This window comes from Pantoea dispersa (assembly GCF_014155765.1).
GTDB lineage: Bacteria > Pseudomonadota > Gammaproteobacteria > Enterobacterales > Enterobacteriaceae > Pantoea > Pantoea dispersa.
In genome coordinates, this window is sequence record NZ_SCKT01000001.1 from 1,309,056 (window position 1) to 1,366,051 (window position 56,996).

General features: G+C 58.3%; 54 protein-coding genes and 2 tRNA genes (1 of these 56 only partly in view). 18 read left to right on the top strand and 38 right to left on the bottom strand.

Features of this window, described 5'->3' with window-relative positions:
* Nucleotides 1-742: the 3' portion of a chemotaxis protein gene (locus H7K56_RS06350; protein ID WP_021507259.1), read on the top strand. 221 nt of this gene lie to the left of the window's left edge; the window shows 742 of its 963 coding nt (coding positions 222-963); its start codon lies beyond the left edge, outside the window; its stop codon occupies nt 740-742.
* A gap of 795 nt (nt 743-1,537) precedes the next feature.
* Nucleotides 1,538-3,094, top strand: a complete 1,557-nt coding sequence (locus H7K56_RS06355; RefSeq protein ID WP_058758001.1) for a methyl-accepting chemotaxis protein — start codon at nt 1,538-1,540, stop codon at nt 3,092-3,094.
* 98 nt (nt 3,095-3,192) lie between these two features.
* Here the strand turns inward: H7K56_RS06355 and H7K56_RS06360 are convergent, their stop codons facing one another.
* Entirely contained in the window at nt 3,193-4,482 is a 1,290-nt protein-coding gene (locus H7K56_RS06360; protein ID WP_150361750.1) for an HAAAP family serine/threonine permease, read from the bottom strand.
* On the opposite strand from H7K56_RS06360, the gene H7K56_RS06365 reads away from it, so the two are divergent.
* Entirely contained in the window at nt 4,470-4,715 is a 246-nt protein-coding gene (locus tag H7K56_RS06365; RefSeq protein ID WP_150361749.1) for a hypothetical protein, read from the top strand. The two genes, H7K56_RS06360 and H7K56_RS06365, sit on opposite strands and share 13 nt — an antisense overlap.
* A 166-nt stretch (nt 4,716-4,881) precedes the next feature.
* On the opposite strand, the gene H7K56_RS06370 is transcribed toward H7K56_RS06365, so the two are convergent.
* From H7K56_RS06370 to H7K56_RS06380, 3 genes are read right to left on the bottom strand one after another with little or no spacing between them, the layout of a single operon-like run.
* Nucleotides 4,882-5,877: a glycosyltransferase family 2 protein gene (locus H7K56_RS06370; protein WP_058758003.1), complete on the bottom strand. Its 996-nt coding sequence runs from the start codon at nt 5,875-5,877 to the stop codon at nt 4,882-4,884.
* Nucleotides 5,874-7,181: an oligosaccharide flippase family protein gene (locus H7K56_RS06375; protein ID WP_058758004.1), complete on the bottom strand. Its 1,308-nt coding sequence runs from the start codon at nt 7,179-7,181 to the stop codon at nt 5,874-5,876. The genes H7K56_RS06370 and H7K56_RS06375 overlap by 4 nt, the downstream gene beginning before the upstream one ends.
* A 16-nt stretch (nt 7,182-7,197) precedes the next feature.
* Entirely contained in the window at nt 7,198-8,175 is a 978-nt protein-coding gene (locus H7K56_RS06380; protein ID WP_150361748.1) for a glycosyltransferase family 2 protein, read from the bottom strand.
* A 1,203-nt stretch (nt 8,176-9,378) separates the two neighbouring features.
* Between H7K56_RS06380 and H7K56_RS06385 the strand changes: the two genes are divergently transcribed.
* The gene (locus tag H7K56_RS06385; RefSeq protein ID WP_170264771.1) at nt 9,379-11,277 is read left to right on the top strand and encodes a flagellin N-terminal helical domain-containing protein; all 1,899 of its coding nucleotides are present in this window, start codon (nt 9,379-9,381) and stop codon (nt 11,275-11,277) included.
* Between the two features lie 9 nt (nt 11,278-11,286).
* Here the strand turns inward: H7K56_RS06385 and H7K56_RS06390 are convergent, their stop codons facing one another.
* Nucleotides 11,287-12,204 carry a LysR family transcriptional regulator gene (locus H7K56_RS06390; RefSeq protein WP_150361746.1) on the bottom strand — a complete coding sequence of 306 codons (918 nt, stop codon included), beginning with the start codon at nt 12,202-12,204 and terminating at the stop codon, nt 11,287-11,289.
* Nucleotides 12,205-12,308: 104 nt separating this feature from the next.
* On the opposite strand from H7K56_RS06390, the gene H7K56_RS06395 reads away from it, so the two are divergent.
* Complete coding sequence (locus H7K56_RS06395; RefSeq protein WP_150361745.1) at nt 12,309-13,727, top strand: aldehyde dehydrogenase family protein; 1,419 nt, start codon at nt 12,309-12,311, stop codon at nt 13,725-13,727.
* Between the two features lie 183 nt (nt 13,728-13,910).
* On the opposite strand, the gene H7K56_RS06400 is transcribed toward H7K56_RS06395, so the two are convergent.
* The 11 genes from H7K56_RS06400 to proB all read right to left on the bottom strand — a co-directional run bounded on the left by H7K56_RS06400 (nt 13,911) and on the right by proB (nt 22,709).
* Complete coding sequence (locus H7K56_RS06400) at nt 13,911-14,633, bottom strand: hypothetical protein (RefSeq protein ID WP_150361744.1); 723 nt, start codon at nt 14,631-14,633, stop codon at nt 13,911-13,913.
* 427 nt (nt 14,634-15,060) lie between these two features.
* Nucleotides 15,061-15,136 (bottom strand) — tRNA-Thr (locus H7K56_RS06405).
* A 198-nt stretch (nt 15,137-15,334) separates the two neighbouring features.
* Entirely contained in the window at nt 15,335-17,080 is a 1,746-nt protein-coding gene (locus H7K56_RS06410) for a putative phage tail protein (RefSeq protein WP_021507268.1), read from the bottom strand.
* 50 nt (nt 17,081-17,130) lie between these two features.
* Entirely contained in the window at nt 17,131-17,334 is a 204-nt protein-coding gene (locus H7K56_RS06415) for a hypothetical protein (protein ID WP_182688981.1), read from the bottom strand.
* The gene (locus tag H7K56_RS06420) at nt 17,282-17,575 is read right to left on the bottom strand and encodes a hypothetical protein (RefSeq protein ID WP_058769339.1); all 294 of its coding nucleotides are present in this window, start codon (nt 17,573-17,575) and stop codon (nt 17,282-17,284) included. Before H7K56_RS06420 ends, H7K56_RS06415 begins: the two co-directional genes overlap by 53 nt.
* Nucleotides 17,572-17,916, bottom strand: coding sequence for a DUF7940 domain-containing protein (locus H7K56_RS06425; protein WP_182688980.1), 345 nt, complete (start codon nt 17,914-17,916; stop codon nt 17,572-17,574). The genes H7K56_RS06420 and H7K56_RS06425 overlap by 4 nt, the downstream gene beginning before the upstream one ends.
* Before the next feature lie 2 nt (nt 17,917-17,918).
* The gene (locus H7K56_RS06430; RefSeq protein ID WP_150361742.1) at nt 17,919-18,386 is read right to left on the bottom strand and encodes a lysozyme family protein; all 468 of its coding nucleotides are present in this window, start codon (nt 18,384-18,386) and stop codon (nt 17,919-17,921) included.
* A 178-nt stretch (nt 18,387-18,564) separates the two neighbouring features.
* The gene (locus H7K56_RS06435) at nt 18,565-18,843 is read right to left on the bottom strand and encodes a transcriptional antitermination N peptide (protein WP_150361741.1); all 279 of its coding nucleotides are present in this window, start codon (nt 18,841-18,843) and stop codon (nt 18,565-18,567) included.
* 413 nt (nt 18,844-19,256) lie between these two features.
* Nucleotides 19,257-19,988, bottom strand: coding sequence for a S24 family peptidase (locus H7K56_RS23480; RefSeq protein ID WP_150361740.1), 732 nt, complete (start codon nt 19,986-19,988; stop codon nt 19,257-19,259).
* 353 nt (nt 19,989-20,341) lie between these two features.
* On the bottom strand, nt 20,342-21,595 hold the full coding sequence (proA, locus tag H7K56_RS06445; protein WP_150361751.1) for a glutamate-5-semialdehyde dehydrogenase: 1,254 nt from the start codon (nt 21,593-21,595) through the stop codon (nt 20,342-20,344).
* 10 nt (nt 21,596-21,605) lie between these two features.
* Entirely contained in the window at nt 21,606-22,709 is a 1,104-nt protein-coding gene (gene proB / locus H7K56_RS06450) for a glutamate 5-kinase (RefSeq protein WP_058758012.1), read from the bottom strand.
* 246 nt (nt 22,710-22,955) lie between these two features.
* On the opposite strand from proB, the gene ompC reads away from it, so the two are divergent.
* Nucleotides 22,956-24,038: a porin OmpC gene (ompC, locus tag H7K56_RS06455; protein WP_021507277.1), complete on the top strand. Its 1,083-nt coding sequence runs from the start codon at nt 22,956-22,958 to the stop codon at nt 24,036-24,038.
* Between the two features lie 81 nt (nt 24,039-24,119).
* Here ompC and crl read toward each other — a convergent pair whose 3' ends face one another.
* From crl to gpt, 3 genes are all read right to left on the bottom strand, one after another.
* Entirely contained in the window at nt 24,120-24,521 is a 402-nt protein-coding gene (gene crl, locus H7K56_RS06460) for a sigma factor-binding protein Crl (protein WP_021313042.1), read from the bottom strand.
* Between the two features lie 109 nt (nt 24,522-24,630).
* Nucleotides 24,631-25,878 carry an esterase FrsA gene (gene frsA / locus H7K56_RS06465; protein WP_058769336.1) on the bottom strand — a complete coding sequence of 416 codons (1,248 nt, stop codon included), beginning with the start codon at nt 25,876-25,878 and terminating at the stop codon, nt 24,631-24,633.
* A 120-nt stretch (nt 25,879-25,998) separates the two neighbouring features.
* Nucleotides 25,999-26,457, bottom strand: a complete 459-nt coding sequence (gene gpt / locus H7K56_RS06470; protein ID WP_021507279.1) for a xanthine phosphoribosyltransferase — start codon at nt 26,455-26,457, stop codon at nt 25,999-26,001.
* A 254-nt stretch (nt 26,458-26,711) separates the two neighbouring features.
* Here gpt and pepD point away from each other — a divergent pair, with 254 nt between their 5' ends.
* A complete protein-coding gene (pepD, locus tag H7K56_RS06475) occupies nt 26,712-28,172 on the top strand; it encodes a beta-Ala-His dipeptidase (RefSeq protein ID WP_021507280.1) in 1,461 nt (486 codons plus the stop codon).
* Nucleotides 28,173-28,280: 108 nt separating this feature from the next.
* On the opposite strand, the gene dinB is transcribed toward pepD, so the two are convergent.
* Nucleotides 28,281-29,336 (bottom strand): DNA polymerase IV, encoded by a 1,056-nt coding sequence (gene dinB, locus H7K56_RS06480; RefSeq protein WP_058758014.1) that lies wholly within the window; start codon nt 29,334-29,336, stop codon nt 28,281-28,283.
* Between the two features lie 244 nt (nt 29,337-29,580).
* On the opposite strand from dinB, the gene dpaA reads away from it, so the two are divergent.
* A complete protein-coding gene (dpaA, locus tag H7K56_RS06485) occupies nt 29,581-30,324 on the top strand; it encodes a peptidoglycan meso-diaminopimelic acid protein amidase (RefSeq protein WP_021507282.1) in 744 nt (247 codons plus the stop codon).
* Here dpaA and H7K56_RS06490 read toward each other — a convergent pair.
* Nucleotides 30,295-31,062, bottom strand: a complete 768-nt coding sequence (locus H7K56_RS06490) for a class II glutamine amidotransferase (protein ID WP_021507283.1) — start codon at nt 31,060-31,062, stop codon at nt 30,295-30,297. The two genes, dpaA and H7K56_RS06490, sit on opposite strands and share 30 nt — an antisense overlap.
* A 48-nt stretch (nt 31,063-31,110) precedes the next feature.
* Nucleotides 31,111-31,689: a D-sedoheptulose 7-phosphate isomerase gene (lpcA, locus tag H7K56_RS06495; RefSeq protein ID WP_021507284.1), complete on the bottom strand. Its 579-nt coding sequence runs from the start codon at nt 31,687-31,689 to the stop codon at nt 31,111-31,113.
* A gap of 229 nt (nt 31,690-31,918) precedes the next feature.
* On the opposite strand from lpcA, the gene fadE reads away from it, so the two are divergent.
* The 4 genes from fadE (at nt 31,919) to H7K56_RS06515 (ending at nt 37,031) form a co-directional block, all read left to right on the top strand.
* Nucleotides 31,919-34,369 (top strand): acyl-CoA dehydrogenase FadE, encoded by a 2,451-nt coding sequence (gene fadE / locus H7K56_RS06500; RefSeq protein ID WP_058776018.1) that lies wholly within the window; start codon nt 31,919-31,921, stop codon nt 34,367-34,369.
* A 184-nt stretch (nt 34,370-34,553) separates the two neighbouring features.
* Nucleotides 34,554-35,714: a pyridoxal phosphate-dependent aminotransferase gene (locus H7K56_RS06505; protein WP_088517008.1), complete on the top strand. Its 1,161-nt coding sequence runs from the start codon at nt 34,554-34,556 to the stop codon at nt 35,712-35,714.
* Nucleotides 35,702-36,472, top strand: coding sequence for an amidohydrolase (locus H7K56_RS06510; RefSeq protein ID WP_059010998.1), 771 nt, complete (start codon nt 35,702-35,704; stop codon nt 36,470-36,472). Before H7K56_RS06505 ends, H7K56_RS06510 begins: the two co-directional genes overlap by 13 nt.
* Nucleotides 36,473-36,590: 118 nt before the next feature.
* On the top strand, nt 36,591-37,031 hold the full coding sequence (locus H7K56_RS06515; RefSeq protein WP_230201085.1) for a helix-turn-helix domain-containing protein: 441 nt from the start codon (nt 36,591-36,593) through the stop codon (nt 37,029-37,031).
* A gap of 41 nt (nt 37,032-37,072) precedes the next feature.
* Here H7K56_RS06515 and katG read toward each other — a convergent pair whose 3' ends face one another.
* The 10 genes from katG to hpxU all read right to left on the bottom strand — a co-directional run bounded on the left by katG (nt 37,073) and on the right by hpxU (nt 46,783).
* Nucleotides 37,073-39,271: a catalase/peroxidase HPI gene (katG, locus tag H7K56_RS06520; RefSeq protein ID WP_150361739.1), complete on the bottom strand. Its 2,199-nt coding sequence runs from the start codon at nt 39,269-39,271 to the stop codon at nt 37,073-37,075.
* 294 nt (nt 39,272-39,565) lie between these two features.
* Nucleotides 39,566-39,901 (bottom strand): hydroxyisourate hydrolase, encoded by a 336-nt coding sequence (gene uraH, locus H7K56_RS06525; protein WP_021507290.1) that lies wholly within the window; start codon nt 39,899-39,901, stop codon nt 39,566-39,568.
* A complete protein-coding gene (gene uraD, locus H7K56_RS06530; protein ID WP_182688969.1) occupies nt 39,898-40,392 on the bottom strand; it encodes a 2-oxo-4-hydroxy-4-carboxy-5-ureidoimidazoline decarboxylase in 495 nt (164 codons plus the stop codon). Before uraD ends, uraH begins: the two co-directional genes overlap by 4 nt.
* 12 nt (nt 40,393-40,404) lie before the next feature.
* Nucleotides 40,405-41,664 carry an allantoate amidohydrolase gene (gene hpxK, locus H7K56_RS06535; RefSeq protein WP_150361877.1) on the bottom strand — a complete coding sequence of 420 codons (1,260 nt, stop codon included), beginning with the start codon at nt 41,662-41,664 and terminating at the stop codon, nt 40,405-40,407.
* Nucleotides 41,661-42,896, bottom strand: a complete 1,236-nt coding sequence (pucG, locus tag H7K56_RS06540; protein ID WP_021507293.1) for a (S)-ureidoglycine--glyoxylate transaminase — start codon at nt 42,894-42,896, stop codon at nt 41,661-41,663. Before pucG ends, hpxK begins: the two co-directional genes overlap by 4 nt.
* Before the next feature lie 21 nt (nt 42,897-42,917).
* A complete protein-coding gene (locus H7K56_RS06545; RefSeq protein WP_021507294.1) occupies nt 42,918-43,649 on the bottom strand; it encodes an amino acid ABC transporter ATP-binding protein in 732 nt (243 codons plus the stop codon).
* A complete protein-coding gene (locus tag H7K56_RS06550; RefSeq protein ID WP_021507295.1) occupies nt 43,630-44,286 on the bottom strand; it encodes an amino acid ABC transporter permease in 657 nt (218 codons plus the stop codon). The genes H7K56_RS06545 and H7K56_RS06550 overlap by 20 nt, the downstream gene beginning before the upstream one ends.
* On the bottom strand, nt 44,283-44,951 hold the full coding sequence (locus H7K56_RS06555) for an amino acid ABC transporter permease (RefSeq protein ID WP_021507296.1): 669 nt from the start codon (nt 44,949-44,951) through the stop codon (nt 44,283-44,285). Before H7K56_RS06555 ends, H7K56_RS06550 begins: the two co-directional genes overlap by 4 nt.
* Before the next feature lie 12 nt (nt 44,952-44,963).
* A complete protein-coding gene (locus H7K56_RS06560; RefSeq protein WP_031279673.1) occupies nt 44,964-45,749 on the bottom strand; it encodes a transporter substrate-binding domain-containing protein in 786 nt (261 codons plus the stop codon).
* 194 nt (nt 45,750-45,943) lie between these two features.
* The gene (gene hpxU, locus H7K56_RS06565; RefSeq protein ID WP_021507298.1) at nt 45,944-46,783 is read right to left on the bottom strand and encodes a MurR/RpiR family transcriptional regulator HpxU; all 840 of its coding nucleotides are present in this window, start codon (nt 46,781-46,783) and stop codon (nt 45,944-45,946) included.
* Between the two features lie 192 nt (nt 46,784-46,975).
* Here hpxU and H7K56_RS06570 point away from each other — a divergent pair, with 192 nt between their 5' ends.
* Genes H7K56_RS06570 through hpxZ form a run of 4 tightly spaced genes read left to right on the top strand, consistent with a single transcriptional unit; the run spans nt 46,976 to nt 50,539 of the window.
* The gene (locus tag H7K56_RS06570; protein WP_150361878.1) at nt 46,976-48,562 is read left to right on the top strand and encodes a gamma-glutamyltransferase family protein; all 1,587 of its coding nucleotides are present in this window, start codon (nt 46,976-46,978) and stop codon (nt 48,560-48,562) included.
* Between the two features lie 11 nt (nt 48,563-48,573).
* Entirely contained in the window at nt 48,574-48,759 is a 186-nt protein-coding gene (gene hpxX / locus H7K56_RS06575; protein ID WP_150361879.1) for an oxalurate catabolism protein HpxX, read from the top strand.
* On the top strand, nt 48,756-50,153 hold the full coding sequence (locus H7K56_RS06580; protein WP_150361880.1) for an AtzE family amidohydrolase: 1,398 nt from the start codon (nt 48,756-48,758) through the stop codon (nt 50,151-50,153). Before hpxX ends, H7K56_RS06580 begins: the two co-directional genes overlap by 4 nt.
* A gap of 2 nt (nt 50,154-50,155) precedes the next feature.
* Entirely contained in the window at nt 50,156-50,539 is a 384-nt protein-coding gene (gene hpxZ, locus H7K56_RS06585; protein WP_059010985.1) for an oxalurate catabolism protein HpxZ, read from the top strand.
* A gap of 74 nt (nt 50,540-50,613) precedes the next feature.
* Here the strand turns inward: hpxZ and puuE are convergent, their stop codons facing one another.
* From puuE to H7K56_RS06600, 3 genes are read right to left on the bottom strand one after another with little or no spacing between them, the layout of a single operon-like run.
* A complete protein-coding gene (gene puuE, locus H7K56_RS06590; protein WP_059010983.1) occupies nt 50,614-51,567 on the bottom strand; it encodes an allantoinase PuuE in 954 nt (317 codons plus the stop codon).
* 35 nt (nt 51,568-51,602) lie between these two features.
* Complete coding sequence (gene hpxA, locus H7K56_RS06595) at nt 51,603-52,334, bottom strand: allantoin racemase (protein ID WP_021507303.1); 732 nt, start codon at nt 52,332-52,334, stop codon at nt 51,603-51,605.
* Complete coding sequence (locus H7K56_RS06600) at nt 52,331-53,053, bottom strand: GntR family transcriptional regulator (protein WP_104092602.1); 723 nt, start codon at nt 53,051-53,053, stop codon at nt 52,331-52,333. The genes hpxA and H7K56_RS06600 overlap by 4 nt, the downstream gene beginning before the upstream one ends.
* Before the next feature lie 144 nt (nt 53,054-53,197).
* Between H7K56_RS06600 and H7K56_RS06605 the strand changes: the two genes are divergently transcribed.
* Nucleotides 53,198-54,691 (top strand): NCS1 family nucleobase:cation symporter-1, encoded by a 1,494-nt coding sequence (locus H7K56_RS06605; RefSeq protein ID WP_104092601.1) that lies wholly within the window; start codon nt 53,198-53,200, stop codon nt 54,689-54,691.
* A 100-nt stretch (nt 54,692-54,791) separates the two neighbouring features.
* On the opposite strand, the gene H7K56_RS06610 is transcribed toward H7K56_RS06605, so the two are convergent.
* Both H7K56_RS06610 and dnaQ read right to left on the bottom strand, forming a co-directional pair.
* Nucleotides 54,792-54,868 (bottom strand) — tRNA-Asp (locus H7K56_RS06610).
* A gap of 134 nt (nt 54,869-55,002) precedes the next feature.
* Nucleotides 55,003-55,734, bottom strand: coding sequence for a DNA polymerase III subunit epsilon (gene dnaQ, locus H7K56_RS06615; RefSeq protein WP_058776026.1), 732 nt, complete (start codon nt 55,732-55,734; stop codon nt 55,003-55,005).
* A gap of 53 nt (nt 55,735-55,787) precedes the next feature.
* Between dnaQ and rnhA the strand changes: the two genes are divergently transcribed.
* Nucleotides 55,788-56,255 (top strand): ribonuclease HI, encoded by a 468-nt coding sequence (gene rnhA, locus H7K56_RS06620; RefSeq protein ID WP_010616975.1) that lies wholly within the window; start codon nt 55,788-55,790, stop codon nt 56,253-56,255.
* On the opposite strand, the gene H7K56_RS06625 is transcribed toward rnhA, so the two are convergent.
* Nucleotides 56,240-56,974 carry a class I SAM-dependent methyltransferase gene (locus H7K56_RS06625; protein WP_059010982.1) on the bottom strand — a complete coding sequence of 245 codons (735 nt, stop codon included), beginning with the start codon at nt 56,972-56,974 and terminating at the stop codon, nt 56,240-56,242. The two genes, rnhA and H7K56_RS06625, sit on opposite strands and share 16 nt — an antisense overlap.
* Nucleotides 56,975-56,996: the final 22 nt, after the last annotated feature.

Consider the following 56,996-nt stretch of genomic DNA (forward strand, 5'->3'; position numbering starts at 1 on the left):
GTTTATTCCGGTAATCGACCTGCCGGCCGTAACCGGCTGCAAACCTGAAACCGGCCTCAACCTGCTGCTGGTCACCGAATACGCGCGCAGCACCCAGGCATTTGCCGTGGAATCAGTGGAGAACATTGTACGTCTCGACTGGAATCAGGTGCACACGGCGGAAGCAGGCATCGGCAGCCGTAACATCACCAGCATCGCCTGTCTGGACACCGACGGTCAGAGCAACAATCTGGCACTGGTGCTCGACGTCGAGCAGATTCTGTATGACATCATTCCGTCGGTGCGCGGCGTCGAGCCGAGCGAAGAGACGGCGAAGAATTTCAACCTTAAACCCGGCCAGGTAGCGATTGTTGCTGAAGACTCCAAAGTGGCGCGTCAGCTGCTGGAACAGGGGCTGAAAAGCATGGGCATTCCGGCCATCATGCACAATACCGGGCTTGAAGCGTGGATAAAAATCAGCGAGATGCAGAAAGAAGCGCAGGCTAACGGCGAGTCGATTCACGACAAAATCGCGCTGGTGCTGACCGACCTCGAAATGCCGGAGATGGACGGCTTTACCCTGACGCGCAACATCAAGCGCGACGACGCGCTGCGGCAGATTCCGGTGGTGATTCACTCGTCGCTTTCCGGCAGCGCCAACGAAGATCACGTGCGCAAAGTGGGCGCTGACGGTTACGTCGCTAAGTTTGAAATCAACGAGCTTTCCAGCGTGATTTATCGCGTGCTGGAGAAGAAGCGCTAAGCGCTTGCCCCGATTTTCCCCTCAGGCGCGATATTCGCGCCTTTTTTATGCCCGCTCGCCTGTCATCCGCTGCATTAGCGTAACGGCGTATTTATCCTGTACTGCTGGTCAGTTAATCGTCCCAGGTCACCATGAATGGTGACCCTACAGGGCCTTTGCGTGTTTTTTGCAGGGGCAGTTTATTGCGCATTCCGCCGCGGTGCGGGAAATGAAATGCGCGATGAATCGCGCCGCTACGTTTTGTGCGACGGGATAATGCAGATATCCCATCCGCAATGAATCATGATGGCGTGACGTATCGCGCAGATATTCCTTTCATGTGATGCCGCTGATAACCGCACGGGTGACCGATATTCCTTCCATGCGATGCCGCTGATAACCGCACGGGTGGTAGCGGCGCAATTTATTGCGCATTCCGCCACGGTGCGGGAAATGAAATGCGCGATGAATCGCGCCGCTACGGTTTGTGCGACGGGATAATGCAGATATCGCATCCGCCTCTGCGCGTTTTTGTAGGGTGCGCAATTTTGCGCACCGGCACAGGCCGTGACGCCAGCTAATTACGACCAGTGATTAATCAACCTTAAGCCCTCTTAACCGTTTTGTGACAAATCCCTAAAAAATTAAAGTTAAAACATTAGCAACCGATAACTTTAGCGCCTGCGCTGGTGGCGCCAGACCCGTCTCGTCGCAATGGCAAAAAATCTTTCCTTTACACATCATCGACATATTGCAGACCCGTCGTCTGCGTTTCCGTTTTAATACAACAGCATTCTGGCATTGCGGGGAGATCCAATGTTGAGCTTAAAGAATATGAAGGTCGGCGTCCGCCTGGGCATCGCCTTTGGTTTAGTGGTGGCACTACTGGTGGTGATTGGTATTACCTCAATCATGAAGATCAACAACATCAAGAGCGGCATTACCTCGATTGTGGAAGATCGCTATGTAAAAGTGCGCCTCGGCTTTGACGTGCGCGATGGCGTCAACGATCAGATCAAATACCTGCGCGGCATCGTCATCGATACCACCCGGCCGCAGTTCAACGTGCAGCGCTTTCAGCAGCTGGCAGACGCCACCGCCCGTACCAACGCGGCGATGAAGAAGATCGAAGCGATTCAGATTACCGCCGTGGGCAAGAAGAAAATTGCCAGCCTGCTGGCTGCCAGCCAGCAGTTTGAACAGCAGAAAAATGAAGTGCTGGATCTGGTGCGGGCCGGTAAAGCCGATGACGCCAGCTACTACGTACTGAAAAAAATTACCGCCGTGCAGAATGCCTACCTCGACCTGGCGGTGGCATTTGCTGATTCCCAGTCCTCGCAGCTCCAGCAGGAAGGCGCCGGCATTATTGATGATGGCACCACGGCGATTGAAGTCACGCTGGTGTTCTCCGCGCTCGCCATTCTCGCAGCCGTGGTGATGGGCTGGCTGCTGACCCGTTCGATTGTGCATCCGCTGAATGAAGCGGTGACCATCGCCAGCAAAGTGGCTGCCGGCGATCTCAGCTCGCGCATTGAAATACGCAGCAAAGATGAAACCGGCGCGCTGATGCAGGCTCTGCAGGCGATGAACGATAACCTGCTGACTATTGTTTCCGACGTACGCGCCGGATCCGACACCATCGCTGTGGCGTCCAACCAGATCTCCAGCGGCAACATCGATCTCTCTTCGCGTACTGAACAGCAGGCCAGCTCGCTGGAAGAGACGGCGTCCGCGATGGAGCAGATGACCGCTACCGTGAAGCACAACGCCGACAATGCGCGCGAAGCCAACTCGCTGGTGGCGAAAACCTCCGGCGTCGCCAAAGAAGGCGGTGAAGTGATGGAGCAGGTGATTGTGAAGATGGAGGCGATTGCCCTCTCCTCGAAGAAGATTGTCGACATCATCAGCGTGATCGACTCTATCGCCTTCCAGACCAACATCCTGTCGCTCAACGCAGCGGTCGAAGCGGCGCGCGCCGGTGAACAGGGTCGCGGATTTGCCGTCGTCGCCACTGAAGTGCGTAACCTGGCGCAGCGTTCTGCCTCCGCGGCGAAAGAGATCAAAGTGCTGATTGAAGACTCGGTGGCGAAGGTAGATGAAGGTAGCCGTCTGGTGACGCACGCTGGTTCAACCATTGGTGAAGTGGTCAATAGCGTAAGCAGCGTGGCGGAGATCATGAGCGAAATCACCATCGCCAGCAGTGAACAGAGCAGCGGCATCAGTGAAATCAATCAGGCCATTACGCAGATGGAAGCGGTGACGCAGCAGAACGCCGCGCTGGTACAGGAAGCGTCCGCTGCGTCTCAGGCGCTGCAGGAGCAGGCCGATCGTCTGGCGCAGTCGATGAGCGTGTTTAAAACCGCTGCGGTTTAAAACAGACAGCCCCGTTCTGCATGCGTCAGACGGGGCCGTTCAGTGTCGCTGGCATGTCATGGCGGTGCGCATCGGGTCCGCCGCACCGCGCCCTGCTGTTAATTCATCAGCGAATAAGCGATGGAAGAAATCGCCAGGATTCCCACCAGCACCACAAACAGGTTGCTGATTTTGCCGCTGTACTGGCGCATCGCCGGGACTTTATGAATAGCGTACATCGGCATCAGGAACAGAATCATCGCAATCACCGGCCCGCCCAGCGTCTCAATCATGCCGAGAATGCTCGGGTTCAGTGTGGCAACCAGCCAGGTGGTCAGCAGCATAAACAGCGTGGTCAGGCGATTCATTTTCTGCGGCGTGATGGTTTTACCGCGGCTGCGCAGCGACTTCGCCACGATGCCGTTAAAGCCTTCACGCGCGCCCAGATAGTGGCCGAGGAACGATTTAGTGATCGCCACGATGGCGACAATCGGCCCCATCCAGGCAATCATCGGCACGTTAAAGTGGTTCGCCAGATAGGACAGAATGGTGATGTTCTGCGCCTTTGCTGCCTGTAAATCGGCGGGCGACAGGCTCAGCACGCAGCTGAACACAAAGAACATTACGGTCACCACCATCATCAGATGGGCGCTGGCCAGAATGCGTGAACACTTCTTCTCCGCGCCGGCACCGTACTCGGCGCGTTTCGCCACGGCAAAAGACGAGATAATCGGCGAATGGTTGAAGGAGAACACCATCACCGGAATCGCCAGCCACAGCGTCATCCAGATACTGCTGTCGCTACCGCTTTGCGCAAACGATAAGGTCTCCAGCGCCGCACCGTGCCAGTGCGGCACCAGATACGCAGCCAGCAACATCAGCACTGCCACAAACGGAAACACCAGCACGCTCATCGCTTTGACAATCATCTGCTCGCCGAAGCGCACCACCGTCATCATGCCAGCGATCAAAATCAGCGACAGCAGCGCACGCGGCGGTGATACCAGCCCGAGCTGGTGCACAATAAAGCTGTCCACGGTATTGGTGATCGCCACGCTGTACATCAGCAGGATCGGGTAGATGGCAAAGAAGTAGAGCAGCGTGATGATCTTACCGGCGCCGACACCGAAATGCTCTTCCACTACGTCCGTGATATCCGCACCGGGATTTTTGCCGGAGAGCACAAAGCGCGTCAGCGCACGGTGCGCAAAGAAGGTCATCGGGAAGGCGAGAATCGCCATGATGAGTAATGGAATCAGCCCGCCCGCGCCGGCGTTAATCGGCAGAAACAGCACCCCTGCGCCAATCGCGGTGCCGTACAGGCCCAGCATCCACACCGTATCACTCTTGCGCCAGCCGGTAGCTGCCGCCTCCACCGTACCGAGGGTACCGGTTTGTGAGTTATCCATCTGTCTCTCCAAAATTGTCTCAAATGCAGCCGGAACGACGGCTAAAAATTCGCGGCGGCCTGCAGCGTGCGGTCGCTTCACAAAACGCGCCTATGCTACCCGTTTTTGCCCGGCGTGGATTGCCGCAACGCAAGACATGCATCACAAAGGCGGTAAAAATGCGCGAGATGGCGATAAAAACAACAATAACGCACGAAACACGCACGCAATCGATTGCCTGGGGCGCTATTTGACCTGAGAAGCGTCTGGAGTGCAAGACACAGCGCGAAGTGGACGTGAACGGGAGAATGAAGTGCGGGGATGTTGCCAGCAGCAGAGCGCTGAGGAGGAAACTCCCCCGGCAGCTAGCCTCGGGCAACGCAGCACGTCGCCAGAGGATAACGCCGGGAGAATTGAAAATCAGAACGCCCGCATTCTGTAGAGGGCATAAAGGAAATAGTACGCTGTGATAGTATTCAAATTCATAATCATGTACTTCAGTTTTTCATTTTTATTCAGCAGCGTAAAAATACCTTTAGAATATTTTCCGCGCTTGATTTGATTAATTTCCTGCGCAATATCAGCAGGTGAAAACGAGGCGTGATACATAGCGGTGACAATCTGCATATCCAGTGCCAGCACGCGTTTTGAGATTGCTTTTAAAAAATGGTCGAGATTACCCGACGCGTACTTTTCCACAATCGAATCGTACAAATCGGTAAGCGACTGTTTACGCACTTTCAGTTCGCTGTACTGCACTTTACGTTTCGACAGCGATCCCGCCACATCCTCATAGTGATAAGCCGCGCCTGGGGTGATGAGAAAATTACTGACGCAGCTGAAAAACTTCAGGTTAAACAGCAGGTCCTCACTCATCGAGACGCCTTCCATGAAGCGCAGATGAAGATCGTCAATAATCTGGCGGCGATAACATTTATTATGCAGATAGCCAATGTTGTCGCTCATCTCCAGCTCGCCCAGCACGTAAGGAATATCCTGCTGGCTGAAGAATCCCGCCTGCGAGACTTTGCCGATACGGTTGTCGTTGAGATTGCCAACCATTAAGTCCACCGCTTCGGCCGGCCAGGCGTTGAGATTGAGTTTGAAACTCATCAGGAAGTTATCGTCAACCCAGTCATCCGCATCGAGAAACAGGACATATTCTCCGCTGGCCTGCTGCAGCCCGCTATTACGAGCCGCACTGACGCCTGCGTTAATTTGATTAAGCACCGTAACCTGCGGATAGTGCGCAAATTCCTGCAAAATCCGGGCACTGTTATCGCGACTGCCATCGTTGACAACAATTATTTCATAGCTACTGAAGGTTTGATTTAATACGCTTTGCAGCGTACGCCGGATAGTGTTTTGCGCGTTATAAACGGGAATGATAATACTAAATAGCGTTTTTTCATTCATGATAAACTCTCTTTACTGTCTGAGGTTTTGATAGTGCTAAAGAGCTGCCATAGTTTCCTGGGGTTGAAAAAGATCAGATGAATACGCATGACCGGCTGTGCCGGGAAAAAGTAATTCAGCAGGGAGAATGATAAAAACTCGGTTAATACCACGCTCATGGCGGCACCGGTTAAGCCGAAATGCGGCACCAGCAGCAGCGACGACAGCAGGCAAATCACTAATACCGCGAAGGTTTTCTTCACCAGATAGCGGTAGCCGTTATATTTAATGATGAAGCGATCCATGACGCTGCTCAGCACCGCGCACATCGCACCGAGGCTGAGTAATAACGTTGGCGCGACGGCATCAAGATATTGCTCACCGTAGAAGTCACGAATAAACCAGCCCGACAGCAGCCAGATCGCCACAATTACCGCAGCGGAAACGCCAATTACCAGCAGATGCAGTTTCTGCGCTTTGACGATCGCCTGCTGGTCATTACGCTCGGCAAAAAACGCCGGATAAAACGATGCCAGCAGCGCGCTGGGTAAAAATACCCAGGCGGTTGACAACGTCAGCGCCACGGAAAAAATGCCCGCCTCTTTCACGCCGAGAAAATAAGAGACGCTGATTTGATTCACGCGGGTATAGAGCGCAACGGCAATCGCAGAGAAGATCAGCGACATGCCGGACACCAGCATGTAGCGCGAATACTTTTTCACGTGGCGCAGCGCCGGAAGCGGTGCACGCCGCTCATACAGCAAAAACAGCGTTAACTTGATGGTGAAAGGAATAAAGGTGGCGAGCACAATCGGAATCGCCAGCCAGGCTGGTTCCAGCTGGTAATAGGAGATCAGAAAGCGCACCGTCAGGCTGATCGCCAGGCCAATGACGTTGGCAATCACATTGAGACGCGCGTTAAGCCTCGCTTCGTTGTAAATATTGACCAGGTCAATGGATGAGAACAGGCAGGCAATGGCTGCCGCGCAGATAAAGACCAGCGCGTCGGCGCTCCACTCCTCTTCCATAATCGCCATGCCGACAATCGACAGCACGCAATACAGCACCAGTACCAGCAGGAAGGTCGCCATCATCAGGCGCAGGCCGGAGTGATGATTCTGCGCGATGCGTTTCAGCAAAATCACATCGCTGCCCATCAGTGCGATGGTCTGAATAAACTGAAATACCAGCATGGCGATGGAGATAATGCCGAAGGTGGTAGGCCCGACGTATTTCGCCACGTAGGAGGTGACAAAGATCAGGCCGAATACCGCAATCAGCTTTTCGGCAATCATCCACATGGAGTTTTTTAATTTGTCTTTCACAACGCCTCCGGTGCGATTATTTCTCTGCCAGCCGGCGCAGCCGTGAAACCAGGCGCGGGCTAATGAAAAACAGCGCAAAGTACAGGCTCCACGGATTAAGTAGCGGTCCGGCGGTGCACCAGCTGCGGAAACTGCGGCGATAGAGCGTGATGTATTCATCAATGAAGGCGCGGCTCAGGCTGTCGCTGTGCAGCCCTTTGTGGATGTAAGACGCCGTGACTTTTAAATAGAGGTGGTAATAGCAGCGATAATGCTGGCTCGATAAAAACGCCTTCATGCCGCTGAACGAGCGGGCAAAAGAGAAATGTTTTTCCCGCAGCGCCGAACGCGTGGCGGAGTGCGTGGATTTGACGTAGTGATAAACCACCCGCTGCGTCATCACTACCTGGCGATCCTGCTGCAGATGCAGGTAGTTCATGACAAACAGCAGGTCTTCGAAATTGGCGATCTCTTCGTTGAACCGCAGCCGGTGCTGACGAATGACATCGCCGCGAAACACCTTGTCACAGATACCGTGGCGCGGATGGTAATAGAGCAGATCGTTAATCGCCGCCGACACCGACAGCGTGTGCGCCTGTTCACGGTTGGCGGGAAAATCCAGCGGGGCACCGTCCGGGTTGAAGTGTTGTGACTCGCCCACCACCATCGCCGTTTCATCACTCATCAGCCGCACATACGTCGAGAAGGCCTGGGGCGGCAGGAAGTCATCGGCGTCTAAAAAACACAGCAGCCGGCCGCGCGAGGCGCTAATGCCCCGGTTGCGCGCCGCCGAGACGCCCGCGTTGGCCTGGCTGATAAGGTGGAACTGCGGATAACCGGCGTAACGCTGCAGGATCGCCAGCGAGTCATCGCTGGAGCCGTCATTAATAAAAATGGCCTCAAAGCGAACCTCATCCTGTTGCAACAGGCTGTCGATGCATCTTTCCAGATAAGCTGCGGCGTTATACACCGGCACAATGACGCTAATCAGCACGTCGTTAACGGGAGTTTGCATATGACCTCAAAACATAATTTATCGGGGGGTAAACCCGCCGTGACAAAATAAAAATCGATACTGAACCGTTAATACTTAACGTTTAACGGCCCATGCTTTCATGCGGCTTAACATTAATACGCCGCTGTTTTCAGAGTTTCCTCAGCAAAATATGACCGCCGGAATACGTCTTTTTTTTGCTGGCGGCAGATAAGAATTTCGCTATATATTCAGGTCAGGTTTATCTGGCGATTTAAAGGATAAAAACCGCAGGCTACCGCCCCTGGCTTACAGCGACCAGCGTGCTGAAATTCTCTTTGGTGCATTTTCAGGCGTAAAGAAGGGGCGCTGCACTCCGCAGAGTTCAGTTATTTATCAGCCAGTTAGCCCCAACGCTTCCTGCACAGCAACGTATTTATTGCGTTGCTGCCGGGTAAAACATTTATCAGATAGAGGTTTATTCGTTATCCTGAACGGCGCTACCTCTCCAGCTATTTTTTGCCGCATCAGGAGAACGGGAACTGCCGACCGCGGTTGAAAAGGTGCATCTTTCGACGGGCCTTCGCAACGAGCGTCACGACATTAACGATATTTGCTGTATGCCCTGCACTTTTATTACGCCGCGATGTGTGTTGCGCGGCGCGAGGTGCAAGTGGCGTTAATTCAGTCCGGCTATCGCAGACGGACTGCAAATGGCACAAGGCCCAAAATTGCGATCTGATTCAAAACTTTTACCGCATTCTTACCAGGCGCAGTTATAAGGTCAATGCCTTCCAGACCAAAACGGAATTTACTCACTCGCCCCGCCACAATATTTCGCGCTGACTGATTAGCATGGATAAAGCGCAACCGCGGCGATTGATAAGGGCGGCGCGCGCTGCTGACCAGGAATAAGAGCAGGGAAACCGGCGGATAAGTCCAGTAGCGTCCTAAGCGGTTGTTATCGCAATGGGTTACGCCCTCGCCGTCCCGCTTAAGCAGTAATAATCTTTATTCATTCTGCTGACCTGCTATTTTTAGTAGTCGTCAAGCTCTGCCTCTATAAATTAGCGCCGCGCGAAAAAATACAGATCCTTACCGCATCACAAACTCAACTTAGCGCGATTTCATGCTGCTTATTTTAACAATCAGCGCTTCGCTGACGTGACTTAGGCCAAATATTTTTTTAAAGAAAGCCGGTAAATGCCGATAACGCTATCAGTGTATTTATCAGTGAGCCCGGAAATGATCAGCCTGCAAACCAATCTGTCTGCCCTCAACGCCAGCAAGCAATCTGCCAGAAGTGGCGCGGCGCTGGGCGATGCGATCCGCCATTTATCGTCGGGTATGCGCATCACCAGCTCGCGTGACGATGCGGCAGGTCAGGCGATTGGTAACCGTTTTAGCAGCCAGCAGAACGGCCTGGCGGTGGCGCAGCGTAATACCGGTGACGGCCTGTCACTGGTCGAAACCGCGGAAAGCGCGCTGGATGAGATCAATAACCGCCTGCAGCGGATTCGCCAGCTGGCGGTTCAGGGATTAAACAGCACCAATTCGCAGAGCGACTCAGACGCCACTCAGGCGGAGATTAACCTCAATCTGAAAGAGATTGACCGGCTCAACACCACCAGCAGCTTTAACGGCATCAGGCTGCTGGATGGCAGCGCCGGTAAGCTGGGATTCCAGGTTGGCGCTAATGACAACGAGAAAATCAGTCTCGACCTGTCGGCACCCGGCTTCAGCGTGGAGGCACTGGGACTTAAGGATTTGGTGATCAGCGGCATCAGCGGCAAAGTGACCAATGTCACCACCCTCACCGGCCTCGCCACCAATATGGCGTTCAGCAACCCGGCGATCACCGTGAACTATCTGCCCGCCAGCGGCTCACCGCAGCTGGTGCGCAGCAGTGGTGATAACCGCCAGTACGTGCAGAGCAGCGACGCCGACGGCAAGCCGGTCTATTATCTGGCCGCCGTCAGTGCGCGCTGGGACACCGCCACGGCTGCCGGTAACGTCTCGATTAGCCGCAGCAATCCGGCGCCGCTGTACAGCAACGTCAGCAGCATTGCGTCGCGCACCATCCCGGCGGTTAATTTTCAGGACAGCAGTGGCAGCGCGCTGAGCACCACGCCCGCAGCCACGTTAACGCAGGATAATGGCCAGTATTATATTGAGCAGAACAACAGCTGGTATCCGGCCACGCTCAGCTTTGGCAGCAGCGGCGCGGTAACGGCACGCATGACCGGCGGTGCCGCCAAAACCGACAGTGATTTCGCGACCCTGCCGACCACGGTGACCGACACGCCGGCGATCGACACCAGCACCGCCAGCCTTAGCTTCAGCGATGCCAGCGGCAACGCGGTGAGCAATGGCCGTCTGCTGCGCACCAGCGGCGGGCAGTATGTAATGGAAGTGGATAACGGCGGCGGTAACTACCAGTATTATAACGCCGCCGTCAGCGCGACCTCGGATGGCACCAGTAATGCCCTGAGCATCGTCGCGACCAGCGCCAGCAGCATTAATATCTTCAGTGCGGTAAACAGCGTGACCGGCACCTCTTACATCACGCTCGATCCGGCCAATGTGGATGTGCGCTATACCGATGTCGATGGCAACAGCAGTAATGATGTGCTGAAACTCGACGCCGACGGCAATTACTACATGGATGTGCCGAACGGCAATCTGGATAAAACCGCCACCTTCGTGCGCAGTGACAGCAGCGGCAACCTGATGCTGAAAACCCTGCAGGGCGTGGGTGACGTGCAGATTTACTTCCAGGCGGCTTTGTCGTCAGTGACCGATGCCTCCACCAACTTTACGACGCTGCGCGTGGCCGAGACCGGTTCAGAGATCCGCCTGAAGCATCCGGACGATCCGCTCGCCACGCTGGATCGCGCTATCGGGCAAATCGACAGTCAGCGCACCCGTCTGGGCGCCGTTGCTAACCGGCTGCTCTCGGCGCAAACGCTGCAGGGTAACGCGACCGCCGCCATTGCGGCATCGCGCTCCCGTATTGAGGATGCGGATTACGCCACGGAAGTCTCCAGCCTGTCGCGTCAGCAAATTCTGCAGCAGGCCAGCAGCGCCCTGCTGGCGCAGGCTAATCAGCTGCCGCAGCAGGTGCTGAAGTTACTGAACGCCTGATAAAGGACGTCATCCGGCTTCAGATGAGGCAGAAGCATCACGCTGCGCACGCACAAATTCGGTGAGCGCCCGCAGTGCCGGCGGCACCAGCCGGTGTCCCGGATAGTAGAGGCAGAGCGCACCGAGAGGCACCTGCCAGCCGGGCAGCAGGTGCACCAGTCGGCCCGCCTGCACATCCGCCGCGACCTGCTGTTCCGTCATGCAGGCAATGCCCAGACCCGCCAGCGCCGCCTGGTGGATGGCGCTCATGTCGCTGGCCGCCATACGCGGCTCGCCCTGCAGCCGATAACGCTGCTGCTGCTGGCTCAGCTCCCAGCGGTAAACGCTGCCGTCCGCCATGCGCATACACAGGGTTTGATGCTGATCGAGCGCCTCTGGCGTCTGCGGTGTGCCCGCGTGTGCGAGGTAGGCTGGCGCGGCCACCACAATCATGCGCATTTCCGGCGTCAGCCTGACGGCAATCATATCGCCCGGCACGTCCTCTGCCAGCCGAATGCCTGCATCGAAGCCGTCGGCCACGATATCCACCCGCTCTTTCTGGCTGTAAATATCGACGCGAATGCGCGGATAGCGCTGCAGGAACGGCAGCAATATCGATGCGTACCACAGCGCGCTGCTCTCCGGCGGCACGTTGAGACGCAGCATGCCGGCCGGATCGCCCGGATCGCTGCCGGCTTCCTCAGCCGCGCTGCGGATCATCGCCAGCGCTGGCACAATTTTCTCGCTGAAACGCCGTCCGGCATCGGTCAGCGCGACGCTGCGCGTGGTGCGGTTGAAGAGCCGCACGCCCAGCCGTTTCTCCAGCGCGGCAACCGCATTGGTCACCGCCGAAGGCGACATCTCCAGCTCGCTGGCCGCCGCTTTAAAGGTGCCGCGCCGCGCGACCGCCAGCACAATTTCCAGTTCAGTCAGACCTGTCCGGTTCATCTATTATTCCGTTTCGCGCAATACCCTTTGCAGGCGGAGGCGGATTATCGCCGCCGGTGGTGCGTGCTACTTTGCCGCCACGCAACATGCAAAGGAGCATAGCCATGCACATGATTGAACACATCTATATCAACGGCCAGTTTGTCACTCCTGACGGCGATGAATGGCTGGATATTATCAAACCTGCCGACGGCAGCGTAATCGGTAAAGCGCGTCTGGCCAATGCGCAGGATGCTGAACGCGCGATTGCGGCGGCAGCGGCGGCGTTTCCCGCCTTCGCCGCAACCACGGTGGCGCAGCGCATCACCCTGCTGGAACAGATGTACCATGCGGTTAACCGAGCCGAAAGCGAGCTGCGCGCGGCGATCCTTGAGGAGTACGGCGCGCCCACCGCACGCTCCGAGTGGATGAGCCGCTATCCGGCTGACGTGATTCTGCAGGTCATTGAAGAGCTGAAACGCTATCCGTTTGTACAACAGGCAGGCCGCGCGCAGGTGCAGATGCTGCCGCTCGGCGTTGCCGGCCTGATCACACCATGGAACAGCAACGCCGGCTTTATCTGCCACAAACTGGCGACCGCGATTGCCGCAGGCTGTACCGCCGTGATCAAACCCAGCGAGTTCAGCCTGTTGCAGACCCAGGTGATCACCAGGGCGCTACACACCGCCGGTTTGCCTGCGGGGGTGTTTAATATCGTCACCGGACGCGGTGCCAGCGTTGGTGAAGCCCTGAGCCGCAGTCCGCAGGTGGCGAAAATCTCCTTTACCGGCTCGACCGCCACCGGCAAAGCGATTTTGCGCAGCGCCGCCGACACCTTTAAACGCGTCACGCTGGAACTGGGCGGTAAATCACCGACGCTGATTTTGCCGGATGCCGATGCCACGCAGGCAGCCGGGCTGGCGGTTCAGGCCGGCTTTATCAACAGCGGCCAGGCCTGTATTGCCGGCACGCGCATTCTGGTGCCGGAGCAGCGCAAGGCCGAGTTCGAACAGGCGCTGACGGCGGCAGTCGCTGCGGAGGTCTCCGGCGATCCGGCTGACGCGCGTACCACCATCGGGCCGATGGTCAACGAGAAACAGTGGCAGCGCGTGCAGCACTATATTGCGCTTGGCGAACAACAGGGCGCGCGCCTGCTGACCGGCGGCAGCGGCCGCCCGGACGGACTGCACCACGGCTGGTATATCCGCCCGACGCTGTTCAGCGATGTCACCAATGAAATGCCGCTGGCGCGCGAAGAGATTTTTGGCCCGGTGCTGAGCATCCTGACCTACCGCGATGAAGCCGAAGCCATCGCCATGGCCAACGACAGCGATTACGGCCTGTCGGCACTGGTGATCGGGGCGGATGAACAGCATGCGCGCAACGTGGGAGAACAGCTGATCGCTGGCCGCGTGATGATCAACACGCTGGCTCACGAACCGCGCGCGCCGTTCGGCGGTTTCCGCCACTCCGGCATAGGCCGGGAGATGGGACAGGCGGGTATCAGCGCGTTTCTGGAACCAAGGGCGCTGATTGCTGAGTAAGGATGAGGTGAGCGCTGCAGTGAATAGCACTGCGGCGCAGGGTGTAATGCCAGAGCCGTGTTCTTCTCTTTAGATTGTCACTTTACCGATCTTCTCAAGTGAGTATTTTTCTATGGCAGACGCCAGGGCGATCCGAAGTTTTATTATCATGAAATATGAAGGTAGTAATCGTCCTGCGCCATCTCAGGCTGATCGCATTTCAGCCTGCACCAGTTCATGCATTTGAGAAATCGCGGCTTTAATATACTCCTCCTGAGGTTTAAATCTCGACATGTGTCGAACGCAAACAACAGGAACAGATTTATCGTTGAATCGGCCAACGAAACCAAACGTTGTGAAATAACCCTTTGGATGGGAATACATCAATGTATCTTTATCGCCAAAATGCTTCAGTAACAGGCTTGCAGCAGAGAGTGATGACAGCCCGTTGCTGTGCGCAATAATCAACTCCGGATGACACATTGCCAGTGTAACTTCCTCAAAAAAAGACATTGAATTTTTTATCAGCTCTTCCATTGTCTGATTATGTTTGATGGCTTCCTGTTTTAAGGATGCTGCGTTTTCGGAACACATCATCAAAGCATTGGTGTAAACCACATCCTGCCAGTTATAACCCAGACTGGCTGGAATTTGCTGTAAGCGTCTGGCCAAATGGGTAATTCCCCACGATCCCTGCGTTCCTTTTTCCACGTTTGAAACATCGGGTTCTTCATAATCTTTAATTATCGAGTTTGCATTTGATATGTGAGCATCCACCGCCGAGCCATTGAATCCCAGCATGATAAGACGCTTTCTGGCTGGAGGAGCCGCTAAAAGCTCAAATGCATTATCAAAAGGTCTGCCGGGAAGATTGCTGAGATCAAACCTGGCTAATCCATCTAAAATAAATTTCTTTGTTATTTCCATATCATCCTCAATTTCACGGTTATGTCAAAGCTGTCTTCTGTTCTATCGGGGCGGTCTTTTCTTTAGCCGAATGGCGTTGAGTTTAACCGCCTTATTAGAGTCATTAAAATGGCTTAAAGAAAGATCATTCTGGACGGTAAGCATTATCCTGATGGATTTGTAATTAAATCGCTAAAACAGATTATTAATTGTGGCCATTTTGTTTACAGCGTAACAACACTTACAGGAATGACTTTCCGCAATCTCAGGCCTGAATAAAGGCGCGGTCACTTTACCATACTGTATAGATAGCGGGTACGCACATCCAACGCCCATCGCCTTTCTGCGCACGCAAAAAAATCGACAAGCTTATGGATGCTTCGGTCTCAAATCTGTCACACAGGCTGAATCGGGACAGTAACAATATTAGATAAGGGATTGATTTAACTGGTGCCGGAAACAGGAGTCGAACCTACGACCTTCGCATTACGAATGCGCTGCTCTACCAACTGAGCTATACCGGCATTGAGGCGGGAACTACGGGGAGTAAACATAGAAAAATCGGGGGGATGAGTCAAGATGGTGCCGGTTAAGTGCTGTGTTTTTCAGCATCACCCGGGCTGGCCTTACGATTTTGACGCGGAAAAGCCGCGGCGAACAGCGACCACTCGCGCCAGACACAAAAAAAGGCGAGGCCGCAGCCTCGCCAAAAGGTGCTGGCCTCAATCGTAATAAGGAAGCTTACGATCGACACCGTTGATATTGACCAGCACAAAGCCCGTCGGCGTGGTTTTATTGGTCGGCGTACCTGCTGCCGTCGCGACGGTAAGCACGCCTTTCTCGTTAGCCCCAATACCCGCGACGCCATTGTGCAGGCCAAAGCGCGCCGCCGGTTTGAGGGTGCCCATTTTGGTGGTATCCGTCACCACCGAGAAATCAGGCTGGAACAGCGAGCAGGAGCCAGCTTCAAAACGCGTCGGACCGGTGGTCTTCAGGTTAATCAGCGTGTCGCCGCTGTTGGCGCGCAGCTTCACCCATACCACGGCATACGTGGTGCCGACGCGGCTGTAGCGAATATCCAGCACCGCCGGCTGCCCCATATGGCAGGCGTCAGCCCATACCGTTTCCAGCCGCTGCAGGTTAATCCACGTTTTCCCGGTGCCCGCCAGATTGACCGGCGAAGCGGCCGTTCCGGTTGGCTGGGTGGCGTCGGCTTTACCAATCAGCTCCATCACCCACTGCTGATTCGCCGTCGGGAAGAACAGCTGGCCGAGGCGATACCAGTTATCGGTGTCGGTATTGTTGGTGACTTTGTGGCCGCTGTAATAGCCCGCGCGGAATGAGCCGGTGATCAGCGTGCCGTGATGCTCTTCGCGGCGATAGCCGTAGTCAAAGGTCGACAGCCAGCGCGTGCCGGCCATATCGTTCGAGATCTTCGCCCCAGACTGCAGGCCAATCTGGCGCATAATGACGCGCGCATTATTGAGATTGAACGGCGTGCCGCAATCCTCAATGTTCAGCGTATCAATGCTCCAGGCACCGTCCGACAGATCGCCCGGATTACGCGTGTGCTCAATCCACACGTTACGCATGATGCCCTGCGTCACGCGCGGCATGTACAGCGTGGCGTCGCCGTAGCCGGTCTGGAAGTTACAGTTGCAGATCTCGATAGCCGTTGAGTGGTCCCACTTGCCGTTTGGCGAGTTCGACCAGCCAATGTCAAACACCCGGCCATAGGTCCACAGCGTGTAGATCTGGTCGAATTTACTGTCGAGCGTATCCAGCGCTTTAATCACCGTGCCGCCGCTGTTTTGCGCGCGGAAACAGTAAATATTTAATGTGGTGCCTTCGATGCAGGTGTTTTCGAAGAACGGCTGCACGTTGGTACACATCTCGGCGGTAATGGTACCTTTGTTGGTGGTGACGTCGGCCGATGCCTGACCGTGCCAGGTGATGCCTTTGATCGCGGTCCGCCGTGCCTTCACTTTGAACACCGTGTTGGCACTTTTGTCGGAGATAATGGTGGTGCGCGGCAGCGAACCCAGCTCCACGTCATCCCCCTGCAGACCAAAAAAGGCGATCTCGGTGGCGCTGATGTCGATCGGGTTAATCAGGAATTTACCGCCCGGGAAACGCACCGGCAGGTCACGGATATTACCGCTGTAGCCCTGCGTCCACGCCAGCATGCGGTTAAAGGCGTCGGTATCGTTAGCGTAACCGTCCCCTTTCGCGCCGAAGTGGTAGACGTTGACGTCGGCCGGATCGTTGATCACGCGTTTCCAGTAAAAGCCATTGCCGACCGCCAGCGTACCGCCGTCATCGGCGGCCGTGGTGGTGCCGATAAAGCCGGTGAAATCACCGCCGCCACGGAAGGTGGAGTCCGGGTTATAGCGGCGCAGGAACGCCAGGTCGCCGTTTTTGGCCGGCACAGTGGTACGCAGTTCAGCAAAAGAGTTAACTTCGATCATCTTAGCCTCCTCGGCATTTCAGGTTTGCAATACAAAGCGAGAGAACAGCGTCAGTGCGCCGCCGGGCGGCAGTGCTGGTCCCAGAGATCGTTGTGGTTGTTGATGGCGCGCACGGTGCGAATGTCCATGCGTTCGGCGTCATTGCCGTGGGTGTAAATCGGGGAAAATAATGAACAGGCGGAGTCGATAACGACGGGCGCCTCAGGGTTGGTGGTATTTCGACTGCTGCAGCTTGTCGCGAGCAGCAGCGTCATCAAGATTACCGTTACGGGTTTCCACACGTCTGGCCTCCTCACGCAGCTGTTGCTGCTGCTGATTAACTTCAACCGCCTGCGCGGCGGTCTTTTCGGCCTGCGCAACATCAGCTTTCGCCTGCTGCTGCACCTTGCCGATTTTTTTACCGCCGGCGTAGCTGGCAATCAGCGCGGCAATCACGCCGCCAATTGCCGCCAGCCAGTGCCAGCTGCCGGCAAGCTGAGAAAGAAGAAAGCTCATGATTTGTCCTCCAGCGTTTTTCTCTGCTCCACCAGGTTCTTCTGACGCACGAACTGCGACAGTACGCCCATCGCCACCATGAAGGCGCCGATCAGGCCGAGATAGTTGTGCGGCAGGATCTCTTTGATATCCGCCGGCAGCGCGTTCCATGCTTCCAGCGCTGACGAGGGAAACGACTGCACCCAGGCGCTGAGCATTGAACCCAGCGACGCCAGCCACACCGACCAGGTTTTAAACAACAGGCGCGCGTGTTTAACAAACTCCAGCGTGGTGAAGCGCTGCAGCAACAGCAGCAGGATGATGGCCGCCAGCACGGCGATAACGAACAACAGCCAGCGCATGTTCATAACAGCCCCCGATAGATGTCGTAGGTGCCCGTGCGCATCACTTCGGCATGACGCCGGGCGCGCCCCGCAGTTTGCCGCGCCCACAGGCTATCGATCATGGCGTTCGCCGCCGCGTCGAAATCGCGTTGCGTCACCGCGGTGAGCATGCCGCGAAACAGCGCCAGACCGTCGACGCCCATCTGGTAGGCCATGCTGATCAGCACATCGCTGCGCGCCTCGTTGCATTGACTCAGTGCCTGCTGCAGCAGCGCGCGCTGCTGCATCTCCTGCACCTTGCCCTCAACGATGCACTGCTTCCACACGTCACCAACGCGGCGCGGCACGCGGAAGATATAGTGGCTGAGCGACGCGCCTTTCGGCCCGATGCGAATACCGCCCGCAACGGTGGGAAACCCCTGCGTGTCGAGGTAAGGCGCTTCGCGGTATCCCTCTTCGAAATTCAAAATGGCAATGATTTGGCTCATAACGGTTCCTCTTTGACGGGCGCAACGGCATGAAAAGCTGCGCAAATAACCACAACACATAAACCTCGCTGATCGGTTGCGCCGGGCGACAGGCAGCCGTTAAGCGCAACGCTCAAGCGCAACTAAACAGTGAGGAAAGGTGAAACGTTCCGTTCAGAACTGGGAAAACAGCAGAGAATTAACGCACGGCGTACAAATGAACGTGGGGCAAACAGCAGTTATCAAGGCTGGGGTTGTCGTTGCAGGGCCGCGTGGGCGCCAGTACTGCGCGGTCTACCCGGGAGCGGATTTCCCGCTGGCAGATGCGCTCGGCGGTGCGCAGGGTGATCTCATCACACTCCAGGCCCAGGGCACTGTCGATGCTGCGCTTCAGGCGGCTGAGCGGCTGACGCCGCCGGTGGCGACGGGTGCGCGCGTTACCGCTAAAGACTGATTTGCCATATTGAATAATCGCCATAACTCCTCCTGTGAATGAGTCTTTGGCGATGGGGTGGTGAGCACGGCGATTCGGCACAGACCGGGACGTCCGTGGCCCCTCTGCAATCACCCGCAACTGGCTTGCCCGGCCGTAAAAAACGGCCAGGTATAAGCAGAGGAGAGTAAAAGCAGAGGACAACTGACGACGCTGCTAAGTGCGTATCCACCCCATCCCAAAATTCACTGACTTTGGGTGGGTTGTCTCGCGCTTGTGCAGCGCCTCAATTGTTTAAGAGCGGGCTCATCCGGGAGCAGAGATGTCGTCCATCTATGGTCAAATTATTAACAGGTTCTAATGCATTGGCAAACACTGACAGTTAATTTTTTATTTACCGACAGTTAAATTTTTGATTTCAGCCGGATTATTTTTTTTGCCGGTTAACGCACTGCTGCTCAGCCCAGAATCTGATAGTGACGCGCCTGGCTCATGATGACGCGGGCAATCACCTGCAGCGACGCCGCTTCGTCCAGCGTCAGATACCAGGTCTCGTAGCGTTTGTTGTCGGAGATCACCGCCACCTTCTTGTGCTGTAACTGCAGCCGCTTGAGGTAGAGCTGGTTGTCGAGATTGAACAGATAGATGCCGTCGCCGTCGAAGCGGTGCACGCTGATATCAACGAACAGCTGATCGCGCGGTGCGAAGGTGCCGGCCATGGAGTCACTGTTCAGGGCAATCAGCCGGATGTTTTCGGCCGGGCGGCCGTTAAACAGCACGCGCGCCTCATCCAGACCGTATTCAATTGCCTGAATGGTCTCGACCAGTTCGTCGCGCGCGACAATACCCTGTGCGCTGCGTTGCCCGATATCCAGGCTTTCGACGCGGAACATGTGCTGCGGATCGATCAGGCGCTGACGGGCAAGCGCCACATCCGGTTTTTCCATGCCGAACTGTAGCCACTCCACGCGCACGCCTAACAGCTGGCTGAGCGCCAGCAGATTACTGTCATCCGGAATGGATTGCGCGTTAAACCATTTCCAGACCCCTGGAGTTGAGATCCTGCATCCCCGTTGTTGCAGTGCCTGAGCGACCTGTTTGTTCCGTCCATGTCCGACAATTCCCGCGCTCTCGCATGCGGCAATCAGCCTGGCAGTAAAAGCTTGTCTCGTACTCTCTTTTTTAACCATCAGTTAATAGTCTGCCATCAGTAAAAGACTGAATGTTATTTTCATTTTTGCTACCAGTTCATTTTATATTACCGCTAGTTTACTACCCAACCGCTTTTATCAATAAAGCTGGACGATCATTATCCTCTTCGCCCTGGTGGAAACCAGTAATGAATCTCTGACAGCTTGTTCTGACAGGGGTTTTCAGGATTGTTCTGTAACGCTGAGACCAGCACCCACAGCAAAAAATGGGCGAAAAGCCGCAGGCGCGCCACAGATGACAGGAATAAAACGAAAAGCTCTGGAAATAACTGGATCGAAAGCGATCAAAAAGGGCACCGCGTCAGGTGCCCATTGTGATGCCGGAGAGAAAACTAACGGCGCAGGGTATCGTCGCCCCAGCCAATCCATTTGTAGGTGGTGAGCGCTTCGAGGCCCATCGGACCGCGCGCATGCAGTTTCTGCGTACTGACCGCCACTTCAGCGCCGAGACCGAACTGGCCGCCGTCGGTAAAGCGGGTGCTGGCGTTGACGTACACTGCCGATGAGTCGACCTGATTCACGAAGCGATTGGCGTTGCCAATGCTGCGCGTCAGAATGCCGTCGGAGTGCTGGGTGCCGTGCGCGCGGATGTGCGCGACCGCTTCATCGAGGTCCGCCACCAGCTTGACGTTCAGATCGTTCGACAGCCACTCATCGTCGTATTGGTGCATCTGCACCGCCACCACGCTGGCCGGGCCCTGCTGCAGCAGCGCCAGCGCGTTTTCGTCGGCGTGCAGCGCAATGTTCTCCTGCGCCATGCGCTGCAGAAACGCCGGAATGAAGCGTTCGGCCTGATCGCGATGAATCAGCAGAGTTTCCAGCGAGTTACAGGCGCTGGGACGCTGCTTCTTGGCGTTAACAATCACCTCCAGCGCGGCGTCCGTCTCCATGGTTTCGTCGAGATAGAGATGGCACACGCCGATACCGCCAGTGATCACCGGAATGGTGGAATTTTCGCGACACAGCTTGTGCAGCCCGGCGCCGCCACGCGGGATCAACATGTCAACGTAGCGATCAAGCTTCAGCAGCTGATTCACCAGTTCGCGATCCGGATTCTCAATCGCCTGCACCGCTGCTGCCGGTAAACCATGCTCGATGAGCGCGTTCTGGATCACCCGCACCGTGGCGGCGTTGGTGCGGTAAGTCTCTTTGCCGCCGCGCAGAATCGCCGCGTTGCCGGTTTTCAGACACAGTGACGCCACATCGACCGTGACGTTCGGGCGCGCTTCGTAGATCACCCCGATCACGCCAAGCGGCACGCGACGTCGCTCAATGCGCAGGCCGCTGTCGAGCAGCCCGCCGTCGATCAGCTGGCCAACCGGATCGGCCAGACGGCACACTTGGCGCACGTCGTCCGCGATGCCTTTCAGGCGCTGCGGGTTGAGCGTCAGACGATCGAGCAGCGCCGCACTCATGCCGTTAGTGCGCGCATCGGCCAGATCCTGCTGGTTAGCCGCCAGAATGTCGGCGCTTTCCGCTTCCAGCCGATCGGCGATGGTCAGCAACACCTGATTTTTTTGTTCGGTGGAGAGCTCCGCCAGTTTGTACGACGCTTCACGCGCCGCTTTACCCATCTGTTCTAACATCATCCGCTCCTTAACTGACGATCATATCGTCGCGGTGCACCGCAACCGGGCCATATTCGTAACCGAGGATCTCACCAATCTCCTGACTGTGATGACCAGCGATCATGCGCATCGCATCGCTGTTATAGCGCGTGACGCCGTGGGCGATATCGCGCCCCTGCAGGTTACGAATGCGGATCACTTCGCCGCGCGAGAAATTGCCCTGCACCTCGCGGACGCCTTTCGGCAGCAGCGAACTGCCGCGCTCCAGCACCGCCGCCAGCGCGCCGTCGTCTATGGTGATCTCGCCCGCTGGTGGCGCGCCGAAGATCCAGCGCTTGCGGTTTTCCAGCGGTGACTGCTGCGCGTGGAAGCGCGTCCCCACCGGTTTGCCGTGCAGCACATCCCCGATCACATCCGGGCGGCTGCCGGCCGCAATGATGACGTCAATGCCGGCGCGGCAGGCAACATCCGCCGCCTGCAATTTGGTGGCCATGCCGCCGGTGCCGAGACCGGAGACGCTGCCGCCAGCCAGCGTGCGCAGCGCATCATCAATCTGATGCACATCGCTGATCAGTTCTGCCTCGGGATTGGTGCGCGGATCGGCGGTAAACAGGCCAGGCTGATCGGTCAGCAGCAGCAGTTTATCGGCACCGCCGAGCATCGCCGCCAGCGCGGACAGGTTGTCATTATCGCCAACCTTGATTTCCGCGGTTGCCACCGCGTCGTTCTCGTTAATCACCGGCACGATATGGTTGTCGAGCAGCGCGCGCAGCATATCGCGCGCGTAGAGGAAGCGTTCACGGTCTTCCATGTCGGCGCGCGTCAGCAGCATCTGCCCGATATGGATACCGTAGATGGAGAACAGCTGCTCCCACAGCTGGATTAAACGGCTCTGCCCCACCGCAGCCAGCAGCTGCTTTGAGGCGATGGTCGGTGGCAGTTCCGGGTAACCAAGGTGTTCGCGACCAGCGGCAATCGCGCCTGAGGTGACGATGATAATGCGATGACCGGCGGCGTGCAGTTGTGCACACTGCCGAACCAGCTCCACCATATGCGCCCGGTTCAGCCGGCGCGATCCGCCGGTGAGGACGCTGGTACCCAATTTGACCACCAGGGTCTGACTGCCACTCATGTTTTTCCTGCCATGTAAGAAAAAAATCTGCGAAGGGACGTTTTAACAGGAGTCAGCAAGGAAGCCAACAGCGGCAAGGGGAAAAGCACAAAAAACGCCTGACAAGCGGGTAGACCAAAAGTTCGCGATTAACAAGAAATCAGAAAAAATGTCATAAAACCTTCATTGCCAGTCGGTAAAACGTCCCGTGTTTTACAAACCTTTTCACGGGTACAACAAATTTTACTCATTGGGATTGATAGCAAAATGAAGAAAAGCACACTGGCACTCATCGTTTCCGCGCTGGCTCTGGCCTCAACCGCACAAGCCGCAGAAGTTTATAACAAAGACGGTAACAAACTGGATCTGTACGGTCGTGTGAAAGGCATGCACTACTTCAGCGACAACGCAGCCGCTGACGGCGACAAAACTTACATCCGTCTGGGCTTCAAAGGGCAGACGCAGATTAACGACCTGATGACCGGCTACGGTCAGTGGGAATATCAGTTCCAGGGTAACCGCGCAGAAACCAACACCGACGCTAACATCGGTAACAAAACCCGTCTGGGCTTTGCCGGTCTGAAGTTTGGTAACTACGGCTCTGTTGATTACGGTCGTAACTACGGCGTGGTTTACGATGTGCTGGCATGGACCGACGTGCTGCCAGAGTTCGGTGGCGACAGCGCCTACACCGACACCTACATGCTGGGCCGTACTTCTGGCGTCGCCACTTACCGCAACAGCAATTTCTTCGGTCTGGTGGATGGCCTGCGTTTCGCGGTGCAGTATCAGGGCAAGAACGATTCCACCAGCGCCAACGGCCGTTCAGAGATTCCTAAGCAGAACGGCGACGGTTACGGTGCGTCACTGGGTTACACCCTCGGCGATAGCGGTGTCAGCCTGATGAGTGCGATCTCCTCTGCTGACCGTACCAACTCGCAGGACGTGGCGACCCGTCTGGGCCGTGGTGACAAAGCGGAAGCCTGGGGCGCGGGCATCAAATATGATGCGAACAGCATTTACCTGGCATCGACCTACTCTGAAACCCGTAACATGACGCCAATCACGGGCGGCGTGGCGAATAAAACGCAGAACTTTGAAGTGGTTGCACAGTATCAGTTCGACTTCGGTCTGCGTCCATCGCTGGGCTACGTGCAGAGCAAAGGCAAAGACATTGAAGGCATTGGCGATGCGGACATCGTGAAATATGTCGACGTGGCGATGACGTACTACTTCAACAAAAACATGTCGGCCATGGTTGACTACAAAATCAACCAGCTGGATGACAACAACCCGCTGGGCATCAACAGCGATGACGTGGTGGCGGTCGGTCTGACCTACCAGTTCTAAGCTTCAGCATTACCCTGTCTGTGTCTGTAAAAAAAGAGCCGGCTCATCACCGGCTCTTTCTTATTCTGGTCTGACTCAGGTTCAGGCGCTGAGTTTAACCGGCTCTTCTTTGAACCCCGCCGCGGGCCTGAGATCAAGCTTAAACTCATGCAGCGTGGCTTTCAGGCGCTCGTGGAAATTACGCAGCGTGCTCTCCACTTTCTCATTGTTCTCTTTGCCCTTGATGGCGGCCACGCTCCAGTCGCCGTCTTTATCAAACAGGCCGAAGTGGTATTCGTAGGTGAAGTGATCTTCATAGGCGTTCAGCGTCATCCACCAGCCCCAGAACTCGCGGCTTTCCGGCGCCGGTTTGACGTTGACGCACGCCGCCAGGCAATCAAAGAAGAAACGCGTCTCTTCACACTGTCCTTCACGGATGTACGGCCCCAATTCGGTGAAGCGCTTAAGCAGGCGACTACGGGGGTGACCACTCGGTAACGTCATGCTAACTCTCTCCCTCAAATAAACCGTATAAAACGCAGCGCGGCGGCAAAACGCCACCGCACGTATTTTCCCGAAGATAAGTTGTAGCAGAGTCTGCGTATTTCGCCAGTTAGCGCTGCAACTGTTTTGCCAGCCAGTCGCAAATTTGATTGAGCGCCTTGTCAAAGCTGGCAAACACTGGCGTAGCGGGAATCGCCAGCGCCTTGCCCTGCGCCGAGGAGTTGACGATCAGCTGCGCCTCCTCTTCAGGGCTGAACAGATCGTTGGGCCAGTAAGCGGCCAGCATCGGCACCGGCGTCCGGCGGCCCAGCAGGCCCTGCACTTTGAGCGAATAGCGGTTGAGCTCGATGCGCAGATTGCTGTCGGAGGTCGACGACATGCCCAGCCGGCTGGCCAGCATGTCCATATACATATCCGGCAGCTGCTGCTGGCGCTGCGCATCGACAAACACGTGATGCACCATCGGCCCGAGCGACGCCACCGCGCGCAGACGCGGCACCTCCAGGTAAGCCAGCCGCGTCGCCACGTTGGCGCCAAAGCGGTAACCGAACAGCGCCACGCGCGTGTGGTCAATCCACGGCACGTTGCTCAGCTCGCGCAGCACCTGCTGATGCAGCTGGCTGGTGTCCTGATTGAGCGTCCATTTGCTGCTGAAACCCACCGACGGCATATCCAGCGTCAGCATGGCGATGCCGCGCGGTGCCAGATAATCGTGAAACAGCCGGTAATGGTCGCTCTGCAGCGAGTCGAGACCGCCGCACAGCAGCACGGTGGGATACGGCGCGCTGGCCTGCGCCGGCATATGCAGGAAGCCGGTGACCGGACTGCCGCCGCTGATGGGAAAGGTCAGAGATTTCAGCTCGCCGGGCAGGCGCTGGGTGGCTTCTTCATAAGCGCGATTCGCCAGCACCTGCGCCTGATCCGCCAGCTCATCGCCTTTAATGTAGGGATACGCGGCCAGGCTGTAGAGACTGGCGGCATGCAGCCACTGCTGGCCGGCCTCATCGTGATCGGCGTTCTGCATCGCGCGCTGCTGCCACAGCGCCGCCTGCTTCGACCACTCATAGTTCCAGTTGCCGCCGCGATAGCCAATTACCGTGTCCAGCAGCGTTTCGTCGGTGTGTTCAAATTTACTGACGGCAATGCGCGCCAGCACTTCGCTGATCTCCTGCGGCGCCAGGCCGCGCCACGTCCACAGCAGCTTATTCAGCATGCGATACCAGCCGCGCTGGGTATCGCCTTCCAGGGCATTGTGCACCTGCGCCGTCGGGTGGTGCTGGCGATGCACCAGCGAGGAGGTTTCCGGGTGTTTGAAGCGGGGTTTGAACAGTTCTTCGCTGAGATTTTTCTCGGCCATCTTAAGCTTCTCCTGCGGCAGTCGCATAGATGGCTAAGAGTGTACTGCACCCGCCGCACGGGCGCGAGGCGCAGAAAACACAACGCCCGGCATAACCGGGCGTTGTTTGCGTTGCATCAATCAGCTTTTTACAATCGGCGGAATGTACACCACGCCCATGTCCCACGGCTGCTCGATCCAGGTGTTCTGCGGAATATCGACAATGTAGTCGTCCACCAGCGCGCGGCCAGCCGGCTTGGCGAAGATGGTGCAGAAACGCGCTTTTGGATACATATCACGAATCGCCTGCGCGGTACCGCCGGTATCCACCAGATCGTCGATGACCACAAAACCTTCACCGTCGCCTTCTGCGCGCTTCAGCACTTTCATTTCACGCTGGTGATCGTGATCGTAGCTGGAGATGCACACGGTATCGACGTAGCGAATCCCCAGTTCACGCGCCAGCAGCGATGCCGGAACCAGACCACCGCGGCTGACCGCGATGATGCCTTTCCACTGTTCCACAGGAAGCAGGCGCTGGGCCAGTTTACGGGCATGAATCTGCAGCATGTCCCAGGTAACGACGTATTTTTCGCTCATAAAAGGAATCCCGGCCAATGAGATTGGCTTAAAAATATGCAAGGGGGAAAAGGTTGCGCGAGATTATAAGGATCTGACGCGTTAAAAACCAGCACCTGTCACATCGGTTGCAGGTTTTTAGCGCGCCCGATGGCGCACCCGGCAGGAAACAGTGATATTCTCTGGCCCATCACGTCAGATGTGCTGACGGCGATCTTTCACTGGAAACCCGCGTGCGAGCGGTATGTCCGCCGCGCTGACACAGGAGACGCGTTGTGTCTGAATTGTCTCAACTTTCCCCGCAGCCGCTGTGGGATATCTTCGCAAAAATCTGCTCGATTCCGCACCCTTCTTACCATGAAGAAGCGCTGGCCGAATACGTTGTTGGCTGGGCTAAAGAGCAAGGTTTCTGGGTTGAACGCGATCAGGTCGGCAATATCCTGATTCGTAAACCTGCTACCGCAGGCATGGAAAACCGTACTCCGGTGGCGCTGCAGGCGCACCTCGATATGGTGCCGCAGAAGAACAATGACACGGTACACGACTTCACCAAAGACCCGATTCAGCCGTACGTTGATGGCGAGTGGGTGAAAGCGCGCGGCACCACGCTGGGTGCGGATAACGGTATCGGTATGGCCTCTGCGCTGGCGGTGCTGGCGGACAACAGCCTGACCCACGGTCCGCTGGAAGTGCTGCTGACCATGACCGAAGAGTCGGGCATGGACGGTGCCTTTGGTCTGCAACCAAACTGGCTGCAGGCGGACATCCTGATCAACACCGACTCGGAAGAGGAAGGTGAGATCTACATGGGCTGCGCCGGGGGTATCGACTTTATCACTACCCTACCGCTGAGCCGCGAGGCCGTGCCTGCCGGTTTCGAAACCCTGAAGCTGACGCTGAAAGGTTTGAAAGGTGGTCACTCCGGCGCGGACATTCATCTTGGTCTCGGCAACGCCAACAAGCTGCTGGCGCGCTTCCTTGCCGTGCACGCGGCTGAGCTGGATATCCGTCTGATTGAGTTCACCGGCGGTACGCTGCGCAATGCGATTCCGCGCGAGGCGTTCGCTACGCTGGCCATCGACAGCCATAAAGTGGATGCGCTGAAGTCTGCTGCCGCCCATTTCCAGGCCACGCTGCAGAATGAGCTGGGCAGTAAAGAGAAGAACGTCGCCGTGCTGAGTGAGCCGCTGGCGCATCAGGGCCAGGCGCTGACCGCAGACAGCCGCGATCGCTTCATCAACCTGCTGAACAGCACGCCAAATGGTGTGATTCGCAACTCGGACGTGGCGAAAGGCGTGGTGGAAACCTCGCTTAACGTCGGCGTGGTCACCATGGAGCAGGACAGCGCCGAGATCATCTGCCTGATTCGCTCCCTGATCGACACCGGTAAAGATTGGGTGGTCGAAACACTGACTTCGCTGGGTGCGCTGGCCGGGGCGAAAACCGCGCCGAAAGGCGGTTACCCGGGCTGGCAGCCGGATGCCGACTCGCCGATCATGGCGCTGACGCGTAAGACCTATGAAGCGCTGTTTGGTAAGACGCCAAACATTCAGGTGATTCACGCCGGTCTGGAGTGCGGTCTGTTCAAAAAACCGTATCCGGACATGGACATGGTGTCGATTGGGCCTACCATCACCGGTCCGCACTCGCCGGACGAGCAGGTGCACATCGACAGCGTCGGTCTGTACTGGAAACTGCTGACCGCGCTGCTGAACGTGGTACCGGAAAAAGCGTAACGCCGTTGCGATAAAAAAATCCTGCCCCCGGGCAGGATTTTTTATTTACGGTAACGGTGCCGCGTCAGGCGACCGCGCTGTAGCGCTCTTCCAGCGGCAGCTCAGCCATTACAACCCCAGCACCAGCTGGCGCTCCAGCTGCGGATTAACCAGCGTGACGTGCAGCCCCACCAGCCGCACACCGCGTCCGGCGCGGCGCTCGTCCCAGGCCTGACGCGCTACGGCGATCATGTCGTCTTTATTCAGCACCGGCCAGACATGCTCCTGGGTGGTGAGCTGAAAATCGTTGAATTTCAGCTTTACGCCCTGACGTGCAATCTGCTTATCCGGGCGGATCGCGCTGAGACGGCGATCGAGCTCGGCGTAAAGAAAATCAATAATCTCCAGGCACTGCTCCCAGTGATGGATGTCCTCGCCCAGCGTACGCTCGACGCCCAGCGATTTACGCTCGCGCTCCACCACCACGTCGCGATCGTCGATGCCGTTGCTGCGCTCCCACAGCACGCGGCCAAATTTTCCAAAGCGCTTCAGCAACTGCGCCAGATCGGCCTGTTGTACGTCAGCGCAGGTGCGCAGCCCCATCTCTTCGAGCTTTTTGGTGGCCACTTTGCCGACGCCGGGAATCTTGCTCAGCGGCAGCGTCAGCAGAAAGTCCGGCATCGCCTGCGGCGTGATCACATACTGGCCGTCTGGCTTGTTCATGTCTGAGGCGATTTTGGCGAGGAACTTGATCGGCGCAATGCCGGCGGACGCGGTCAGGCCGGTTTCACGCAGGATATCGGCGCGAATCGCCTGCGCCATCAGCGTGGCCGATCCCTGGCAGTGTTCACTGTCGGTGACGTCCAGGTAGGCTTCATCCAGCGACAATGGCTCAATCAGTGGCGTATAGCGGGTAAAGATGGCGCGAATCTGCTGCGAAGCTTCTTTATAGGCGTCAAAGCGGCCGGGCAGCAGTTTCAGATGGGGACAGAGGCGCAGCGCCGTGGCGGTCGGCATCGCGCTGCGCACACCGTATTTCCGCGCCGGATAGTTGGCGGTGCTGATCACCCCACGCTGCACGCGGCTGCCGCCGATGGCAATCGGGATATCACGTAATGAAGGATCGTCGCGCATTTCCACTGCCGCGAAAAAGCAGTCCATATCGACATGAATGATTTTGCGCATACGCCCCTCCGGATACTGGATAAGTATACAGCAGAGAAAAACAACGGCAATATTTGTGGCGCGTGCGATTAAAGTTTACAAATTTGTGGTCGTATTCCCTTTAGGATTGCACCATTTTCTCGGACTCCGGCTTGATTAAACGCCAGACAATGATAATGTTGCGCTGCGGTAGCGGATATTTCCGATAATGCAATACAGTGACGCACTGCGTCAGCGTTCCTCTTCACTTCAAGGTACACACAGAATGGGCAGAATCGCATTATTGTTTGCGATGATTCTTATGCCGCTCCTGAGCTGGGCAATGACGCCTGAGCCAATGCAGCCGCTGGCTCCGGTGAGCAAAGAGTTAAAGAAACAATTACTGGGTACACCGGTATTTATTCAGATCTTCAAGGAAGAGCGTACGCTGGAACTGTACGGCAAAATCGGTAATGAATATCGTCTGCTGGACAGCTATCGCATCTGTAACTTCTCCGGCGGCCTCGGGCCGAAACGTCGTCAGGGCGATTTTAAAAGTCCGGAAGGCTTTTATAACGTGAAGATGAATCAGCTTAAGCCGGACAGCCGTTTTTATCGCGCCATCAATACCGGATTCCCGAATCAGTACGATCGCGCCAAAGGCTATAACGGTAACTACCTGATGATTCACGGCGATTGCGTGTCCGTGGGCTGCTATGCCATGACCAACGCGTCGATGGATGAGATCTTCACCTATGTGAACGCCGCGCTGCGCAACGGTCAGCAGGATGTGCAGGTCAACATCTTCCCGTTCCGCATGACCGACAGCAACATGCAGCGTCATCGTTACTCGACTTACATCAGCTTCTGGCGTGAACTGCAGCCGGGCTATGCTTACTTCGCCAAATACCACGTGCCGCCAACGGTCAACGTGACGGCAACCGGTCAGTATGCGGTGAACAACACGCCGGTCATGACCACGCCGGAAGCGGCATCGAAATCATTCCTGGCGCTCACCCAGGTAAAATAATGCCCACTCACCTGGCACGATGCGGTGCCAGGTTTCATTACCGGTCAGCGGCTGCGTCGCAATCACCGTCACCACGTCTTTCGGCGTGGTCTGCTGCAGAAAATCAATCTCCACATCCTGATCGAGCAGCTTCGCTTTGCCAAACGGCGCGCGGCGCGTAATCCAGTACAGATTGGTTGAGCAGAAGGCCATTAAATAGCGTCCGTCAGACAGCAGCATATTGAATACGCCCTTCTGGCGCAGCTCCGTCGCCAGTTCCGCCACATAGCGAAACACCGCCGGCCAGTTGCCCGGCGTGCGCGGATAGCGCTCAGCCAGCTTATGCAGAATCCAGCAAAACGCCTTTTCGCTGTCGGTTTCGCCTACCGGACGGAAATGCCCGGTCTCCAGCTGGCGATAGCCCTTCAGCTGGCCGTTATGCGCGTAAGTCCAGTTGCGGCCCCACAGTTCGCGGGTAAACGGATGGGTATTTTCCAGTGACACCTGGCCGCGATTGGCCTGACGAATATGCGCCACCACCGAGTGCGACTTGATTGGATACTCCTGCACCAGGCGGGCAATCGGTGAGTTGTAGCTCGGCAGCGGATCTTTAAACGTGCGGCAGCCTTTATCTTCGTAAAAGGTGATACCCCAGCCATCTTTGTGCGGCCCGGTTGCACCGCCACGCTGCACCAGACCGGTAAAACTGAAACAGATATCCGTGGGGACATTGGCGCTCATCCCGAGCAATTCGCACATAGCAACCGCCTTATCAGAACCTCCCGCAGGCGCGGGAGGAGCACGTCATCACTTAACCATCTCTTTTTCGATTAACAGCATCAGGATGTGGATCACTTTGATGTGAATCTCCTGAATGCGATCGGCATAACCAAAGTGCGGCACGCGAATTTCGATATCGGCCGTACCGGCCATTTTGCCACCGTCTTTGCCGGTCAGGGTAATCACTTTCATGCCTTTGGCGCGCGCGGCTTCTACGGCTTTGATGATGTTGGCCGAGTTACCCGAAGTGGACAGCCCCAGCAGCACATCGCCCTCGCGCCCGACCGCCTCGATGTAGCGGGAGAACACGTAGTCGTAGCCAAAATCGTTGCTGACGCAGGAGAGATGGCTGACATCCGAAATGGCGATGGCCGGATAGCCAGGACGATTTTCGCGGTAGCGCCCGGTCAGCTCCTCAGCGAAGTGCATGGCATCGCAGTGCGAGCCGCCGTTGCCGCAGGAGAGCACTTTGCCACCGGCTTTGAAGCTGTCGGCCAGCAGCACGGCTGCGCGCTGAATGGCGTGAATGTTGGCTTCATCACTCAGGAACTTATTGAGCGTATCGGCGGCTTCATTGAGTTCTGAGCGAATAATGTCCTGATACATAGGGATGTCCTTTAGAGGAAAATTGACCCAGCAAGTTTAACGGAATGGACCAGAGCCGCAAAGCGCCCGCAGCAGGGAAAAGCGCGACGCCGCGCTGGCGTCCAATTGCCGGCGCGATTTTGTGAGTTCGGTTGTAATTGCGATGTAAACAGATTGATAAATTTCGTGCGCTGCTCTAAACCTTATCACTAACAGGTCAGACCTCTTACAACTTACGGAGCGGTTCATTATGTTGCTTGCCTCGATCATCGCGACGCTGGTGTTAATTAGCGCCCTCTTCTACCATCAGGTTTCACTGCGGCTCAGCAGTGCGATTGTGCTGCTGTGGACCGCGGCACTGGCCGCCACCGGCCTGTGGACGCCGTGGCTGCTGCTGCCGCTGGCCATTATTCTGCTGCCTTTCAACCTGCCGGCGATGCGCCGCAGCATGTTCTCTAAGCCGGCTCTGCACAGCTTCCAGAAGGTGATGCCGCCGATGTCGCGCACCGAAAAAGAGGCGATCGACGCCGGTACCACCTGGTGGGAAGGCGATCTGTTTCGCGGCAAACCGGACTGGCAGAAACTGCACAACTACCCGCAGCCGCGCCTGACCGAAGAGGAACAGGCGTTTCTGGATGGCCCGGTAGAAGAAGCCTGCCGCATGGCTAACGACTTCGAAATCACCCATGAAATGGCCGATCTGCCGCCGGAGCTGTGGGCTTACCTCAAGCAGCACCGCTTCTTTGCCATGATCATCAAAAAAGAGTACGGCGGTCTGGAGTTTTCCGCTTACGCGCAGGCGCGTGTGCTGCAAAAACTGGCAGGCGTGTCCGGGATCCTGGCGATCACCGTCGGCGTGCCGAACTCGCTGGGTCCGGGTGAACTGCTGCAGCATTACGGTACCGATGAGCAGAAAGATCACTACCTGCCACGCCTAGCGCGCGGCGATGAAATCCCCTGCTTTGCGCTGACCAGCCCGGAAGCGGGCTCCGACGCCGGTGCCATTCCGGATACCGGCGTGGTGTGCATGGGCGACTGGCAGGGCCAGCAGGTGCTGGGCATGCGCCTGACCTGGAACAAGCGCTACATTACCCTGGCGCCGATTGCCACCGTGCTCGGCCTCGCCTTTAAGCTCTCCGATCCCGATCATCTGCTGGGCGAAACCGAAGAGCTGGGCATTACCTGTGCGCTGATCCCGACCCATACGCCAGGCGTTGAGATTGGCAGACGTCATTTCCCGCTGAACGTGCCGTTCCAGAACGGGCCGACGCGCGGCAAAGATATCTTTGTGCCGATCGATTACATCATCGGCGGTCCGGCGATGGCCGGTCAGGGCTGGCGCATGCTGGTTGAGTGCCTGTCGGTAGGACGCGGCATTACCCTGCCGTCTAACGCCACCGGCAGCCTGAAAAGCCTGGCGCTGGCGACCGGTGCCTACGCGCACATTCGCCGCCAGTTCAAAGTCTCTATCGGTAAAATGGAAGGGATTGAGGAGCCGCTGGCGCGCATCGCCGGTAACGCTTACGTGATGGACGCGGCGGCGACGCTGATCACCAGCGGCATTATGCTGGGCGAAAAACCGGCGGTGCTGTCAGCGATTGTTAAATACCACTGCACCCATCGCGGCCAGCGCGCCATCATTGATGCAATGGATATCGCCGGCGGTAAAGGCATCATGCTTGGCGAGAATAACTTCCTGGCGCGTGCCTATCAGGGCGCCCCGATCGCCATCACCGTTGAGGGCGCGAACATCCTGACGCGCAGCATGATTATCTTTGGCCAGGGCGCAATCCGCTGCCACCCGTGGGTGCTGGAAGAGATGAACGCCGCCGCGAAGAACGATCTCGTCGCCTTTGACCGCGCGCTGTTCAGCCATATCGGCCACGTCGGCAGCAATAAAGTGCGCAGCCTGTGGCTTGGCCTGACCGGCGGCCGCACCAGCGCTACGCCAACCCGTGACGCAACCCGCCGCTACTATCAGCAGCTGAATCGCCTGAGCGCCAACCTTGCGCTGCTGTCGGATGTGTCGATGGCGGTGCTGGGCGGCAGCCTGAAACGTCGCGAACGTATTTCGGCACGCCTCGGCGATGTGCTGAGCCAGATGTATCTGGCATCCGCCACGCTGAAACGCTATGACGATGAAGGCCGCAACGAGGCGGATCTGCCGCTGGTGCACTGGGGCGTGCAGGATGCGCTGCATCAGGCGGAAGTGGCGATGGACGATCTGCTGCGCAACTTCCCGAATCGCCTGGTTGCGGGTGCGCTGCGGCTGGTGATTTTCGCCGGCGGCAAACACTGCCCGGCACCGTCCGATAAACTGGATCATAAACTGGCCAAAATGCTGCAGCTGCCGTCCGCAACCCGCACCCGTCTGGGCCGCGGCCAGTATCTGACGCCGAGTGAGCACAACCCGGCCGGTCAGCTGGAGCAGGCGCTGCAGGATGTGATGGCGGCAGAAGTGATTCACGATCGTCTGTGTCAGCAGCAGAAAAAACACTTCTCCTTCACCCGGCTGGATGCGCTGGCCCAGCGCGCACTGAAAGAAGGCTGGATTGACGAGAGTGAGGCGAAGGTGCTGACGCGGGCCGAAGCCAGCCGGCTGAAGGCCATCAACGTGGATGATTTTGCGCCCGAGGCGCTGGCGGTGGCCAAACCGGACAGCAAACCCAAACCGAGCGCCCGCCCCAGCGAAGCGGCGTAACCGTACAAAGCCTCCAGCCGGAGGCTTTTTTTATGGCCTGCGGCAGCGGATAAGCGCACTCAGCGTCGGTGCCAGCTACGTTTAGACGTCTAAGCGTCTCGATTGCCAAACGTTAACATCCTGTTTATAGTGGCTGCAGCACAAGGTTACTCCGCAACGACATTCGCGCTTAAGGCACCCGATAATGACGCAGCCCAACCTGATCCCCGAGAGCAAACTACCGGCGCTCGGCACCACCATTTTTACCCAAATGAGCGCCCTCGCCGCCCAGCACAACGCCATCAACCTGTCACAGGGCTTTCCCGATTTTGACGGTCCGCGCTATTTGCAGCAGCGCCTGGCACATCACGTCAGCGAAGGCGCTAACCAGTACGCGCCGATGATTGGTACCCTGCCGCTGCGCGAGGCAATCGCCGATAAAACCGCAGACATGTACGGTCATCGGCCGGATATCAACAGCGACATCACCGTGACGGCGGGCGCAACCGAAGCGCTGTATGCCGCGATCACCGCACTGGTGCGGCCGGGCGACGAGGTGATCTGCTTCGATCCCAGCTACGACAGCTATGCGCCGGCGGTTCAGCTGGCTGGCGGCGTGCTGAAACGCATCGCGCTGCAGCCGCCCGCTTTTCAGGTCGACTGGCAGGCCTTCAGCAGCCTGCTCAGCGCGCGCACCCGGCTGGTGATCGTCAACACGCCGCATAATCCGTCCGCCACCGTGTGGCACGCCAGCGACTACGCCGCGCTGTGGCAGGCGATCGCCGGACAGGAAATTTATGTGCTCAGCGATGAAGTCTATGAGCACATCTGTTTTGATGAGCAGGGCCATGCCAGCGTACTGGCACATGCCGACCTGCGTCAGCGCGCTATCGCAGTCTCATCCTTCGGCAAAACCTTTCATATGACCGGCTGGAAAGTGGGGTACTGCATCGCTCCGGCGGCGATCAGCGCCGAAATTCGCAAAGTGCATCAGTATCTCACCTTTTCAGTGAATACCCCGGCGCAGCTGGCGATTGCCGATATGCTGCGCCAGCAGCCGGACCATATTGATGCGCTGCCGGCATTCTATCGCGCCCGGCGTGACCGTCTGACGCAGGCGCTGGCCGCCAGCCGGTTTAAGGTGCTGCCCTGTGCCGGCACCTATTTCCTGCTGGTGGATTACAGCGCCATTTCCGATTTGGATGATGTCAGTTTCTGCCAGTGGTTAACCCGCGAAGTGGGCGTGGCGGCGATACCGCTGTCGGTGTTCTGCGCGGACCCTTTCCCGCACAAGCTCATTCGCCTGTGCTTTGCTAAACAGGAAGCGACGCTCGACGCCGCTGCGGAGCGTTTATGTCAGCTTTAAAACTTACCGTATTGCAGGAAACCCTGAGCTGGATGGATGGCGCAGCCAACCTGCGTCATTTCGATGAGGTGCTGCAGGGCTTGACGGGCCGCGATGTCATCCTGCTGCCGGAGATGTTTACCACCGGCTTCGCCATGGAGGCGGCGGCCAGTTCGCTGCCGCAGGATCAGGTGGTAGCGTGGCTGCACGGTCATGCCAAAGCCCTGAATGCCCTGGTCGGCGGCAGCGCGGCGATTCAGAGCGACCAGGGCGCGGTAAACCGTTTCCTGCTGGTGGAGCCCGACGGCACGCTGCACCAGTACGACAAACGCCACCTGTTCCGCATGGCCAGTGAGCACCAGCACTATGTACCCGGTGAAACGCGCGAGGTGTTCCACTGGCGCGGCTGGCGTATTCTGCCGCAGATTTGCTACGACCTGCGCTTCCCGGTGTTTTCGCGCAACCAGAATGATTACGATCTGGCGCTGTACGTTGCCAACTGGCCGGCACCGCGCGCGCTGCACTGGCAGGCGCTGCTGCTGGCGCGCGCCATTGAGAATCAGGCCTATGTAGCCGGGTGTAACCGCGTCGGCAGTGACGGCAATCAGCATCAATACAGCGGCGACAGCCGGATTATCTCGCCGCAGGGTGAGATCCTCGCGGCCGCTGAACCCTTCGCCCGCGCGCGCCTCGACGCCGAGTTATCACTGGAGGCGCTGCAGGACTATCGCGAGCGCTTCCCGGCCTGGCGCGACGCGGATGAATATACGCTGAAGTAATATTTTAGCCGCATCCCTGCGATGCGGCTTCCACATATCCTCCTGCCCTGTTGTTTCCTGTGTGGAAACATTCTATGTTGTGCGTTACAATGTTTCCACCCTGGAACAGTTCGAGGGAATGATGCACATTATCTCAGGGAAAGTGTTTAGCGAAGCGATTCAGGCCTCCAACAATCTGATTAAAGCCGTGCCGCTGCTGGGCGGAAGTCAGTCCAGAGCCGATTATGAACAGGCGCTTGAACTGGTGGAATACCTGGTTGAGCATCAGCCGGGGCATCCGCTGATCGAGATGCTGGCCGTTAAAGTCGCGAAGTATGAAGAAACCGCAGCGGAATTTGCCGCGTTTAATGCACGCACTCAGGCGCTGCCGGGTGGCGTGGCGCTGCTGCGGGTACTAATGGACCAGCACGGTCTGAATCAATCCTCTTTCGTGGCAGAAATCGGTCAGCGTTCGTATGTGAATCGCATTCTGAAAGGCGAGCGCAGATTAACGGATAAGCATAAGGCGGCGCTGGCGCGACGCTTTAATCTGCCGTTTGAGGCATTTCGTGAGGCATAAGCAGGAATGAGCCGCAGCGCATGACGCTGCGGCTCAGGGGATTACAGATCGAACCGGTCGAGGTTCATCACTTTGGTCCAGGCGGCCACGAAGTCGTTAACGAACTTCTGCTTCGCATCGCTGCTGGCGTAAACTTCCGCCAGCGCGCGCAGGATGGCGTTAGAACCAAACACCAGATCGGCGCGGGTGGCGCTGTACTTCACTTCTCCGCTCTGACGATCGCGGCCTTCGAACAGCTCAGCGCTCTCATCGGTGGCGCGCCATGCGGTGCGCATATCCAGCAGATTGATGAAGAAGTCGTTGCTCAGCACGCCCACGCGATCGGTAAACACGCCGTGCGCGCTGCCGTCGAAGTTGGTGCCCAGCACGCGCAGACCACCCAGCAGTACCGTCAGCTCTGGCGCGCTCAGCGTCAGCTGTTGCGCTTTGTCCAGCAGCAGGGTTTCGGTGGAAGAACCGCCCTGTACGCGGCGATAGTTACGGAAACCATCGGCCAGCGGCTGCAGTACGTTGAATGACTCGACATCCGTCTGGTCCTGACGCGCATCCACGCGGCCCGGCGTGAACGGCACCTGCACTGCGACACCTGCCGCTGCTGCCGCCTGCTCAATCCCGACGCTGCCCGCCAGCACAATCACATCCGCCAGCGATGCTTTACCTGACTCCTGCTGAATCTTCTGCAGCACCGGCAGCACATCGCGGGAGACGCTGGCGTTGACCGCCCAGCCGTTCTGCGGTGCCAGCGCCAGACGGGCACCGTTCGCGCCGCCGCGTTTATCGCCGCCACGGAAGGTGGAAGCAGACGCCCAGGCCGCAGAGACCAGCTGGCTGACGCTCAGACCCGAAGCAGCAATTTTTGCTTTCAGATCGGTGATGTCATCCGGCGTCGGCTGATGCGTGGCCTGCGGTAACGGATCCTGCCACAGCAGATCTTCCTTCGGCACTTCCGGACCGAGGTAGCGCGCTTTTGGCCCCATATCGCGGTGCGTCAGTTTAAACCAGGCACGGGCGAAGGCTTCGTTGAACGCCTGCGGATCGTTAAGGAAACGACGCGAAATCTTCCCGAACTCCGGATCGAAGCGCAGCGTCAGGTCGGTGACCAGCATGGTCGGCTTGCGTTTTTTCTCTGGATCGAACGGATCCGGGATAATCGCTTCGGCATCAACCGCTTCGAACTGAATCGCGCCCGCCGGGCTGTGCGTTTGTACCCACTCATATTTGAACAGGTTCTCGAAGAAGTAGTTGCTCCACTGCGTTGGGGTTTGCGTCCATACCACTTCCAGACCGGAAGTGATGGCATCTGCACCGGCACCGCTGCCGTAGCTGCTGTGCCAGCCCAGACCCTGCGCTTCCAGCGGCGAGGCTTCCGGATCGACGCCCACGTGGCTGGCCGCAGCGGCACCATGCGTTTTACCCAGCGTGTGACCGCCGGCAATCAGCGCGACGATCTCTTCATCGTTCATGCCCATGTTGCCAAAGGTAGCGCGAATCGCCGGGGCCGCCGAGCGCGGATCGCCGCTGGCTTCCGGACCTTCCGGGTTCACGTAGATCAGGCCCATTTCCGTCGCACCCAGCGGCGCGTTTGCCAGGCTTTCCGGATGGCGGTGTGCCAGCCATTCGGTCTCATGTCCCCAGTCCACGTCCATGTCCGGTTCCCAGACATCTTCACGACCGGCACCAAAGCCAAAGGTGCGGAAGCCGGCGTTTTCCAGCGACACGTTACCGGCAAGAATGTAGAGATCCGCCCAGGAGATTTTCTGGCCATACTTCTGTTTCACCGGCCACAGCAGACGACGTGCTTTGTCGAGGCTGACGTTATCCGGCCAGGAGTTGAGCGGCGCAAAGCGCTGCTGGCCACGTCCGGAACCGCCGCGACCGTCGATGGTGCGGTAGGTGCCGGCGCTGTGCCATGCCATACGGATAAACAAGCCGATGTAGCTGCCCCAGTCGGCTGGCCACCAGGATTGCGAGTCGGTCAGCAGCGCACGAATATCGGCTTTCAGCGCGGCGTAATCCAGCTTGCTGAACTCTTCACGGTAGTTGAAATTGTCACTGAGGGGGTTAGAACGGCTGGAATGCTGGTTTAACAGATCGACGCGCAGCATATTTGGCCACCAGTCGCGGTTAGTTGTCCCGCTTCCGGCGCCACGCGCTAAAACGCTTTTCTCTTCCGATGCTCCATGATGAAAGGGGCATTTTCCTGAGGCGGCTGCATTATCATTATTTTCGGGCGTGCTCATTTCTCGGCTCCATTGGCTTCACGTTGTCCGGTTAAGATAACCGCACCGTGTTGCAGAATATATTTGGATGGACCGAAGGTTTTGATAGTTACTGGCTTTCAAGCGCGAGGTTTGTGATAGAGAGCACGAATTTCAGCGGGCCTGAGAGGGTATGAAGCCGGTACTGCAAGTCGCACAAGATTCGTAGCGGCGCGATTCATCGCGCAATAAATTGCGCCGCTACCAAAACGCAACCGTTGTTAAGCGGATTTACAATTTAACAGACAAGCATTGCGCCATTTATGGCGACCTGGATCAACTCCCGCGGTAGGTCGACCACGACCACGGGGAAATGAGGAACGGCAGGTGATAATGGCTGCCGGCGGAGCCAATCACAAAATCAATCTGCGCGCTGACGTACAGCGCATCACGTCCGTCGGCGGCGAAATAGTCACCGATCTCCGCGGTTAAGCGATAGTGGCCCGGCGCCAGCGGTTCAGGCGTGAGATCTTTGATGCGCCCGTCGCTGTCGGTTTCGCCCTCGGCCACTGGCAGCCATCCCTCAGGGCTGTTCTGCTCCAGCGACATCGCGACGCCAATCGCCGGTTTGCCCAGCGCGGTGTCGAGAATATGGGTGGTGATGGTGCTCATGTAATGCTCTCCTTAAGCCGTAACAGGGTAATTTCCCGCAGCTGCGCCAGCGCTTCCTGCTGCTCGGTCTCTTCATCATTGTTGAGCCTGCGCTGCAATTCCGCCAGCATCTGTTCACCGCTGCGCCCTTTGGCGCGAATCAGAAACACCCGGCCGAAGCGCTGCTCATAGCGCTCATTACCGGCCAGCATCGCCAGCTGCAGCGCACCGTTAGCCTGCTGCATCGCTGCCTGTTCCTGCTGCGACAGCGCGGCCTCTTTACCCGCGCCCTTCGCTTTTTCGCCGATGCGCGGATGGGCGCTCAGCGCCTGCTGCAAGGCGTCGCCCTGCCACGCCAGCGCCAGCTGTTGCGCCGTGGTGTACAGCGCCGTCAGGCTGGCGAACGGCCGCGCCGCCACCAGCGCCTGCTGCCAGGCGGGAATCGCCACGCAGTGGGCAATCGCCGCCTGCGCCTGCGCGACGCTCGCCTGATTAAAATCGTTCAGATCCATTTCGCGGCTCCTTTAGCTGCGCGCCAGATCGCACACCGCCTGCAGATAGGCCTGCACGCCGAGCGCCACATCGGCCACCTGCACCGATTCCGCCGGATGATGGCTGATACCGCGATGGTTGCGCACAAACAGCATGCCCACCGGCCAGCGCTCAGCCATCGCGATCGCGTCGTGACCGGCTCCGCTCGGCAGCGCCAGACTGCGCCCCTGTACGGTTTCTACCGCATGGCTCAGCGCCTGCTGCAGCCGCGTATCACAGGCGGTGGCCGCGATGCGATAGTACTCGTTAGCGCTGAAGCTGAGCCCGCGCCGCAGCGCGATGGCTTCCGCCTGGGTCAGCAGGCTGGAAAGCAGACGTTCCAGCGGTTCATCCTGCGGTCCGCGCACGTCCAGCGACAGCTGCACCTCGCCGGGGATAACGTTAACGGCGCCCGGCAGACAGCTCAGCGTGCCCACTGTGGCCACCAGCTGCGCATCCTGATCCTGCGTGGCCTGTTCCACAAACACCATCCACTCTGCCGCTGCTGCCAGCGCGTCTTTGCGGTGCGTCATCGGCACCGTGCCGGCATGACCGGCCTCCCCGACAAAGCGGCAGTTAAGACGGCGCGCGCCGTTAATCGCCGTCACCACACCAAGCGCCAGATCGTCCTGTTCCAGACACGGTCCCTGCTCAATGTGCAGTTCGAGATAAGCCACAATGTCGCTCACCTCACGTGCCGCCTGCGGGATCAGCGCCGCGTCCAGGCCGAGGTCCTGCATCGCCTGCTCCACCGTAATACCGTTACCGTCCGGATGTGACACCCAGCTCACCGGCCAGCTGCCGGTGAGGCCGCGGCTGCCAAGCAGCGTGATGCCAAAGCGCGTGCCCTCTTCATCGCCGAAGCCGACAATTTCAATCGCCAGCGGCAGGCGCTGCTGATGGTCGTGCAGCCACTGCACGGTTTCGATGGCGCTGAGCACGCCCAGCATGCCGTCGTAACGTCCGGCGTTGCGCACGGTATCGAGGTGCGAGCCGAGCAGCAGCGCCGGTGCGCCAGGCTCCGCCGCTTCATAGCGACCGCAGATATTGCCGACCGCATCCTGCCAGGTGTGCATACCTGCCGCCTGCATCCACTCAGCGACGCGCGCGTTGGCGCGCACCTGCTCCGGCGACAGATAGACACGGGTCAGTCCCTCTTCGCTTTCACTGATTGCTGCCAGCGCGTCACAGCGCGCCATCACCCGCGCCGCCGCTGACTGCGCCTCATCGGCGCTCATCAGGCTATGACTCATGCGTGGCTCCCGTAGTGGTCCCAGGCAGCCTGCAGCGCCGCGCCCTGAGTGGTGCGGAAACCGACGTGATTCAGCACGGACTCCAGCGCGCTCAGCGTCAGCATCACGCAATCTTTGCGCGCGTTGTAGCCCATGGTGCCGATGCGCCACACTTTGCCGTGCAGCGGACCGAACGAGGTGCCAATCTCAATGCCGAAATCGTCCAGCATCAATTTGCGTACCTGGTCGCCGTTGATGCCCTGCGGGATCACCACGCCAAGCACGTTATTCATCTTGTGTCTGAGATCGCCAAAGGTTTCCAGCCCCATGCCCTGAATACCTTTCAGCAGCGCATCACCGTGCAGCTTGTGGCGCGCGATGCCGTTATCCAGCCCTTCCTGCAGGATCAGACGGGCACATTCGCGTGCGCCAAACAGCGCCGAGGTGGCTTCGGTATGATGGTTGAGCCGCTCCGGTCCCCAGTAATCCATGATCATGCCGAGATCGAAGTAGTTGGAGTAGATCATCTCGTCGTCGCCATCCTGATGTGCGTCGGTACGGATGCCCTGCTCCACGCACTTACGCTGACGGATCACCGCTTCCATTTGCGGGCTCAGGGTGATCGGCGAGGTGCCGGACGGACCACCGAGGCATTTCTGCATCCCGGCTGACACCGCATCCAGCCCCCAGGCATCGGTTTCCAGCGGGTTGCCGCCCAGCGATGCGGTGGCATCGGTGTACAACAGCACGCCGTACTGGCGGCAAATGGCGCCGAGCTGCTCCAGCGGTTGCAGCATGGTGGTTGAGGTATCGCCCTGCACCGTCAGCAGCAGGCGCGGTTTGACTTTTTTGATCGCATCTTCGATCTGATCCGGGGTAAATACCTCGCCCCACGGCACCTCGATGGTATGGACTTCCGCGCGGCAGCGACGGGCAATTTCGCACAGCAGATGGCCGAAGCGGCCGAACACCGGCACCAGCACTTTATCGCCCGGACGAATCGCCGACAGCAGGATGGCTTCGATACCGGCGCGTGAGGTGCCATCAATCAGCAGGGTCCAGCGGTTTTCAGTGCGGAATACGCCACGGTACAGCGCCATCACCTCGTTCATATAGTGCGTCATCGCCGGATCGTACTGCCCAAGCAGCTGGCTCGACATGGCGCGCAGCACGCGCGGGTCGGCGTTGATCGGGCCCGGTCCCATCAGCAGACGCTGTGGCGGATTGATTTGCGAGAACTGGCTGATATCCATGGGGGGTTCCTTATTGTTCGGTTACAGACGCACGGTGGAAATAAACTGCTTCAGCTCGGCGGTTTGTGGATTTGCAAACAGCGTTTTGCTGTCGCCCTGCTCCCACACGCGTCCCTGATGCATAAACACCACGCGGTCGCCCACGTCGCGGGCGAAGTTCATTTCATGGGTGACGAGAATCAGCGTCATGCCTTCGGCGGCCAGCTGCTCCAGCACTTTCAGTACTTCACCCACCAGCTCCGGATCGAGCGCCGAGGTGATTTCGTCACAGAGTAAAACTTTTGGCTGCATCGCCAGCGCACGGGCAATCGCCACGCGCTGCTGCTGACCGCCCGACAGGTTGGCCGGGTAGTAATTGAGACGTTCGCCGAGCCCGACTTTTTCCAGCATCTGCGTGGCCAGCGTGCGGCACTCCGCCTCGCTCTTTTTCAGCACGCGGCGCGGTGCCAGCATCACGTTTTCCAGCGCGGTCATGTGCGGAAACAGGTTAAAGTTCTGAAACACCATGCCCACCGAGCGGCTGATTTCACGCGCCTGCGATTCACGATCGGTAATCGTCATGCCGCCCAGTTTAATGCTGCCTTCCTGATAGCCTTCCAGCCCGTTCATGCAGCGCAGCAGGGTACTTTTACCGGAGCCGCTGCGGCCAATGATGGAGATCACTTCGCCGTTGTCGATATCCAGATCGACCCCTTTCAGTACGTGGTTATCACCGTAGTACTTCTGGACCTGATTAATGGTGATGAGCGGCATTGAATTTTTTCTCCAGGTACTGGCTGTAACGCGACAGCGGATAACACATCAGGAAGTAACCGAGCGCCACCAGGCCAAACACCTTGAAGGGCTGATACGTCACATTGTTGAGAATGGTGCCGGCTTTGGTCAGCTCGACAAAGCCGATAATCGACGCCAGCGCGGTGCCCTTGATCACCTGCACGGCAAAGCCAACGGTCGGCGCGATGGCGATGCGGATCGCCTGCGGTGCCACCACGCGATACAGCGTCTGGCCAAAGTTCAGTCCGAGGCAGCGCGACGCTTCCCACTGCCCTTTTGGCAGCGCGCGAATGCTGCCGTACCAGATATCCAGTAAAAACGCGCTGGTATACAGCGTCAGCGCCAGCGACGCTGCCGTCCAGGGCGCGACGTCGATGCCGAACAGGCCGACGCCGAAGAAAGCGAGAAACAGCTGCATCAGCAGCGGCGTGCCCTGAAACAGCTCGGTGTAGCAGCGGATCAGGCGGGTGAGCCAGCGACGCTGCAGCAGACGCAGAAACAGCAGCGGCAGTGTCACCAGCGTGCCGCCGAAAAAGGCCACCAGCGACAGCAAAATCGTCCAGCGCGCCGCCAGCAGCAGGTTGCGCAGGATGTCCCAGTCAGTAAACGTCGTCATGCCGGCTGCGCTCCAAACCATTTGCGACCCAGCGCCAGCAGCAGCTGACGCATGGCAATCGACAACGCCAGATAGATCAGCGTGGTCACCAGATAAACTTCAAAACTCAAAAAGGTGCGCGACTGAATCAGGTTGGCGGCAAACGTCAGCTCTTCGTACGAGACCTGCGACACCACCGACGAGCCGAGCATCACAATGATGCACTGGCTGACCAGCGCCGGATAAATGCGCTGCAGCGAGGGCGGCAGCACCACGCGGATGAAGGTTTGCGTGCGGCTCAGCCCGAGCACGCGCCCGGCTTCCCACTGCCCGCGCGGTGTCACCTGGATGCCGGCACGGATGATTTCAGTGCTGTAGGCGCCAAGGTTAATCAGCATCGCCAGCAATGCCGCTTCACCCGCCGTTAGTTTCAGACCGAGATTGGGCAGACCAAACACGATAAAAAACAGCTGTACCACAAACGGCGTGTTGCGAATCAACTCGACGTAGATGCCCCACAGGCGGCTGGCCCAGCCCGGTTTGCCGCTGCGCAGTGCCGCGCCGAGAATACCCAGTCCGACACCGCCCACCGTCGCCAGCACCGTAAGCTGCACCGTGACCCACAGTCCGGCCAGCAGCTCTGGCCAGTGCGGCCAGAGATCTGCAAAGTTAAGTTGCCCAATCATTGGCCGTTCCTGTTATGCGCCGAGGTTGGCAGGCAGCGGCGCTTTCAGCCACTCTTCCGACAGCTTGTTCAGCGTGCCGTCTTTAATACCCTGCTCAATCAGTGCGTTCACTTTCTCTTTCAGCGCCGGCTCATTCTTTTTCAGGCCGATAAAGCACGGTGAATCTTTCAGCATAAACTGCGGCACCGGGGCTTTTTCCGCGTTCTGGCGCGCAATCGCCGCGACCACCAGGTTTCCGGTGGCGACGTACTGCACCTGACCGGAGAGATAGGCGGACAGCGTGGTGTTGTTATCTTCGTAGCGCTTCACCTGAGCATCTTTCGGGGCGACATCGCTCAGCACCATGTCCTCTACCGCACCGCGCGTCACGCCAATCGATTTACCGCTCAGCGCCGCCGCATCTTTCAGCGTCTCGCCTTTCGGGCCGAACACGCCGAGGAAGAACGGCGCATAGGCGCGGCTGAAGTCGATCACTTTTTCGCGCTCGGCGTTTTTGCCCATGCTGGAGATCACCAGGTCGACCTTGTCGGTCTGCAGATACGGTACGCGGTTAGCGCTGGTCACCGGCACCAGCTGCAACTTCAGTTTCATCTGCTTCGCGAGGTATTTCGCCATGTCGATGTCATAGCCCTGCGGCTGCAAATCGGTACCGACCGAGCCAAACGGCGGGAAGTCCTGCGGCACCGCCACGCGAATCACGCCACGCTTCTGGATATCCTGCAGCTGATCGGCCATGGCGCTGCCTGCCTGCGCCAGCAGCAATGCTGCCCCTGCTACTGCCAGTAATACTTTGTTCATTATGCACCCCGGTGAGTTAATGGTGAAACAAAAGATTCTTGATAAATTGATTTGCAACTAATGTGCCAACCACAACGGGCAGCAAACGCAGCGGCTAAGCGGAGGATTTAAGGCGATTAAGGGCGCATCTTAACGGGGAGCACCCCGTTAGCAGACGCGATCAAAAAAGGTGCAAAGCACCAAAACGGTGCCCTTTAGCGGTGTTCCAGCTCGTCGAGCTGCTGGTAAAGATCGGCAATCTGATGAATGCGCTGACGCCCCTGCGACAGCATTTCGTGCAGTAGCGCGTTGGCCAGCAGGTTGATCAGGCTCATTGCCGAGGCGTAGCTGTCAAAGGCGGAAACGCTGTCGAGCGGTGCGCACAGCTGCCAGCGCGCCAGGGTGAGAATGCCCTGCGCCTGCGGTTCGCACAGCACCAGCACCGGGATGCCGCTCTGCTGCAGCTGCTGCATCAGTGGACGAATGATGCGTGGCCGGCGGCGAAACGCCATCACCACCACCACATCTTCCGGCGTCATGTCCACCAGCTCTTCGCCCAGCGTCTGGCCTGGCTGCGGCAACACCTGCACCTGAGCGCGCGCCTGCAGCAGCTGCTGACGCAGGTGCAGCGCCACCGGATACGCGTTGCGCATCCCAATGATGAACACCCGCCGTGCGGCGCCAAGCGCGGCAATCACCTCGCTAAACTGCCGGGCGTCAATGCTGTTGACCCACTGCGTCAGGTTCGCCATCTCCTGCTTGTAATGACGTGACAGCAGCGTGTTGCCCTGCACCGCATCGCGGTTATCGGTCAGCGGCATTCCGCTCTGGCGCAGGGTGCGCAGCTCATCACGCATGTCTTTGTATTTTTCATAGCCGAGGCGTTTGAACAGCCGGCTTACCGTGGCCTTTGATACGCCGCTGAGCCGCGCCAGCTCAGCGCTGTTATAGCTAATCAGATCATCAAAGTGGTCAAACACAAAGTCAGCAATGCGCTGCTCCTGCGGCGACAGTTGCGGATAGTGACTGCGAAGGCGTTCATCGAGCTGTTTCATCATCGGTCCTGTAACTTTCGTTTCATCACAAGCTAGCATAAATCGATCCAGGCTGGCGTAACACCAAAACTGGAACGGCTCTTGCTTTACCATTGGTACAGACTGGTAGCGGCGCAATTTGTTGCGCTTGTTTTCGCTATCCAGCGCGATAAACCGCGCCGCTACAAAAGAATAATCCGGGAACAGTTCACTATGATTCAAAGCAATATGGCCCCGATGGGCATGGCGGTGACGCCACATCACCTTGCCAGCGAAAGCGCACTGGCGGTTCTGCGTGAAGGCGGCAACGCGCTGGAAGCCATGGTGGCCGCCGCGGCGACCATTGCGGTGGTCTACCCACACATGAATGGTCTCGGCGGCGACGGCTTCTGGCTGGTGGTGCCGCCCGGTGGCGATCCGATTGCCATCGATGCCAGCGGCGCTGCCGGCTCGCTGGCGCACCCCGACTTCTATCACGGTGAGAGCCATATTCCGCATCGCGGCCCTAAAGCGGCACTGACGGTTGCCGGCACCGTCAGCGGCTGGCAGGAAGCGCTGACGCTGGCGCAGGAACTGGGCGCGACGCCGCTGCCGCTGAGTCGTTTGCTGCGCGATGCGATTCGCTATGCGGCCGATGGCATTCCGGTCACCGCCTCGCAGGCGGCAGCGACGGCGGCAAAACAGCATGAGCTGCAACATCAGCCCGGTTTTGCCGCCACCTTTCTGCCTGATGGCGCACCGCCCACCGCCGGCAGTCGTTTTACCCAGCCGGCGCTGGCGCAGACGCTGAGCGTGCTGAGCGAGCAAGGGCTGGAGAGCTTTTATCGCGGTGAGCTGGCGCACCATCTGGCGCGCGAAATGGGCGCGCTCGGCATGCCGATTACGCTGGACGATTTACACCGGCAGCGTGCCCGGCGCTGCACGCCGCTGCACCTCGCGCACAGCGAAGGCGATATCTGGAACATGACGCCGCCAACGCAGGGGCTGGTATCGCTGGCGATCCTCGGGATCACCGATCGTCTGGCGATGGCCGACGCCAGTGAAGCACAGACGGTGCACCGCATCGTTGAAGCCACCAAACAGGCCTTTGCCCTGCGTGATCAACACATCACCGATCCGCGTCACATGGCGATTGATGTGCAGTCGCTGCTGAATGCCGATCATCTCGGCACGCTGGCCGCGCAGGTGCAGGACGATCGCGCCGCGCCCTGGGGCACCGGACGCGGACCGGGCGATACCGTGTGGATGGGGGTGATGGACAGCAGCGGCCTGGCGGTCTCCTTTATCCAGAGCATTTACCACGAATTTGGCAGCGGCGTCGTGCTGCCCGGCACCGGTATTACCTGGCAAAACCGTGGCGCGGCGTTCAGCCTGCAGCCGGATCACCTGCTGACGCTGGCACCGGGCAAACAGCCGTTCCATACGCTCAATCCAGCGGCGGCACGTCTGAAAGATGGCCGCACGCTGGTGTACGGCTCAATGGGCGGTGATGGCCAGCCGCAAACCCAGGCGGCGATCTTTACCCGCTATGTCATTCAGGGCCAGCCGCTGCAGCAGGCGGTCAGCGCACCGCGCTGGCTGCTTGGCCGCACCTGGGGCCAATCCTCAGACTCCCTCAAGCTGGAGGCGCGCATCGCGCCTGAAACCGTGCAGCAACTGCGCGCGCTCGGTCATGAGGTCGAACTGCTGGCGGAATACAGTGAAGTGGTGGGCCACGCCGGTGCCATCGTCAGACACAACAATGGCATGCTGGAAGGCGCGTTTGATCCGCGCAGCAACGGCAGCGCTGCCGGTTTTTAACGGAGACAATCATGAGTGCACAACCGGACTGGGCAACCTATATCGCCCAAATGGAACAGATTCTGGCGCTGGAGCTGGACGACACGCGCCGCGCCGAACTGCTGACGCAGTTTAACCGTATCGCCTCGATGGCGCAGCCGCTGATGGCGCTGCCGCTGGACGATCGCCTGGAAGTGGCGGGAGTGTTTCATCCATGACGCTGGCAGCCTTATCGATTAGCCAGCTGCAGCAGGCACTGGCGCAGGGCGATCTCAGCGCGCGCGACATCGCACAGCAGACGCTGGCCGCCATTGAACAGCATAACCCGGCCATCAACGCCTGGACCGCCGTCACCGCGCAGCGCATGCTGCGGGAAGCCGATCGGCTGGATCAGCAGCGTCAGCGCGGTGAGCCGCTGCCGGCGCTGGCTGGCATTCCCTATGCGGTAAAAAACCTGTTTGACGTCGCCGGTCACAGCACGCTTGCCGGTGCCAGCCTGTTCAGCGAGCGGCCGGTGGCGCAGCAGGATGCGTGGGCGGTCTCTAAGCTGCAGCAGAGCGGCGCGCTGCTCTCCGGCATGCTGAATATGGACGCCTACGCTTACGGCTTTACCACTGAGAACACCCATTATGGTGCCACCCGCAACCCGCGCGATCTGTCGCGCGTGGCCGGCGGCTCATCTGGCGGTTCCGCGGCAGCCGTCGCTGCCGGGCTGGTGCACTTTTCACTCGGCACCGACACCAACGGCTCGATTCGCGTGCCTGCTTCGCTGTGCGGCATTTTCGGCCTGAAACCTACCTTTGGTCGTCTGTCGCGCAGCGGCAGCCATCCGTTTGTCGCCAGCCTCGATCACATCGGTCCGTTTGCCCGCTCGGTGGAAGATTTGAGTCTGGTCTACGATGCGCTGCAGGGCGGCGACGCCAGCGATGCGTTTCAGGCGGCGCGGCCTGCGGAACCGGTCAGTGACAGGCTCTCTGCTGGCAGCGAAAAGCTGCGCAGCGCGGTGCTGGGCGGCTTTTTTGCTGACTGGTGCAGCGATGAGGCGCGCGCGGCGGTGGCGGTGGCGGCCAGTGCGCTCGGCGCGACAGAAGAAGTGACGCTGCCCCAGGCCGAACTGGCGCGCTCGGCCGCGTTTATCATGACCGCCGCAGAAGGCGGCAATCATTATCTGCCGGCGCTGCGCACCCAGCCAGAACGCTTTGAGCCGAATTCACGCGAACGCCTGCTGGCTGGCGCGATGCTGCCCGCCGCGTGGTATGTGCAGGCCCAGCGTTTCCGCCGTCACTTCCAGCAGCAGGTGCTGCCGCTGTTCGACCATTATGACGTGCTGATCGCGCCGGCGACGCCCTGTACCGCCACCCTCATCGGCCAGGAAACCATTCACATCAACGGTCAGGATTTGCCGACACGCGCCAGCATGGGCATGCTGACGCAGCCGATTTCGTTCCTCGGCCTGCCGGTGTGTAGCGTACCGCTGCTCACCGCCAGCGGTTTGCCGATTGGCCTGCAGCTGATTGCCGCGCCGTTTAACGAACAGCTGGCGCTGCGCGCCGCCTGGGCACTGCAGCAGCAGGGTGTGACGCTGCCACAAACCTCTTTTATGGATGCCTGAAGATGACACCTGAACATATCGATCGTCCGGCGATACTGGCTGAAGTCACCGCCGCGTTTTACCGCTACGAGCAGGCGCTGGTGAGCAATGATGTCGCCGTGCTGGACGAGCTGTTCTGGCACGATGCGCGTACGGTGCGACTCGGTGCCGGAGAGAATCTGTACGGGATTGACGAAATTCGCGCCTTTCGCGCGGCGCGTCCGTCAAAGGGGCTCGATCGCACGCTGCGCAATACGGTGATCACCACCTTTGGCGATGACTATGCGGTGTGCAGCACCGAGTTCACCCGCGAGGGCGTGGAGAAGACTGGCCGTCAGCAGCAGACCTGGGTACGGCTGCCGTGCGGCTGGCGCATCGTGGCAGCGCAGGTGAGTTTGATGAGCTGACGCAGGCGCGAGTGTTGCCCTCTCCTGGCAAGAGAGGGCAAAAACGACCTGATATCCGTGAAAGGTAAGGCCGCTTACGCAGCCGGATGCGTCTTCATCCAGTGATCGGCAATCTGCTGACGCGTGCACACCCACACCTTTTCGTGCTGCTGAATATGGTCGAGGAAACGCTGCAGCGCGCGGAATTTCCCCGGACGCCCCAGCAGACGGCAGTGCATGCCAATCGACATCATCTTCGGCGCCGTCGCGCCCTCTTCATACAGTACATCAAAGGTATCGCGCAGATAGGTATAGAACTGCTCGGCGGTGTTGAATCCCTGCGGCGTGGCGAAGCGCATATCGTTGCACTCCAGCGTATAGGGAATGATCAGATGCGGCTTCACCGTGCCGTCCTGACAGGTGACCTGCGTCCAGAACGGCAGATCGTCACCGTAGTAATCGCTGTCGTAGCTGAAGCCGCCCTGCTCGACCACCAGCCGCCGCGTATTGGGGCTGTCGCGCCCGGTATACCAGCCGGTGGGTGCTTTACCGAATAGCTCGGTGAGCACGTCCACTGCCTGCTGCATGTGCTGACGCTCGGTTTTGGCATCCATCCCCTGATAGTGAATCCAGCGCCAGCCGTGGCTGACCACATCGTAATCGGCGGCTTTGATGGCCTCGACAATCTGCGGGTGCCGCGCCAGCGCCATCGCGACGCCAAAGATGGTCAGCGGCAGGCCGCGCTGCTGAAACTCCTGATGGATGCGCCAGAAACCGGCACGCGATCCGTACTCATACAGGGAATCCATCGACATGTGGCGATCGGCATAGCTGGCGGCACCGATGATGTCGGAGAGAAACTGCTCAGAGCCCGCGTCGCCGTGCAGCACATTGTTTTCAGCGCCCTCTTCATAGTTGAGCACGAACTGCACCGCCACCCGCGCCTCACCCGGCCACTGCGCGTGCGGCGGCTGGCCCGCATAGCCAATCAGATCGCGCGGATAGTTTTTGTTGAAGCTGTACTCTTTCTTTTCAGATACATCACTCATTCTGCAAGTTCCTGTCATCAGTCCTCAACCAGCCCTTAGTTTAGGTGCTGAAATGCCGCGCTGAGCGGTTTTTTAATCGGGTAAGCCAGATCGCCGTGTTTGCTGGTACCAAAGCCCAGCGCCAGTAATGACTCGACCATTTTCACCGCCGCACTGACGCCATCAATCACCGGCAGGCCCAGCTCTTTAGTCAGATCCTGCGCCAGCGACGCCATGCCGCCGCAGCCCAGCACAATCGCCCCGCTGCCATCTTCACGTTTCGCCTGCAGGCAGCGCTCGCGCACTTTCTCCTGCGCGACGCCGCTGCCGTCTTCAAGCGCCAGCACCGGCAGATCAATAGCGTGCAGCGCGGCACAGTGATGGCTGAATCCGTACTGCTGCAGCAGATGGCGGGCGATCACCAGCGTGCGCGGCAGCGTGGTGACAATCGAAAAGCGCGTCGCCACCAGCGTCGCGGTGTGCATCGCCGCTTCGGCAATGCCAATCACCGGTCCGCTCGCCAGTTCGCGCGCCGCCAGCAGTCCCGGATCGCCAAAGCAGGCGATGATATGGCCGCTGACGCCCTGCTCTTTGCCGCGTTTTACCTGTTCCAGCACGCCCACCGCGGCAATCGCTTCATCAAAGTGTCCTTCAATGGAGGGCACGCCCTCGCTCGGGCACACCGCCACAATCTCCGTGCCAGGTGCGGCCACGGCGCGCGCCGCTGCACCGATGGTCGCCGTCATGGCGGCGCTGGTATTCGGGTTGATCACCTGGATCAGGCTCATGATGCCGCTCCTTTATGACCGGCAAATAACCGGGTGAAATCAGGCAGGGTTTCGCCGCTGCGTTCAAAGTGCAGGCTGGCGACGATATGTTCGAAGTGATGCTGCAGCGCCGTAGTTAACGCCGGCAGATCTTTTTGCCGCAGCAGATCCACCAGCCGATCGTGATGATCGCAACGACAGCCGCGCTGCCACGGTGCACCGTAAGCGGCGATCACCAGCGAGGAGCGCTGCGTCAGGCGCGTCACCATGTCAGTCAGCACCTGGTTGCCGGAAATCGCCTGCAGCTGGATATGAAAAGCCGCAGACAGACGGATGGCAGCGGCTCCGTCGTGCTGCTGGTGCGCCTGCTGCTCGTCGGCAATTAAGCCACTCAGCGCGGCGAGATGCGGCGGCTGCAGATGCGCCAGCACCGCCGGCAGATTGGCACACTCCAGCAGGCTGCGCGTGGCGAAGATGTCGCGCGCTTCCTCCACGCCCGGCGTCGCCACCTGTGCACCACGTCTGGGCGACAGGGTGATCATTTGCACCGCCGCGAGGCGCTGCAGCACCTTACGAATGCCGGTGCGGCTGACGCCAAACACCTCCGACAGCGCCTCTTCCGGCAATTTGCTGCCCGGCGGCAGCTGGTGCTCCACGATGGCGTTCAGCAACGCCTGATAGATAGGTTCGTCTCTGTCATTCAGATCGGCAGCCGTTTTCTGGCCTGTTTCACTCTTCATTACCCGCTCCGGCAAGTGACTGTATGCAGACATCGTATACGTGAAATTCATTTTTTGTATACAAGAAATCAATTCTGGCCTGGATCCTGCAATACCGTTTCACGCTGTCATTATTTTTCCATGAAGTTAAGAGGAGCAGGTTTCATGCCAAATCATTCTGAAGTGACCTCTGCGGTGGCCTCTGAAGCCAACGCCCATTACAGCCCGCGTCTGTGTAACGACGACCTGGCGCCGACCCGCAACCAGAACTGGTCGTGGTACAACATTTTTTCGTTCTGGATGTCGGACGTGCACAGCATGGGCGGCTATGTGGTGGCGGCCAGCTTCTTCACCCTCGGTCTGGCCAGCTGGCAGGTGCTGCTGTGTCTGCTGGTGGGAATTTGTATCGTGCAGCTGTGCGCTAACCTGGTGGCGAAGCCGAGCCAGATGGCCGGCGTGCCTTATGCGGTGATTTCGCGTCAGGCATTTGGCGTGTTCGGGGCCAACATCCCGGCGGTGATCCGCGGGTTGATCGCCTTCGCCTGGTACGGTATTCAGACCTATCTGGCGGCGAATGCGCTGATGCTGGTGCTGCTGAAGTTCTATCCGTCGTTAAGCAGCATGACGCAGAGCAGCTGGCTCGGCCTGTCGCAGCTTGGCTGGTGCTGTTTCGGCGTCATGTGGCTGCTGCAGGCAATGGTGTTCTGGCACGGCATGAGCGCGATTAAACGCTTTATCGATATCGCCGGTCCGGCGGTGTACGTGGTGATGGTGGCGCTGGCGGGCTGGATTGTATACAAAACCGGTTTTGACGGTATCTCCTTCACCCTCGCCAGTAAATCACTGAGCGCGGGCGAGCAAACCTGGCAGATGATTACCGCGACCGCGCTGGTGGTCTCTTATTTCTCCGGTCCGCTGCTCAACTTTGGTGACTTCTCGCGTTACGGCAAAAGCATGGGTGAGATCCGCCGCGGCAACCGCTGGGGCCTGCCGTTCAACTTCCTGCTGTTTTCGATTGTGACCGTGGTCATTGTCTCGGGTACTCAGTCGCTGTTTGGCAAAATGATCACCGACCCGATCGAAACCGTGAGCATGGTAGGTAACGATGTGGCGGTCGCTATCGGGCTGCTGACTATGATTACCGCCACCATCGGCATCAATATCGTGGCGAACTTCGTTTCGCCAGCGTTTGATTTCTCTAACTGCTCACCGCAGAAGATCAGCTTCCGCGCCGGTGGCATGATTGCCGCCGTGGGTTCAGTGCTGTTGACGCCGTGGAATCTGTTCCAGTCGCCGGAGCTGATTCACTACACGCTGGATGTGCTGGGATCGTTTATCGGGCCGCTGTTTGGCATTCTGATCGCCGATTTCTACCTGATCAAACGCAGCAAGGTATACGTTGATGACCTGTTCAACGATACGCCAAAAGGCCGTTACTGGTATCGCGGCGGTTTCAATCCGAAAGCGATTGCTGCACTGCTGCCTTCCGTCGGCATTTGTCTGGTGATTAGCTTTATTCCGTCCCTGCACGCGGTGGCGAACTTCAGCTGGTTCATCGGCGTGGCGCTGGGCGCTGGCTGCTACCGCTGGCTGGCGCGCGCTGAACGTGAAGTGCCGCAAGCCACCTATCGTGCGGAAGTGGCGGTACAGAAGGATTAATGCGCTGACGGTCGCCATGAATGGCGACCGTACGCCAGATGGGTATGATTTAGAAAAGCAAAAAGCCGATGCATTGCTGCATCGGCTTCTTTAAAGAGATTGGCGGAACGGACGGGGCTCGAACCCGCGACCCCCTGCGTGACAGGCAGGTATTCTAACCAACTGAACTACCGCTCCGCGCTTTGTTCCCCGTCGGGAACGAGGCGCATATTAATGGCAGCCTCATCCCTCGTCAACGCTTTTTGCAGGGGAATCTCTCGTTTGCCGCTTTTTTCAGCTTAACGACGCTTTTCCACGCAAAATCAGCGGCTTCAGGCGCGCCACAGGCAGCTGCCGCCCTTCTTTTGCACCAGATCGAGCCGGCTCTCATGCGCCATTATTTCTTCATCGCTGGCGCTAACCACGCGCAGGCCGGCGCCCGGACGAACGATGCGCTGTATATGCTCGCCTGCCACCTGATTGCTCTGCTCGCCTTCCATCGAAAACGCCAGCGAGGTCTGGCCGCCGGTCATGGTGAGGAACACTTCGGCCAGAATCTCGGCATCAAGCAAAGCGCCGTGCAGCGTACGTTTGCTGTTGTCGATCTCGAAACGGTTACACAGCGCATCCAGGCTGTTGCGTTTGCCCGGAAACATTTTACGCGCCATCGCCAGGCTATCGGTGATCTGACAGAAGGTTTCTGTCTTGCCGATGTCACGCTGCAGCATGGCAAATTCGTAATCCATAAAGCCGATGTCGAACGAAGCGTTATGAATCACCAGCTCCGCGCCGCGAATATAATCGAGGAATTCGTCGGCGATTTGCGCAAAGGTCGGTTTATCGGCGAGGAATTCATCGGCAATACCGTGTACGCCGAACGCTTCCGGATCCACCAGCCGATCGGGCTTGAGATACATATGGAAGTTGTTGCCGGTCAGGCGACGGTTGATCACCTCAACCGCACCGATTTCAATGATGCGATGTCCTTCGTAATGCACCCCGATCATGTTCATGCCGGTGGTTTCGGTATCGAGGACGATCTGGCGGTTATTTGCAGTGCTCATAGGACTCGTTTTATGTCAGACTTGACGTTTTGTCAGAAGGAAGTCTACCAGAGATGCGCAAACAGGTAGAAATATTCACCGATGGATCCTGCCTGGGCAATCCCGGTCCCGGCGGCTACGGCGCCATTCTTCGCTACCGCCAGCACGAGAAATTATTCAGCGCCGGCTACCGCCTTACTACCAATAATCGCATGGAGCTGATGGCGGCCATTGTGGCACTGGAAGCGCTGACCCAGCCGTGTGACGTGGTGCTCAGCACCGACAGCCAGTACGTGCGCCAGGGCATCACCAGCTGGATTCACAACTGGAAAAAGCGCGGCTGGAAAACCGCAGAAAAGAAGCCGGTGAAGAACGTTGATCTGTGGCAGCGACTCGACGCGGCGCTCAGTACCCATCAGATTCAGTGGGAGTGGGTAAAAGGCCATGCCGGTCATCCCGAAAACGAACGCTGTGATGAACTGGCACGCAGCGCTGCCGGCAATCCTTCCCTCGACGATATTGGCTATCAGGTTGAGTCCTGATCGCTGGCTTCACGAAACTGCCGCGTGGCATTGACCGCTGGCCGTAACTGGGTTTTGCCGGGCATCATCTTCACTTTGCCCGGCGTCAGCGGGAAGGTGCGCTTACGCGCAACCACGATATTCAGACAGCCCAGCGCCGGCAGGTGCGTGCTGATCATCTTCCCGCCCTGGCGGTGCCACGGCACCACCTGAAAACGCGTACGATACACCACTTCATAGTTGAGTAAGCTCAGCCAGTCGAGCAGGCGCACCTGGCTGAACATCCGTCCGCTCCACGGTGCGCGGCGCTGTAATCCGGGCAGGCCTTTACTGATGCCCAGCAGGCTGAACGGATTGAAGCCGCTAATAATCATCCAGCCGTCATCAATCAGTACACGATCCACTTCGCGCAGTACGCGGTGCGGATCCTGGCTCCAGGCCAGCGTGTGCGCCAGCAGACAGGCATCAATTGATTTGGACTCAAATGGCAACTGCGTTGCGCTGGCGATGACGTGCAGCCCATCGCCCTCATCGCCCACATTAACCTGATGCGATATGGCACACTGGCGGGTATTGATTTCTGCGCTGAGGCTGCCAATTTTAAGCATATGAAAGCCGTACAGCTTGCCGAGATACGGTTGCAGTTGCTGGGTTAACGCGTCGCGGAAATAGTCGCCCCAGGGCATATCCTGCCAGGAGCGCGGCGCAGTCAGGATTTGGCGTGTTTTCGCTGGCTTCATGCTCTACCATTTTCCTTTTTCT

Coding starts and splice junctions, on each gene's coding strand:
- H7K56_RS06395 (WP_150361745.1), top strand. CDS start 12,309: ATGCACATGATTGAACACATCTATATCAACGGCCAGTTTGTCACTCCT.
- H7K56_RS06505 (WP_088517008.1), top strand. CDS start 34,554: ATGACGCAGCCCAACCTGATCCCCGAGAGCAAACTACCGGCGCTCGGC.
- H7K56_RS06400 (WP_150361744.1), bottom strand. CDS start 14,633: ATGGAAATAACAAAGAAATTTATTTTAGATGGATTAGCCAGGTTTGAT.
- H7K56_RS06550 (WP_021507295.1), bottom strand. CDS start 44,286: ATGACGACGTTTACTGACTGGGACATCCTGCGCAACCTGCTGCTGGCG.
- uraD (WP_182688969.1), bottom strand. CDS start 40,392: ATGGATCTGAACGATTTTAATCAGGCGAGCGTCGCGCAGGCGCAGGCG.
- fadE (WP_058776018.1), top strand. CDS start 31,919: ATGTTGCTTGCCTCGATCATCGCGACGCTGGTGTTAATTAGCGCCCTC.
- H7K56_RS06385 (WP_170264771.1), top strand. CDS start 9,379: ATGATCAGCCTGCAAACCAATCTGTCTGCCCTCAACGCCAGCAAGCAA.
- H7K56_RS06515 (WP_230201085.1), top strand. CDS start 36,591: ATGATGCACATTATCTCAGGGAAAGTGTTTAGCGAAGCGATTCAGGCC.
- dnaQ (WP_058776026.1), bottom strand. CDS start 55,734: ATGAGCACTGCAAATAACCGCCAGATCGTCCTCGATACCGAAACCACC.
- H7K56_RS06560 (WP_031279673.1), bottom strand. CDS start 45,749: ATGAACAAAGTATTACTGGCAGTAGCAGGGGCAGCATTGCTGCTGGCG.
- H7K56_RS06430 (WP_150361742.1), bottom strand. CDS start 18,386: ATGAGCCAAATCATTGCCATTTTGAATTTCGAAGAGGGATACCGCGAA.
- H7K56_RS06380 (WP_150361748.1), bottom strand. CDS start 8,175: ATGCAAACTCCCGTTAACGACGTGCTGATTAGCGTCATTGTGCCGGTG.
- hpxA (WP_021507303.1), bottom strand. CDS start 52,334: ATGAGCCTGATCCAGGTGATCAACCCGAATACCAGCGCCGCCATGACG.
- H7K56_RS06390 (WP_150361746.1), bottom strand. CDS start 12,204: ATGAACCGGACAGGTCTGACTGAACTGGAAATTGTGCTGGCGGTCGCG.
- H7K56_RS06555 (WP_021507296.1), bottom strand. CDS start 44,951: ATGATTGGGCAACTTAACTTTGCAGATCTCTGGCCGCACTGGCCAGAG.
- rnhA (WP_010616975.1), top strand. CDS start 55,788: ATGCGCAAACAGGTAGAAATATTCACCGATGGATCCTGCCTGGGCAAT.
- proB (WP_058758012.1), bottom strand. CDS start 22,709: ATGAGTGGCAGTCAGACCCTGGTGGTCAAATTGGGTACCAGCGTCCTC.
- H7K56_RS06360 (WP_150361750.1), bottom strand. CDS start 4,482: ATGGATAACTCACAAACCGGTACCCTCGGTACGGTGGAGGCGGCAGCT.
- H7K56_RS06605 (WP_104092601.1), top strand. CDS start 53,198: ATGCCAAATCATTCTGAAGTGACCTCTGCGGTGGCCTCTGAAGCCAAC.
- pucG (WP_021507293.1), bottom strand. CDS start 42,896: ATGGATATCAGCCAGTTCTCGCAAATCAATCCGCCACAGCGTCTGCTG.
- H7K56_RS06510 (WP_059010998.1), top strand. CDS start 35,702: ATGTCAGCTTTAAAACTTACCGTATTGCAGGAAACCCTGAGCTGGATG.
- H7K56_RS06600 (WP_104092602.1), bottom strand. CDS start 53,053: ATGAAGAGTGAAACAGGCCAGAAAACGGCTGCCGATCTGAATGACAGA.
- H7K56_RS23480 (WP_150361740.1), bottom strand. CDS start 19,988: ATGGTTAAAAAAGAGAGTACGAGACAAGCTTTTACTGCCAGGCTGATT.
- H7K56_RS06570 (WP_150361878.1), top strand. CDS start 46,976: ATGATTCAAAGCAATATGGCCCCGATGGGCATGGCGGTGACGCCACAT.
- H7K56_RS06545 (WP_021507294.1), bottom strand. CDS start 43,649: ATGCCGCTCATCACCATTAATCAGGTCCAGAAGTACTACGGTGATAAC.
- proA (WP_150361751.1), bottom strand. CDS start 21,595: ATGTTAGAACAGATGGGTAAAGCGGCGCGTGAAGCGTCGTACAAACTG.
- hpxZ (WP_059010985.1), top strand. CDS start 50,156: ATGACACCTGAACATATCGATCGTCCGGCGATACTGGCTGAAGTCACC.
- H7K56_RS06490 (WP_021507283.1), bottom strand. CDS start 31,062: ATGTGCGAATTGCTCGGGATGAGCGCCAATGTCCCCACGGATATCTGT.
- H7K56_RS06435 (WP_150361741.1), bottom strand. CDS start 18,843: ATGGCGATTATTCAATATGGCAAATCAGTCTTTAGCGGTAACGCGCGC.
- dpaA (WP_021507282.1), top strand. CDS start 29,581: ATGGGCAGAATCGCATTATTGTTTGCGATGATTCTTATGCCGCTCCTG.
- dinB (WP_058758014.1), bottom strand. CDS start 29,336: ATGCGCAAAATCATTCATGTCGATATGGACTGCTTTTTCGCGGCAGTG.
- puuE (WP_059010983.1), bottom strand. CDS start 51,567: ATGAGTGATGTATCTGAAAAGAAAGAGTACAGCTTCAACAAAAACTAT.
- gpt (WP_021507279.1), bottom strand. CDS start 26,457: ATGAGCGAAAAATACGTCGTTACCTGGGACATGCTGCAGATTCATGCC.
- hpxU (WP_021507298.1), bottom strand. CDS start 46,783: ATGAAACAGCTCGATGAACGCCTTCGCAGTCACTATCCGCAACTGTCG.
- hpxK (WP_150361877.1), bottom strand. CDS start 41,664: ATGAGTCATAGCCTGATGAGCGCCGATGAGGCGCAGTCAGCGGCGGCG.
- ompC (WP_021507277.1), top strand. CDS start 22,956: ATGAAGAAAAGCACACTGGCACTCATCGTTTCCGCGCTGGCTCTGGCC.
- H7K56_RS06370 (WP_058758003.1), bottom strand. CDS start 5,877: ATGAATGAAAAAACGCTATTTAGTATTATCATTCCCGTTTATAACGCG.
- frsA (WP_058769336.1), bottom strand. CDS start 25,878: ATGGCCGAGAAAAATCTCAGCGAAGAACTGTTCAAACCCCGCTTCAAA.
- hpxX (WP_150361879.1), top strand. CDS start 48,574: ATGAGTGCACAACCGGACTGGGCAACCTATATCGCCCAAATGGAACAG.
- H7K56_RS06410 (WP_021507268.1), bottom strand. CDS start 17,080: ATGATCGAAGTTAACTCTTTTGCTGAACTGCGTACCACTGTGCCGGCC.
- H7K56_RS06420 (WP_058769339.1), bottom strand. CDS start 17,575: ATGAGCTTTCTTCTTTCTCAGCTTGCCGGCAGCTGGCACTGGCTGGCG.
- H7K56_RS06425 (WP_182688980.1), bottom strand. CDS start 17,916: ATGCGCTGGCTGTTGTTCGTTATCGCCGTGCTGGCGGCCATCATCCTG.
- katG (WP_150361739.1), bottom strand. CDS start 39,271: ATGAGCACGCCCGAAAATAATGATAATGCAGCCGCCTCAGGAAAATGC.
- lpcA (WP_021507284.1), bottom strand. CDS start 31,689: ATGTATCAGGACATTATTCGCTCAGAACTCAATGAAGCCGCCGATACG.
- crl (WP_021313042.1), bottom strand. CDS start 24,521: ATGACGTTACCGAGTGGTCACCCCCGTAGTCGCCTGCTTAAGCGCTTC.
- H7K56_RS06580 (WP_150361880.1), top strand. CDS start 48,756: ATGACGCTGGCAGCCTTATCGATTAGCCAGCTGCAGCAGGCACTGGCG.
- H7K56_RS06625 (WP_059010982.1), bottom strand. CDS start 56,974: ATGAAGCCAGCGAAAACACGCCAAATCCTGACTGCGCCGCGCTCCTGG.
- H7K56_RS06415 (WP_182688981.1), bottom strand. CDS start 17,334: ATGACGCTGCTGCTCGCGACAAGCTGCAGCAGTCGAAATACCACCAAC.
- uraH (WP_021507290.1), bottom strand. CDS start 39,901: ATGAGCACCATCACCACCCATATTCTCGACACCGCGCTGGGCAAACCG.
- H7K56_RS06355 (WP_058758001.1), top strand. CDS start 1,538: ATGTTGAGCTTAAAGAATATGAAGGTCGGCGTCCGCCTGGGCATCGCC.